Source organism: Candidatus Binatia bacterium, assembly GCA_036504975.1.
GTDB lineage: Bacteria > Desulfobacterota > Binatia > UBA9968 > UBA9968 > JAJPJQ01.
The window spans coordinates 1-56920 of the sequence record DASXUF010000052.1 but is presented as its reverse complement, the minus strand read 5'-3'; the positions used below and the strand labels follow the sequence as shown (position 1 = coordinate 56920).

The 56920-nt window shown below is 58.3% G+C and carries 55 protein-coding genes and 3 tRNA genes (1 of these 58 cut by a window edge); 12 read left to right on the top strand and 46 right to left on the bottom strand.

The window, feature by feature from the left end; all coding sequences use genetic code 11:
• From VGL70_07200 to VGL70_07120, 17 genes are all read right to left on the bottom strand, one after another.
• Window positions 1–901, bottom strand: the 5' portion of a protein-coding gene (locus VGL70_07200) for an extracellular solute-binding protein (protein ID HEY3303305.1). 212 nt of this gene lie to the left of the window's left edge; only the first 901 of its 1113 coding nucleotides appear in the window; it begins with the start codon at window positions 899–901; its stop codon lies beyond the left edge, outside the window.
• Between the two features lie 24 nt (window positions 902–925).
• Window positions 926–2617 carry an iron ABC transporter permease gene (locus tag VGL70_07195; GenBank protein ID HEY3303304.1) on the bottom strand — a complete coding sequence of 564 codons (1692 nt, stop codon included), beginning with the start codon at window positions 2615–2617 and terminating at the stop codon, window positions 926–928.
• Between the two features lie 186 nt (window positions 2618–2803).
• Entirely contained in the window at window positions 2804–3916 is a 1113-nt protein-coding gene (locus VGL70_07190) for an ABC transporter ATP-binding protein (protein ID HEY3303303.1), read from the bottom strand.
• A 21-nt stretch (window positions 3917–3937) separates the two neighbouring features.
• Window positions 3938–5674 (bottom strand): iron ABC transporter permease, encoded by a 1737-nt coding sequence (locus tag VGL70_07185; protein ID HEY3303302.1) that lies wholly within the window; start codon window positions 5672–5674, stop codon window positions 3938–3940.
• A 71-nt stretch (window positions 5675–5745) separates the two neighbouring features.
• Complete coding sequence (locus tag VGL70_07180) at window positions 5746–6873, bottom strand: cupin domain-containing protein (GenBank protein HEY3303301.1); 1128 nt, start codon at window positions 6871–6873, stop codon at window positions 5746–5748.
• 129 nt (window positions 6874–7002) lie between these two features.
• The gene (locus VGL70_07175; protein ID HEY3303300.1) at window positions 7003–8169 is read right to left on the bottom strand and encodes a Rieske 2Fe-2S domain-containing protein; all 1167 of its coding nucleotides are present in this window, start codon (window positions 8167–8169) and stop codon (window positions 7003–7005) included.
• A gap of 10 nt (window positions 8170–8179) precedes the next feature.
• Window positions 8180–9292 (bottom strand): extracellular solute-binding protein, encoded by a 1113-nt coding sequence (locus VGL70_07170; GenBank protein HEY3303299.1) that lies wholly within the window; start codon window positions 9290–9292, stop codon window positions 8180–8182.
• 111 nt (window positions 9293–9403) lie between these two features.
• Window positions 9404–10351, bottom strand: a complete 948-nt coding sequence (locus tag VGL70_07165) for an ABC transporter substrate-binding protein (protein HEY3303298.1) — start codon at window positions 10349–10351, stop codon at window positions 9404–9406.
• A 108-nt stretch (window positions 10352–10459) separates the two neighbouring features.
• Complete coding sequence (locus VGL70_07160; protein ID HEY3303297.1) at window positions 10460–11557, bottom strand: extracellular solute-binding protein; 1098 nt, start codon at window positions 11555–11557, stop codon at window positions 10460–10462.
• A gap of 35 nt (window positions 11558–11592) precedes the next feature.
• Window positions 11593–13245, bottom strand: coding sequence for an iron ABC transporter permease (locus tag VGL70_07155; protein ID HEY3303296.1), 1653 nt, complete (start codon window positions 13243–13245; stop codon window positions 11593–11595).
• Window positions 13246–13328: 83 nt separating this feature from the next.
• A complete protein-coding gene (locus tag VGL70_07150) occupies window positions 13329–14420 on the bottom strand; it encodes an ABC transporter ATP-binding protein (GenBank protein HEY3303295.1) in 1092 nt (363 codons plus the stop codon).
• Window positions 14401–15189: a class II aldolase/adducin family protein gene (locus VGL70_07145; GenBank protein HEY3303294.1), complete on the bottom strand. Its 789-nt coding sequence runs from the start codon at window positions 15187–15189 to the stop codon at window positions 14401–14403. Before VGL70_07145 ends, VGL70_07150 begins: the two co-directional genes overlap by 20 nt.
• 24 nt (window positions 15190–15213) lie before the next feature.
• A complete protein-coding gene (locus tag VGL70_07140) occupies window positions 15214–16401 on the bottom strand; it encodes a Rieske 2Fe-2S domain-containing protein (protein HEY3303293.1) in 1188 nt (395 codons plus the stop codon).
• Window positions 16402–16426: 25 nt separating this feature from the next.
• Entirely contained in the window at window positions 16427–17572 is a 1146-nt protein-coding gene (locus tag VGL70_07135; GenBank protein ID HEY3303292.1) for an extracellular solute-binding protein, read from the bottom strand.
• A 2-nt stretch (window positions 17573–17574) separates the two neighbouring features.
• On the bottom strand, window positions 17575–18684 hold the full coding sequence (locus VGL70_07130) for an extracellular solute-binding protein (protein ID HEY3303291.1): 1110 nt from the start codon (window positions 18682–18684) through the stop codon (window positions 17575–17577).
• A 159-nt stretch (window positions 18685–18843) separates the two neighbouring features.
• Window positions 18844–19518, bottom strand: a complete 675-nt coding sequence (locus tag VGL70_07125; GenBank protein ID HEY3303290.1) for an RraA family protein — start codon at window positions 19516–19518, stop codon at window positions 18844–18846.
• 3 nt (window positions 19519–19521) lie between these two features.
• Window positions 19522–20535 (bottom strand): cupin domain-containing protein, encoded by a 1014-nt coding sequence (locus VGL70_07120; protein HEY3303289.1) that lies wholly within the window; start codon window positions 20533–20535, stop codon window positions 19522–19524.
• 324 nt (window positions 20536–20859) lie between these two features.
• Here VGL70_07120 and VGL70_07115 point away from each other — a divergent pair.
• The 3 genes from VGL70_07115 (at window position 20860) to VGL70_07105 (ending at window position 21866) form a co-directional block, all read left to right on the top strand.
• A tRNA-Lys gene (locus VGL70_07115) sits at window positions 20860–20935 on the top strand.
• A 4-nt stretch (window positions 20936–20939) separates the two neighbouring features.
• Window positions 20940–21017 (top strand) — tRNA-Glu (locus VGL70_07110).
• Between the two features lie 18 nt (window positions 21018–21035).
• A complete protein-coding gene (locus VGL70_07105; protein ID HEY3303288.1) occupies window positions 21036–21866 on the top strand; it encodes a glycosyltransferase family A protein in 831 nt (276 codons plus the stop codon).
• A 68-nt stretch (window positions 21867–21934) separates the two neighbouring features.
• On the opposite strand, the gene VGL70_07100 is transcribed toward VGL70_07105, so the two are convergent.
• The 3 genes from VGL70_07100 to VGL70_07090 form a co-directional block, all read right to left on the bottom strand.
• Entirely contained in the window at window positions 21935–22180 is a 246-nt protein-coding gene (locus tag VGL70_07100; protein HEY3303287.1) for a DUF4926 domain-containing protein, read from the bottom strand.
• Window positions 22181–22232: 52 nt separating this feature from the next.
• Window positions 22233–22448 carry a hypothetical protein gene (locus VGL70_07095; protein HEY3303286.1) on the bottom strand — a complete coding sequence of 72 codons (216 nt, stop codon included), beginning with the start codon at window positions 22446–22448 and terminating at the stop codon, window positions 22233–22235.
• 889 nt (window positions 22449–23337) lie between these two features.
• Complete coding sequence (locus tag VGL70_07090) at window positions 23338–23808, bottom strand: hypothetical protein (GenBank protein ID HEY3303285.1); 471 nt, start codon at window positions 23806–23808, stop codon at window positions 23338–23340.
• Between the two features lie 344 nt (window positions 23809–24152).
• On the opposite strand from VGL70_07090, the gene VGL70_07085 reads away from it, so the two are divergent.
• Both VGL70_07085 and VGL70_07080 read left to right on the top strand, forming a co-directional pair.
• Complete coding sequence (locus VGL70_07085) at window positions 24153–25208, top strand: SIR2 family protein (protein ID HEY3303284.1); 1056 nt, start codon at window positions 24153–24155, stop codon at window positions 25206–25208.
• 224 nt (window positions 25209–25432) lie between these two features.
• On the top strand, window positions 25433–26263 hold the full coding sequence (locus VGL70_07080) for a glycosyltransferase family A protein (GenBank protein HEY3303283.1): 831 nt from the start codon (window positions 25433–25435) through the stop codon (window positions 26261–26263).
• Between the two features lie 67 nt (window positions 26264–26330).
• Here the strand turns inward: VGL70_07080 and VGL70_07075 are convergent, their stop codons facing one another.
• Window positions 26331–26657 (bottom strand): type II toxin-antitoxin system PemK/MazF family toxin, encoded by a 327-nt coding sequence (locus tag VGL70_07075; protein HEY3303282.1) that lies wholly within the window; start codon window positions 26655–26657, stop codon window positions 26331–26333.
• Window positions 26641–26856, bottom strand: coding sequence for a hypothetical protein (locus tag VGL70_07070; protein HEY3303281.1), 216 nt, complete (start codon window positions 26854–26856; stop codon window positions 26641–26643). Before VGL70_07070 ends, VGL70_07075 begins: the two co-directional genes overlap by 17 nt.
• A 128-nt stretch (window positions 26857–26984) precedes the next feature.
• Here VGL70_07070 and VGL70_07065 point away from each other — a divergent pair.
• The 3 genes from VGL70_07065 (at window position 26985) to VGL70_07055 (ending at window position 27735) form a co-directional block, all read left to right on the top strand.
• Window positions 26985–27062, top strand: a tRNA-Glu gene (locus tag VGL70_07065).
• A gap of 95 nt (window positions 27063–27157) precedes the next feature.
• Window positions 27158–27436 carry a type II toxin-antitoxin system RelE/ParE family toxin gene (locus tag VGL70_07060; protein ID HEY3303280.1) on the top strand — a complete coding sequence of 93 codons (279 nt, stop codon included), beginning with the start codon at window positions 27158–27160 and terminating at the stop codon, window positions 27434–27436.
• 17 nt (window positions 27437–27453) lie between these two features.
• On the top strand, window positions 27454–27735 hold the full coding sequence (locus VGL70_07055; GenBank protein ID HEY3303279.1) for a HigA family addiction module antitoxin: 282 nt from the start codon (window positions 27454–27456) through the stop codon (window positions 27733–27735).
• Window positions 27736–27979: 244 nt separating this feature from the next.
• Here VGL70_07055 and VGL70_07050 read toward each other — a convergent pair whose 3' ends face one another.
• The 19 genes from VGL70_07050 to VGL70_06960 form a co-directional block, all read right to left on the bottom strand.
• The gene (locus VGL70_07050) at window positions 27980–28744 is read right to left on the bottom strand and encodes a hypothetical protein (GenBank protein ID HEY3303278.1); all 765 of its coding nucleotides are present in this window, start codon (window positions 28742–28744) and stop codon (window positions 27980–27982) included.
• A gap of 407 nt (window positions 28745–29151) precedes the next feature.
• Entirely contained in the window at window positions 29152–30150 is a 999-nt protein-coding gene (locus VGL70_07045) for a hypothetical protein (GenBank protein HEY3303277.1), read from the bottom strand.
• Window positions 30151–30258: 108 nt separating this feature from the next.
• The gene (locus VGL70_07040; protein ID HEY3303276.1) at window positions 30259–31467 is read right to left on the bottom strand and encodes an MFS transporter; all 1209 of its coding nucleotides are present in this window, start codon (window positions 31465–31467) and stop codon (window positions 30259–30261) included.
• 297 nt (window positions 31468–31764) lie between these two features.
• Window positions 31765–33255 (bottom strand): MDR family MFS transporter, encoded by a 1491-nt coding sequence (locus VGL70_07035; protein HEY3303275.1) that lies wholly within the window; start codon window positions 33253–33255, stop codon window positions 31765–31767.
• Window positions 33256–33367: 112 nt separating this feature from the next.
• Entirely contained in the window at window positions 33368–33589 is a 222-nt protein-coding gene (locus VGL70_07030) for a hypothetical protein (protein ID HEY3303274.1), read from the bottom strand.
• Between the two features lie 159 nt (window positions 33590–33748).
• The gene (gene glpX, locus VGL70_07025) at window positions 33749–34702 is read right to left on the bottom strand and encodes a class II fructose-bisphosphatase (GenBank protein HEY3303273.1); all 954 of its coding nucleotides are present in this window, start codon (window positions 34700–34702) and stop codon (window positions 33749–33751) included.
• Window positions 34681–35907, bottom strand: a complete 1227-nt coding sequence (locus tag VGL70_07020; GenBank protein HEY3303272.1) for a cofactor-independent phosphoglycerate mutase — start codon at window positions 35905–35907, stop codon at window positions 34681–34683. The genes glpX and VGL70_07020 overlap by 22 nt, the downstream gene beginning before the upstream one ends.
• Entirely contained in the window at window positions 35904–36974 is a 1071-nt protein-coding gene (thrC, locus tag VGL70_07015; protein ID HEY3303271.1) for a threonine synthase, read from the bottom strand. The genes VGL70_07020 and thrC overlap by 4 nt, the downstream gene beginning before the upstream one ends.
• Window positions 36975–37076: 102 nt before the next feature.
• Window positions 37077–38447, bottom strand: a complete 1371-nt coding sequence (locus VGL70_07010) for a homoserine dehydrogenase (GenBank protein HEY3303270.1) — start codon at window positions 38445–38447, stop codon at window positions 37077–37079.
• A gap of 199 nt (window positions 38448–38646) precedes the next feature.
• Window positions 38647–39825 carry an aminotransferase class I/II-fold pyridoxal phosphate-dependent enzyme gene (locus tag VGL70_07005; GenBank protein HEY3303269.1) on the bottom strand — a complete coding sequence of 393 codons (1179 nt, stop codon included), beginning with the start codon at window positions 39823–39825 and terminating at the stop codon, window positions 38647–38649.
• 188 nt (window positions 39826–40013) lie between these two features.
• A complete protein-coding gene (gene recG / locus VGL70_07000) occupies window positions 40014–42197 on the bottom strand; it encodes an ATP-dependent DNA helicase RecG (protein HEY3303268.1) in 2184 nt (727 codons plus the stop codon).
• A 32-nt stretch (window positions 42198–42229) separates the two neighbouring features.
• Window positions 42230–45463 (bottom strand): carbamoyl-phosphate synthase large subunit, encoded by a 3234-nt coding sequence (gene carB, locus VGL70_06995; protein ID HEY3303267.1) that lies wholly within the window; start codon window positions 45461–45463, stop codon window positions 42230–42232.
• Between the two features lie 2 nt (window positions 45464–45465).
• On the bottom strand, window positions 45466–45723 hold the full coding sequence (locus VGL70_06990) for a type II toxin-antitoxin system RelE/ParE family toxin (protein ID HEY3303266.1): 258 nt from the start codon (window positions 45721–45723) through the stop codon (window positions 45466–45468).
• Entirely contained in the window at window positions 45723–45965 is a 243-nt protein-coding gene (locus tag VGL70_06985) for a hypothetical protein (GenBank protein ID HEY3303265.1), read from the bottom strand. The genes VGL70_06990 and VGL70_06985 overlap by 1 nt, the downstream gene beginning before the upstream one ends.
• Window positions 45952–46854 carry a phospholipase D family protein gene (locus tag VGL70_06980; GenBank protein ID HEY3303264.1) on the bottom strand — a complete coding sequence of 301 codons (903 nt, stop codon included), beginning with the start codon at window positions 46852–46854 and terminating at the stop codon, window positions 45952–45954. Before VGL70_06980 ends, VGL70_06985 begins: the two co-directional genes overlap by 14 nt.
• A 265-nt stretch (window positions 46855–47119) precedes the next feature.
• Window positions 47120–48289 (bottom strand): glutamine-hydrolyzing carbamoyl-phosphate synthase small subunit, encoded by a 1170-nt coding sequence (carA, locus tag VGL70_06975; GenBank protein ID HEY3303263.1) that lies wholly within the window; start codon window positions 48287–48289, stop codon window positions 47120–47122.
• Window positions 48286–50256 (bottom strand): aspartate carbamoyltransferase, encoded by a 1971-nt coding sequence (pyrB, locus tag VGL70_06970; protein ID HEY3303262.1) that lies wholly within the window; start codon window positions 50254–50256, stop codon window positions 48286–48288. Before pyrB ends, carA begins: the two co-directional genes overlap by 4 nt.
• 27 nt (window positions 50257–50283) lie before the next feature.
• A complete protein-coding gene (pyrR, locus tag VGL70_06965) occupies window positions 50284–50829 on the bottom strand; it encodes a bifunctional pyr operon transcriptional regulator/uracil phosphoribosyltransferase PyrR (protein HEY3303261.1) in 546 nt (181 codons plus the stop codon).
• Between the two features lie 145 nt (window positions 50830–50974).
• The gene (locus tag VGL70_06960) at window positions 50975–51484 is read right to left on the bottom strand and encodes a metallophosphoesterase family protein (protein HEY3303260.1); all 510 of its coding nucleotides are present in this window, start codon (window positions 51482–51484) and stop codon (window positions 50975–50977) included.
• 148 nt (window positions 51485–51632) lie between these two features.
• Between VGL70_06960 and VGL70_06955 the strand changes: the two genes are divergently transcribed.
• Both VGL70_06955 and VGL70_06950 read left to right on the top strand, forming a co-directional pair.
• Window positions 51633–51902: a hypothetical protein gene (locus tag VGL70_06955; GenBank protein HEY3303259.1), complete on the top strand. Its 270-nt coding sequence runs from the start codon at window positions 51633–51635 to the stop codon at window positions 51900–51902.
• 117 nt (window positions 51903–52019) lie between these two features.
• Window positions 52020–52397, top strand: a complete 378-nt coding sequence (locus VGL70_06950) for a hypothetical protein (GenBank protein HEY3303258.1) — start codon at window positions 52020–52022, stop codon at window positions 52395–52397.
• Here VGL70_06950 and VGL70_06945 read toward each other — a convergent pair.
• Complete coding sequence (locus VGL70_06945) at window positions 52394–52744, bottom strand: diacylglycerol kinase (GenBank protein ID HEY3303257.1); 351 nt, start codon at window positions 52742–52744, stop codon at window positions 52394–52396. The two genes, VGL70_06950 and VGL70_06945, sit on opposite strands and share 4 nt — an antisense overlap.
• A 172-nt stretch (window positions 52745–52916) precedes the next feature.
• Here VGL70_06945 and VGL70_06940 point away from each other — a divergent pair, with 172 nt between their 5' ends.
• Both VGL70_06940 and VGL70_06935 read left to right on the top strand, forming a co-directional pair.
• Window positions 52917–54008: an amidohydrolase family protein gene (locus VGL70_06940; GenBank protein HEY3303256.1), complete on the top strand. Its 1092-nt coding sequence runs from the start codon at window positions 52917–52919 to the stop codon at window positions 54006–54008.
• Window positions 54009–54032: 24 nt separating this feature from the next.
• Window positions 54033–55013, top strand: a complete 981-nt coding sequence (locus tag VGL70_06935; GenBank protein HEY3303255.1) for an ABC transporter substrate-binding protein — start codon at window positions 54033–54035, stop codon at window positions 55011–55013.
• An 87-nt stretch (window positions 55014–55100) separates the two neighbouring features.
• Here the strand turns inward: VGL70_06935 and VGL70_06930 are convergent, their stop codons facing one another.
• The 4 genes from VGL70_06930 to VGL70_06915 form a co-directional block, all read right to left on the bottom strand.
• Complete coding sequence (locus VGL70_06930; protein HEY3303254.1) at window positions 55101–55532, bottom strand: type II toxin-antitoxin system VapC family toxin; 432 nt, start codon at window positions 55530–55532, stop codon at window positions 55101–55103.
• Window positions 55532–55756, bottom strand: a complete 225-nt coding sequence (locus VGL70_06925; protein HEY3303253.1) for a hypothetical protein — start codon at window positions 55754–55756, stop codon at window positions 55532–55534. Before VGL70_06925 ends, VGL70_06930 begins: the two co-directional genes overlap by 1 nt.
• A gap of 48 nt (window positions 55757–55804) precedes the next feature.
• On the bottom strand, window positions 55805–56353 hold the full coding sequence (locus VGL70_06920) for a hypothetical protein (GenBank protein ID HEY3303252.1): 549 nt from the start codon (window positions 56351–56353) through the stop codon (window positions 55805–55807).
• Between the two features lie 258 nt (window positions 56354–56611).
• Window positions 56612–56920: HEPN domain-containing protein (locus VGL70_06915; GenBank protein HEY3303251.1), on the bottom strand; the 309-nt coding region annotated here is incomplete at its 5' end.

Genomic DNA, 56920 nt, shown 5'->3' with positions numbered 1-56920 from the left:
TGGCCGCGTTCGGGTGCGGGCGGCGGTTGAGGACGCCGAAAGCGCCGAAGCCCGGGTTGATCGCTTGGATGAAGTCCGGATCCTCCACCGGCTTCACGTTCTTGCCGACGCCCTTTTCGAGGAAAATCTTGAGCTGGTCGGAGGGAAGCGAGACGGCGATCGGATAGCGGCCGCGCACGACCCATTCGGTGAGCTGTCTGCGGTCGCGCGTGAAAACGATCTTCTGCTCGCCCAGGAGCTTGCGCAGAAAGGCTTCTCCATAGCTCAGATAAAACAACAGGGCGGAATTGAGGCCCGAGCCTTCCTGCCGGGGATCTTCCCAGATGATTTTTCCCGTCCATTTGGGGTTCGCCAGATCCTTGAAGGATTTGAGCTCGGCGGGCGAAACCAGGTCGGTGTTGATGTAGACGAGGTCGGAGCCGGTGCCATCGAACGCGTAGTAGAGCTTCTCCTCCAGATCCATGAATCCCGCGCGAAACCCGCCGTACCACTTGCCGTCGTCGAGCGCTTCCGGCAGAAGCATCTCCGGCATCAACGGATCGAAGGCGCCGATCGGTTTGAGCGCGCCCAACGGCGAGGTCGGCCCGCCGATGTAGAGGTCCCAATTGAAAATCCCGGACTGGCGCTCGCGCGTGAGGCGCGGCACCTGGTCGCGCCCGCTCGCGCCGTTGTACTCGACCTTGATCTTGGGTAATTTTTTCTGAAACCACTCCACGAGCGCGAGGCGGTAGATGTCGCCGGGAGGTCCCGCGATATTGAGCTGGCCTTCCTTTTCCGCCGCGGCTAAGACCGACTCCCATTCCTTCGGCATCTTGCTTTGCGCGGTCGCCTCCCAGACGAAGCCGAGAAAAAGAAACAGCGCCAGTATCGCCGCGCCCCTTTGTATGCGGGAAGAAATCATAATTTTACTCCTGAACGGGTTTTCTCATGTCCGTATCCCCACTCGCAGTCCAAAGAAACGCGCCAGCAGCGCGACTCCCGTCGTCAAAGCCATCACGATCGTCGCCACCACCGCCGCGCTTTCGTAACGGCCCGACACCATAAAGTCCAACTGCAAGAGCGCGAGCGTCCGGCTGCCCGAAGTGGCCAGAAGAGCGACGTTGCTGATGTCGCGCGCCGCGTGGATGAAGCTGAGCACGCTGACGAGCAGGAGACTCGGAAACATGAGCGGCGCGACGATGCGGCGAAACGTCGTCCACCACGAAGCGCCGACGGCCTGGGACGCTTCCTCCAGCTCCATGCCGAGCTGGAGCAGATTGCTCTTCAGAAGCTGCGTGCCCAGGGTGATGCTGCTGATGACCGTGGCGATGATGAGCAGCCAGATGCTGCCGTAGAGAAAGCGGAACACCGGAACGTCGAGGAACAGCCACAAGAGGCCGATGCCCATCAAAATGCCGGGAACGGCGGAGGGAAACCACGAGATGAAATCCAACACCGACCGCCAGACGAACTTTGTCCGGACGGAGATGTAGGCGACGATGGAAAACAGCGACACGGAAAACAGCGCCGCGCCGAGCGACATGAGCATGGTGTTCTTCAGCGACAAGAGAAAAATTGGGTCGTCGAAAACGCGCGCCCAGTTGCTGAGCGTCCAGGGATGCTCGATGTGAAAAAAGCCGAAGAGCGACATGAAGGTTCCCATCAGGACGAACGACATCGGAACGAGCGTGATCACGCCCGCCACCAGCGAAACAAAAATCAGCGCCGGAACCTTCCATTTGCCGAGCGCGATCGGCTTGGGGCGGAAGCGCCCGGTGATCGTCGTGTATTGTCTTTGGCCGATCAGCCGGCGCTGGGTGAAGATCAAAGGAAGAAGCACGAGAAGGACGAGCGTGCTGAGGGCCGTCGCCGGACCGAAGGACGGCGGCTCGGCCTGGACCAGTTGATAGACCTTGGTGCTGTAGACGTGGAGGCCGATCGGCGCGCCCAGAATCATCTCGACCTCGAACGCCTGCAGGCCGTTGATGATCGCGAGGATGAGCACGACCATGAAGACCGGCGTCATGATCGGAATCAAGATGCGCACCAAGGTGCCGATCGCGCTCGCGCCGGAGGTCTCGGAAGCCTCTTCCAGCGACGCGTCCATGTTGCGGAAGGCGGGGGTCAGCAGCATGACCTTCACCGCAGTCGTGTTGTGGCCGATGTGCGCCCAGACGATGCCCCAGAAGGAATAGATGTTGAAGGGCCCCGTCGCGGTGCCGAAGAGCGTTTTCCAAACCTGGTTCGCAATGCCGTAGTCCGGATCCAGCATCAGGATCCAGCCGAGCGTAACCGAAAGCGAAGGCAGAAAGAAACAGAGCCAGAACATGAACTCGAGGCCGTATTTGCCCGGAAGATCGGTGCGGGCGAGCAGCCAGGCGATGAGGACGGCGACCGGAAAAGAAAGAACCTGCCGGCTGACGAGCAGCGCGAAGGTGTTGTAAAGCGCGCCGCGCATGCCGGGCTCGGAGAGGACCGCGCGCCATCCGCCAAGGCCGTAAAGCGGCGGCGCGCCGGGCTTGGAGACCTGGAAGCTGTTGACGACGATCAAAAGGATCGGATAGAGGACGAAAAAAGCGACCCCGGCGAGCACGACCGCGCACCAGAAAGTCTCCGCCTCGATTCGTAGTCGCCGCACCCTATCCTCGCTTCCCTTCGACTTTGCTCAGGGCGGTGAGCTTGTCGAACCAAGCTCGGAATCTCAAATCTCAGATTTCAAATTGCAATCTGAGATTTGAAATTTGAAATGCCGCCGTCGATGCTCCGCGGCGATCGGTTCCGCGCGCCCGACGACCAAGCGCAATACCTTTCGGTGTCCATGAAATCAGGCGGCCGAGGTCGGCCAGAGCGTGATCGCTTCAGGATCGAGCTCGAGGTAAATCTGTTGCCCCGGTTTGAGCGGATTCGAAGCCGGCGTCGTCAAAACGCGGCTCTCCGATCCGACCCCGACCGTATACTCGTAGCGGTCGCCGAGGAATTGGCTGGATTGCAGAGTCACGGGAAGAACGTTCCACTTGCCGCCCGTTGTAGAGCCGGAGAGCGCGATCTGCTCGGGCCGGATCGCGACCATCACTTCCCTGCCGGCCGTCCACGCGCCCTCTACGGCCGGAGGACAGGCCCGGACGCGCACCGGCGGCGCGGCGAGATCTTTAAGCTCGACCTGGCATCCGTCGGCGTTCGCTTCTACGATTTTTCCCATCAAGGCGAATACCTTTCCTAAAAAGTCCCGCGCGAACGGCGTCGCCGGCTTGTAATAGACCTCTTCCGGCGTGCCGACCTGTTCGAGCCTACCGTAGTTCATGATGGCGATGCGGTCCGAGAGGCTGAGCGCTTCCATCTGGTCGTGCGTCACGAACACGACCGTAACGCCGACGCGGCGTTGCAGGGACTTGAGCTCGCGCCTCATCTCCTCGCGCAGGCGCGCGTCCAGGTTGGAGAGCGGCTCGTCCAAAAGCAGAACGCGCGGCGAAAAGACCAGCGCTCGCGCGAGCGCGACGCGCTGCTGCTGCCCGCCGGAGAGCGCGGGCGCGGCGCGCTCCTCCAGACCGCCGAGGCCAACGAGTTCTAGGGCCGCGCGGGTTTTCTCGCGGATGACCGGCCCCTTCATCCGGCGCAGCTTCAACGGATACGCGACGTTCTCGAAAACCGTCATGTGCGGCCACAGCGCGTAGGACTGGAACACCATCCCCATGTCGCGCCGCTCGGGTTTGATGAAAACGCCTTCGGCGTGCGACACGAGGCAGCGCTCGCCCAGATGGATCGCGCCGCCGTCGGGTTTCTCCAGGCCGCCGAGCATTCGGAGCGTCGTCGTCTTGCCGCAGCCGCTCGATCCCAGGAGAGTGAAAAACTCGCCGTCGCGGATCTCGATATTCAATCGGCTGACCGCGGTGACTTCACCGAAGCGCTTGGTGAGTTCTTGAATGCGAAGGAAGCTCATCCGTCTCCCGCCGAGTGCCGGTTATTCCGTGCGCAGTCCGACTTTCAGTCCGAAGGAGCGCGCGACCAACGCCACGCCCAGGGTCAGCGCCATGATGAACACGACCGTGATGCTGGCGACTTCGCGATGGCCGGCGAAGACCTGATCGAGCGCGAGGAGAATCAACGTCCGCGTCTCCGATGTCGCCAGCAGGATCACGCTCGACGCGTGCTGGGAGGCGAACATGAACTTGATGACGGCGACCATCACGATCGACTGCGCCATCAAAGGAATCACGATGCCGAAGTAAGTGCGCCAGAAGCCGGCGCCGGACATGCGCGAGGCCTCTTCCAATTCGCTGCCGAGCTGGATGAAGTTGGCCTTCAAAATCTGCGTCGCAAGCGTGATCCCGCCGAGCACGTAGGCGATGACGAGCAAATACATGGTCCCGTAAAAGGGACGGAAGACGGGCGTTCCTAAAAAGAGCCATAGAAGCCCCAGGCCCGCGAGCACTCCGGGAATCGCCGAAGGAAGCCAGCAGATCGAATCCAGAATCGCGCGGCCGGGAAGCTTCGTGCGCACGATCACGTAAGCGATCAGAGAAAAGACCAACGCGCCCACCACCGCGGCGCTCACCGCCACGATCAGGGTGTTTTGCAGCGCCATCGTGATGCGCGAGTCGGAGAGCGCCATGGTCCAATACTGGACCGTCCAGGTCTTCGGCAGGTTGAAAAATCCGAAGCGGGTCATGAAGCTGCCGCCCAAGACGCTCAACACCGGCACGAAGTCGAGAAGAAACACGACGAGCGCCACGAACGCGGTCGCCGGCCAGCGCCAGGCTCCGAGGTCGATGATGCGCGGCTTGAAATGGCCCGTCACGGTGGTGAACTGACGGCGGTTGATCAGCTTTCGCTGCAGAGGAATGAAGACCGCGAGAAAAACCAGGATGATGCTGCCGAGCGCCGCCGCCTGGTTCACCAGCGGGGGCTCCTGCCGCGCGAGATCGACGATCTTCGTCGAATAGACGTAAAACCCCCACGGCACGCCCAAAAGCAGCTCGGTTTCGAAGCTGCTGAAGATGCGGATGACGCTCAAGAGAAAAACCACGACGATGATCGGCGTCATCATCGGGACGGTGATGCGGAGCATCGTCGTCCAGGTGCTGGCGCCGGACATGCGGCTCGCCTCTTCGAGCGAAGCGTCCATGCGGCGGAACGCCGGCGTCATCAGCATCACTTTGGTGGAGATCCCGTTCGACACCACGTGCGCCCAGATGATTCCCCAGAACGAGTATATATTGAAGTTCAGGCCGCCGATCAGAGGAAGATCTCTAAGCCACGTGTTGATGAGTCCCGTGTTCGGGTCGAGCAGCAACATCCAGCCGAAAGTCGTGGCGATGTTGGGCATGATGAAAGAGACCCAGAAGAAGACTTCGAAGCCGGAGGAAAAGTAGATGTTGGTCCGCGAGAGCAACCACGAGATAAATATGCCGAGCGGCAGCGCCACGGCTTGAAGCGCGATGCCGACCTTGACGCTGTTCCACAGCGAGCGCCATATGCCGGGCTCGCTGAAGGCGTCGCGCCACGCCTGGAGGCCATAGACCGGCGGCTCGGCGATGGTCGCGATATTGAAGCTGTTGATGAGAATCAGAATGAGCGGATAGAGAACGTAAAACCCCATGACACCGATCAACAGCGCCATGAGGAGCACGCCGCCGTTGAGCGACCGCCGGATGGCGCTGAATCTGACGTTGACGACGGGGACTGCTACGTCGGCCATAGATACCCCCCTGGCTTCTCTGCCATTGTCCGTTACTTCGCCGCGCTTCGGTTGCTGCTCGTCGGGTCGCCCTAGCCCGCCTTGGCTGAAACTTTCTGGCTGCACTTCGGATGATGCTCGCCCATCCGGCAGACCGCTCCGGCCCTCCTGACGCCTTCCTCGAATTCCGGGTGAATCCGCGGATTCTCGTCCTCGTATTCGATCTGGCCGCCGCCCTGCTTGACGCTGGTATAAGTCGAACCCTCGCTGTCGGTCAACCTCATGAATCGGTACCGCCAGCTCCCCCAGCGCAGAGCGAGATAACGCGCCGGACGCGCGCCGGAGTTGAAGTGCTGGTGGAACCACTGGTTCGGCGGCACGACGACGCTGCCCTGGCGCCAATCGACGCGCTGGATGTCCTGCCCTTCGGGCCAGAGCAACGAATATCCCTGGCCGCTGAGAACGATCACGTGCGCGCCCGGTCCGTGGCGATGGCCTTTCTTATAGGTCCCGACGGGAAATTCGGAAATGTGGCAGCCCATGGTTTGGCCCGCGAGGTCGAACTTCATATTCGTCCCGCCAGCGCCGCGCTCGCTGTAGTCCTTGAGCGTGACCATGTGCGTGTCGGCGACGAAGTTCGTGGTCATGAAGAAGCGGCCGTGAATCTGTCCCTTGCCGCTGAAGTAATCGTCCACCGACGGATCGAAGCGGTCGGTGAAGGCGAAATCGTCGTCGAAGATGAAATCGAGATTGTGAAACAGATTCATCATGAAGCAGCTATTGGTCACGGCGAAGTAGCGCGCGGGCTCGCTGCCGCTGCCGTTGAAGTGCTGGTACCGCGCGTTGAGGGGAATCGCGAAGAGACTCCCGGGCCCCCATTCGAAAGTATGCTTCTTGCCGTCTTTTTGCCAGACCGTGGTCGCGCCGTGGCCCTTGGCGACGTAGACCATCTCTTCGTAGAGATGCTTCTGCGGCTTGAGCTTTCCGCCCGGCGGGATCTCGCAGATGTAGGCGTCGTTCACGCCGCCGGTGCCGTCGAGCACGACGAACGCCCCCAGGCCGCCCTTCAAGTCCCATGGTGCGACTTCGACGGTCTTGATGTCCTCGACGAAGAAGCCGTTGATGATGGGAATTTTTTGCGCCGCCTGCCAATCGTGATAGGTATCGACCCGCGGCAACTTGCTGGGGTCCAGTTTTTCGACTTTCTCTTTTTCAGCCATCCGATTCTCCTTCCTCGCAAATAGAAGTCAGGAGCCAGAATCCAGGAGCCAGGATTTAAGAGCGCGGAGCTTCTTCGCCTTCATTCTGGATTCTGAATTCTGACTTCTGGATTCTTCTTTTGATTGTTGTTACGCCACTTTCTTGTCCGTGGACCGAAAGAGTCCGATTCGCTCGTTGATGACGTCGAACTCGATGATTTTATTTTTTTTCGGATCGCGAACGACGCCCATCGGCTCGCCGCCGGCGCGGACGATGTCGATCTGCTCCTTGAGCAGCTTCCTGAGCGTGATGACCCCGATGTCGGAGGCGCCGAGGTTCTCCTGCGTGCGGTCGGTCACGCCTCCTTGAGTCTCCCACGCCATCGCGTCCTGCGCGGAGACCATGGTCATGTTGAAGCGGCCGTCGGGCCCCTTGAGCGCACAGTGCTCGAAAGGCGGATCCTGGTCGGCCGGCGAGCGCTCGGTCGCGCTCGGCACGAAGTTCACGCGGTAAACCTGCGTATGCGTATCGTCCACCGGCACGCGGATCTGCAGGTTGTGGCGGAAGCCTACGTCTTTCTTGAACCTCGCGACGTGTCTCAAGGTGCTCGGGAAAACCAGCGGGTGCTCGTCCACCATCGGCGGGTCGCCGGGCTTTTTTCCCGGAGTCGTCCGGCGCTTCATGATGCCGTATTCGAAGCGGATGAAGTCGTGCGTCTCGCCGTAGTCGGGCGAGTGGCCGACGAGATGTGCCGAGTCGCCGTGGAGCCAGAAGAGATGTGCCGGATCGACCGAGTTTTCCATCGGTTGGAGCCAGTTGCAATCGATCAATGAATCGATGACGGTCCAGCGCCTGCCGTCCTCCCGCGCCAGAACGTCCCAGCGGGGCAGCAGCGGCACCGGCTCCGGTCCCATGTATGCGAACAATAAACCCGCCAGCTTTTCTACGGGATAAGCCCGCGTCCGGATGCGGTCCTTGAAAGTGCTCTCGGGAGATTCCGCGGGTTGCTGTAAGCAGTGTCCGGCGCGGTCGTACTTCCATCCATGATAAGGGCAGCGAATGCCCTCCGCGTCCACTCTGCCGTAGGCGAGCGAAGCGCTGCGGTGCGGGCAGCGCTCGGCGACAAGTCCGTAGCGGCCCTCGGTGTCGCGGAACACGACCAGATTCTCGCCCAGGATGCGCACGGCTTTGATCGGTTTCTCTTCGGTCAGCTCGCCGGCAACCGCGACCGGATGCCAGTAGCGGCGCAGCATCTCCCCCGCCGGAGTTCCGGGTCCAACTTGGGTCAAGTATGCGTTCTCTTCTCTGCTCAACATGACCGACTCCTTACTTGCTCTCGTATGCTTTCATGATCTCGCGCGCCAGTTGAAAGATCGGCTCCAGATCCTGCCATTCGGGGCGCCCCACGTCGAGATATTTTCTGCCCTCCACCAGCCGGTTCGCCATCGGGACATCGTCTTTCGGAATATCGTTCCGGCGCGAGTTCGGCGGATCGTCGGGATCGGCCAGTTTTTGCAGCGCGATCTGGCCTTTGCGGGACAGTATCCAGTTGATGAAAACCTTGGCAGCGTTCGGATGGGGCGCGTTCTTGAGCAGGCTCAGGCTGCCGCCGCCGCTGGAAAAGGCCCCGCCCTCTTTCCACAGGCTGTTGTCGAAGCTATCCACCGGCAAGCCCTGATGCTTCGCCCGCTCCGCGTCCTTGCAGCCGACGCAGATGGCGAATTTATTCTGGCCCAGCCAGTCGGTCATCTGGCGAAACTCCCTGGCGTAGGTTACGTCCATGCCGCCGAAAAACTTCTTGATGAAATCCGGGCCGAGCTCGGGATGATAGTAGAGAAACTGCATCGTCTGTCCGAGGCCGGTGAGACGCGGATCGAGCGAAACGATCTTGCCCTTCCATTTTGGGTTCAAGAGGTCCCAGTGCGACTTGATCTCTTTCTCGTTCAAAAGTTTGCTGTTGTAATAGAGCTGCGCCGAACTGGGGTTGGCTAGATAGCCGAAGATGTGCTTGCCCTCCTGGTCGAGGAAGTTATGCCTGCCGCCGTACCATTTGGATTCGTCCAAAACCTCGGGAAGTACGAACATCGGCTTCAGCGGATCGAGCATCTTCCCCTTATAAAGGATGTTGTAGGCCGAGTTCGGTCCCGTGCTGAAGATATCGGCGATGTATTTTTCGGCGCGGCGCTCCGTCACGATCCTGGTGCCGAGCTGGTTGCCCGTACCGGTCACCGTAAGCACTTTGATGTCCGGGTAGTCTTTCTTAAAGGCCTCCAGCACGCGCTCGTAACGATAGATGTAGATCGCGATCTGTCCTTCCTTCTTGGCAGCCTGGACGGTTTTCTCCCATTCCTTGCTCCAGTCCGACTGCGCCCATCCGTCGGCGGCGAAGGCCAACGAAACTAGAAAAAATGCGATTGCCGGCAAATGTTTAATCTTCATGTGATCCGGCGCCTATGGATCAACCTCTTCCCTTTGCGTCCTTTGCGGCTTTGCGCGCGACGCCCTCTCTCACCCTCTCCCGCGTGCGGGAGAGGGAAGGGGTGAGGGTCACTAATTCGCGGCGTACAACTTGTCGATATAGCCGCTGTCGTCGATCTGCCGCACGTAGTGCAGGTCCCACAAGGCCAGAGGGTTGAAATCACGGATCTCCGGCTTCTCGCGCACGGCCAGGGCAAAGACGTTCTCGATCGCCCCGAGCGTGGGATAGGGCTTCGGCTCGAGAGATTTTTCCGTGTTGTCGTAGAACAATCCCATCTCCTCGTCCGACTCCAGCTTCACGACGTCGGCGCATTTCTCCTTCAAAATCCTGATCGTGTCCTTACGCCGGGTTTTGAAAAAGTGGATCGCGTCGATCAGCGCGTGCAGAAGACCGCGCACCTCTTCCTGATGGTCATTGACGTAGGTCGTCGTCGTCGTGACCGTGACGCCTTCGATCATCGGCATAGAGATTGGAAGCTCGATGACGTTGGCGCCGATCGCGCACGCGCGAAGCTGCTCGATGGCGCGCACGAAAGTCGCGTCGTACTCTCCCGACATCACTTTTCGAACCCGGTCCAATCCTTTGCGCTCGCCGTTCACCAGCGTCACGTCTCGGCCCTCTTCCAAACCGTTGATCTGGAGGAAGCGCCAGACGTTGAGCCCCGTATGGCTATGGAAGTCGTCCATCGCGATGCGCTTGCCCTTCAGGTCCCGAAGGCCGCGAATGCCGGGACGCGCCACCAGCCAGTTTTCTTTCCACAAGTTGTTGGTCTGGGCGATGTGGACGAACGGCTCTCTGTTCAACGCCCGCGGCGCGTAGAGATTGTGGTGGTTGCCGGAGATAATGTCCAGCTCGCCGGCCCGCAATTCTTTCAGCGCCTGCTCCCGCTTTCCTTCTCTGGAGCCGAGCTCGATCTCGACGCCGTGCTTTTCGAAAAACCCTCCCTCCTCCATCACTTTCCACAGCGGCACGTGGCTCGGCGCACGGTAATAAACCCGAATCTTCCTTTTCCCCGCCATGATTTCTTATCTCCTCCCGGCGCCACGGCGGCTCTCCGCCGGCCGCTGCCTATATATATAAGGTGGCGATTCTAGGCAATAGCGGACCTCGCGGCTCGACCGCGTCCGTCACTTTTTGCTTTCCTTCAAGATTTTCCAAATCTTTTCCCGGTTCTCGTGTCTTCCCGTGATGATCCAGCTCCATTCGGTATCGTCGAAATACTTGCCGCCCGGTTTGGGAATGCTGGCGGGCTGCAGATACGATTCGTCGATATCGGTGCGCAAGGTCGCGGAGCCATAGCCGCGGCCGTAGATCTCCAGGCCTTCCTTGGAGAGCAGCCAGTTGACGAAGACCTGAGCGGCTTTGGGGTTCGGCGCCTTGTTGGCGACCGTCAGCATCCACGGCGAGCCGTTGATGATCCCGGGAAAGTCGGCGAGCTCGAAAATCTCGAGAATCTTGAAGCCGTCCTTGACCAGCGGCCGGGTATCGTCTTCGCGGCAGCTGAGGCAGATCGGATGGGTGCCGCGCGCCAGCCAATCGGTCATCTGCCGCCGGTCGCGCGTCGGCACCACCTTATTTTCAATGTAGAGTTTTCTCACGAAATCTTCGCCGAGCTGATTGTAAAACTGGGCCGCCAGGTTGGCCCCCGCCCCCGTGGAGGTGGGATCTTCGGATGAAATCTTCCCTTTCCATTTGGGGTTGAGGAGATCTTTGACCGACTTGAGCTCTTGCTGCTTGACGTGATCGGTGTTGATGAAGAGCAGGCTCGCCGTGTTGCTGAACGCACGAACGATATACATTTCCTCCGGATCGACGAACCAGATTTTCCCTCGCTTCCACTTGGCGCCGTCCACGACCTCGGGCAATACCAGCAGCGGCTTGAGCGGGTCGATCAGCTTCTCCCCGTAAAGCGTGTTGGCGGTCGTGTCGGGGCCGGAAAGAAAGACGTCCATGGAGTAGATGCCCGATGCGCGCTCGTTTCTTACCCGCGGGACGGTTTGGCTCGAACGCCCGGCGACGAACTCGACCTGAATGCCGTAGCGCGACGTGAATTTGGGGATGATTTCGTTCCGCATGACGGGGTCCGGCGAGCCCATGACGACGACCTTGCCTTCTTTTTTGGCCGCGTCCAGAATCTTTTTCCACTCCTGTTCCGTGGCTTTTTGTTGCGCCCCGGCGGGAGCGAGCCAAGCCGACAGCAGCAAAATCACGACTAGACTTTTCATCCTCGCGTCTCCTTTGACGATCGTTCGCCGCGCCGTCAGCGCGATCCGGAAAGTTCCAGGCCGAATTTTCTCGCCACGAACATCATCGAGCAAATGATCATCGTGATCAGGAGCCCCAAGGCCGCCCCGCGCTCCAGCTCTCCGGTGAAGCTGTACTCCAGGAGAAGGATCGAGAGCGGCCGCGATTGATGACTGTAAAGCAGCACGGGCGTGCTGATGCTGGTGAGCGCGCCGCCGAAATTCATGAGTCCCACGGCGGCGGCGATCGGACCCAGCAGTGGCAGCAAAATCCTCCTGTACGTATACCACCACGACGCGCCGCTCACTCTGGCGGCTTCCTCCAGGTCGGCGCCGAGCTGCAACAAGCCCGCCTTAAAGGCCTGGGTCGTCACCGGACTATCGCTGAGTATCAAGGCGAAGGCGATGCCCCAGACCGTGCCGTACAGGACGTGGCGGAGCGGCGTGGAGAGAAAGAGCCACAAAACGCCGAGACCCAAAAGAATTCCCGGCAGAACGTGCGGCAGCCAGCAAAAGCTCTCCAGCGCCGCAGCGGCGATCATGCGCCGCGAGACCAACATATAAGCCACCGTCGAATACAGCAAGATGCCGCCGAGCGCGGTGACCGTCGCGATGATCAGGCTGTTTTTCAGCGAGACCAAAAAGATCGGGTCGGCGAAAAGACGCTGCCAGTGCGCCAGGGTGAACGGCGCGTTGATGCCGAAGAATCCGTAGCGGCGCATAAAAGAGCCGATCACGAGGAAGAGCAGCGGCAGCAGCATCATAACGGCGATGTACGCCGCACAGCCGCCGAGCGCGGCATAGCGCCATTTTCCGAGCTTCACGCGCGCGGTCGAGTAACCCTGGCCGGTCACGACGGTAAATTTTCTCTTGCCGCTGAGCAATTTCCAATAGGCAAAAAGGAGGATCGCCAGGACCAGCAGGAAGACCGACCCGAGCGCGGTCGCTTCGCCGTAGGCCGCCGGCTCGCGCTGAATATAATCGTATATCTTCGTGGAATAGACATAGATCCCCACGGGAGTCCCCAGGAGAAGCTCGGTATTGAAAGACTGGAGGCCGCGGATGAAGCTCAAGACGGAGACCGCCAGAATCATCGGCGAAAGCACCGGCAACGTGATGCGCCGGAGCATCATTGCCGTGCCGGCGCCGGAAACCCGCGCCGCCTCTTCCAGCGAAGCGCCGAGACGCCGGAAGATGGGCGTGAGCAGCATGACCTTGAACCAGATGCCACCGGTCGCCGTGTGCACCCATACGATCCCCCAGAAGCTGTAGGGATTGAACAGCGGCCCTTCGACGAAAGGCAGGCTCTTCGCCGCCGTGTTGAGAAAGCCGAAGTTAGGATCGAGCAGTAGGACCCACGCCAGAACCAGGGGAAAATCGGGCACGAAATAAGCGATCCAGCAGAAAGACTCGATCGTTTTGCCTCCGGGCATGTCGGTTCGCGCGATGAGCCAGGCGAACAAGATGGCAAGAACCATGGCCGGAAGCAGCCGAACCACGGAAAGGAGAAAGCTCATCCAGAGAGCGCTCAACGTGGCCGGATCGGAGAAGGCCCGGACCCAGTTTCCCAGCCCGTAGACCACCTCGCGGCTGGGGGGCGACAGATTGAAGCTTCCCGTGAGAAGAAAAAGCAGCGGCAAACCCATGGCCGCGCCAAAAAAGGCGAGCATCAAGATTTCCGCCAGGCGGAACGGTCTCAAACGGAGTCGGACGCGAGGAAGGGTAAGGGTGGTAGCGGAGGAAGCCATAGATTTCAGCGCGGGTGAATGTTGAGCCTTGCGGGATCGAAGCGCAGACGGACCTCGGCCCCTGCCGTATGCCGCTCTCTTTTTGTGGCCGAAAGCACCAAAGAATGCCCTCCCGCATTGACGTGATACTCGAAATGGTCGCCCAGGTAGGCGACCTCTTCGATCCTGGCGGGGATAACGTTCTGAGACAGTTCGCCCTGGGGGAGGATCTCGATGTCCTCCGGGCGGGTGAGAATCCTTACGGCTTCGCCTCCGGCAAAGCGGCCCGCCTGGTTCTGATCCAGAAAGAGCCGGCCGCTCCCCTCGACCAGCTCGACGCACCGGCCGGCATGGTTATTTCTGATCGTGCCTTCGAACATGACCGTACGCCCCAGGAACTCGCCGGCAAAAGCGGTCGCGGGTTTTTCATAGACTTCGACGGGCGGGCCGATTTGTTCCAAGCGCCCTCGATTGACCACCGCGATGCGATCCGACAAGGTCATGGCCTCCGTTTGATCGTGCGTCACATAAAGAATGGTGAGCTTGAGCTTGCGTTGCAGCGCGCGCAGCTCGAAGCGCATTTGCTCGCGCAGCTTGGCGTCCAGATTGGAGAGCGGCTCATCGAGCAGAAGAATCGCCGGGGTGTAAACCAGCGCGCGCGCCAAAGCGACGCGCTGTTGCTGGCCTCCCGAAGCTTCGGTCGCGCCGCGCTCCTCCATTCCCGCAAGTCCCACAGTTTCCAACGCCTGGAGGACGCGCTTTTTAATCTCGGCGGCCGTTTCCCGGCGCACCCTGAGAGGAAAGGCGACGTTCTCGAACACGGTCATGTGCGGCCAGATCGCGTACGACTGAAAAACCATTCCCATCCGGCGCTTGTCCGGCGGCACGAAGGTCCCGCGCTGCGGCGCGGCGATGGGAACCCCGTTCAAAAGAATCTCTCCGGCGTCCGGTTCTTCGAGGCCGGCCGCTAGCCTGAGCGTGGTGGTCTTTCCGCAGCCCGAAGGTCCCAACAGGGTGAAGAACTCGCCCGCTAAGAGCGTGAAGCTCATGCGATCGACGGCGGTAAAATCCCCAAACCGCTTGGTGACTTCCAGAAACTCAAGAACCGAATTTGCCATCTCTGTCCGTCGCGGCGCTTCTTCCGGGAGGTGAGATTATTTCTTCATCGAGGAGATTGCAATAGTAGCGCCAGGCGGACTCCGTGTGCACGCTCGACTTGCGTCCTTCGGCCGGCAAAGCCGAGAAAGTCTCCATGTCTTCCTTTGAAATCGGCCGTGGATTCCCCAGCAATCGGCCGCGGTAATTGATCTCGGCCAATTCGTTTAGCCGGATCGCCGTCAAGGTCGCCTCCTGAACGCTCGGCCCGACCGCGGTGATCCCATGCCCGCGCATGAGACAGGCGCGCTGCTTGCCCAAAGACGCGGCCAATTCTTTTCCCAGTTTGTCGTTGGCGATGAGAACGCTCCGGGGATAGGTCGGCACGCCCTCCATCGCGAGACGGAGCCCGCTTGGATCGTAAGCGCCGAACAACGGCAAGATCGGTAGATCGCAGATCGTAAAGAGTACGACGGTCGCCGGATGCACGTGAATGACGCACCCAACGTCGGGCCGCGCACGGTAGATCCAGGTGTGGATGAAAACCTCTTGCGGCACGGCGAGATCGTCGCGGCCTTCCAGCTTTTTGCCGTCGATATCTACAGTGATCAGATCGCGCTCGGTCACAAATCTGAGCCCCGACTCTCCCCTGCCTCTCGCCTTGATTAAAATCGTGTTGCTACCGGCAATACGCGCGCTGACGTGCCCGCTCGGCTCCTTGGTCATGTTGAGCTTGCCGAGAATGCGACACGAGCGCGCGACAAGCTCACGCGCTTCGTCGAGGTTGGTCATCGCGGTCCGCTGTTCTTCGCTTTCCTAACCCGCCCGCCGGCTGACGCCCGTGTCTTTGCCTTCTCTCCAGTAGGTCATCTCGCGGATCGACTCCATCACTTTGGTGTCGATGATCTCGTGGTCCGGATCGCGCGTGACGCACTTGGGATCCTGGCCCTGCTGGACTTTGCCGATCTCGCGCTTCAGCATCTCGCGCAGCATGACGATGCCGCGGTCGGAAGTGGCAAGACGCTCGCGCGTGCGATCGGCGATCGGCCCCTGCGTCTCCCACGCCATGTGATCCTGCGCCTGGACTTCGTTGAGCGTGAACCGGGCGAACGGATGCAGACCGTCCGGAGGATTTTTGTACGGCTTCACGTAATCGACTTGCACCTCATCGTCCTCGGTGACTTTGCCGTCGGGGTTGGGGAAGAACCGCACGATGAAGATCATCGTGTGCGTGTCGTCGATCGGCACCCGGATCTGCGCGCCGTTTCCCTGGCGCAGGATATTCGGGAAGATCACCGGGTGCTCGTCGACGATGCCGTTTTTGTACGTTCGCTTCTTCATGATGCCGAGCGGAATTTCGTGAAACTCGAAGCTCTCGATGTCGTCGGTGAACCCGCGCGTCGTGCTCGGCGGCTTGCGCCCGCGGCCGGCGTCCAATGCCGTATCCTGGTGCAGGATCTGCAGGTGGGCCGGATCGACGGAGTTTTCCATCGCCTGAAACCAGTTGCAGTCGAGCTGCGGCTGGACGACTACTTTTTTGCGGCCGTCGCTCCGCGCCCAGACGTCGATCTTGGGAATGACCGGAGCGGGCTGCGGCCCGAGATAAGCCCAGTATAGGCCGGTTAGTTTTTGCACGGGATAAGCCCGATGCTTGACCGAGAGGCAGAATTTGCTCCCGGGCGGCTCGGGTGGGGCTTCCAGGCAGTTGCCTTCGATGTCATAGAGCCAGCCGTGGTAGACACAGGAGATCCCTCTTTCTTCGACGCGTCCGTAAGAAAGCGAAGCGCCGCGGTGCGAGCAGCGGTCCTCCAGCAGGCCGACTCTTCCGCTCTTATCGCGGAACAACACGAGGTCCTCGCCGAGAACGCGGACGAATTTTGTCGGCTTCTCCTCCGTAACCTCCTGGGCCACGGAGATGGGAAGCCAGTAGCGGCGCAACAGCTCGCCGGCGGGCGTCCCCCGCCCCACGCGGGTGATCATCTCGTTTTCTTCTCTGGTCAACATCGGGTCTCCTCCTTCTCGCGATCCGCTACTTGCCCGCCTTTCCCAGGGTCGCTTCGACGATCTTCAAGACCGGCGTCACATCTGAGTATTGGGGAAGGCTCGGGTTGAGATATTTGACTCCCTCTTTAGGAATTGAGAGCTGGTCTGTGAGCATATCTTTCGGGATGTCCATTCTGAGGGAATTGTTATCCGACCTTTTCTGCCACTGGAGCTGACCTTCTCTCGACAGTATCCAGTTGACGAAAACCTTCGTCGCGTTGGGATGCGGCGCCTTGCTGACCACCGCGAGATGGCCGAACCCGCCGGAGATGTAGCCCTCCTCAGGCAGGCCGTAGAGCAGGCCCACCGGAAGCCCTTTTTTTTTGGCGTCGTCGACATCGCTGCTCGTGGCGAAGAGATATATGCGAAACTTTCCTCCAGCCACCCAATCGAGCAACTGCCTCTGATCCCTGCCCAACGTCAGGTCCATCTCCCCGAAGAGCCGCTGCAGGAACTCACCGCCCAGCGCCGGATTGTAGTACAGGGCGCGCATGCGCTGGATGTGGCCGCGATCGCGCGGATCGAAAGCAGCCATCTTCCCTTTCCACTTGGGATTGAGAATATCCCAGAACGATTTAATCTCCGCCGGACTCACCAGGGTCGCGTTGTAAGCGCCGAGGTCGGTCTGCACGTTGCCCTGCATCATCACGATGTACTGATTCTCGGCGTCCGCGTAGTGATGCTTCTTGCCATACCAGCCGGAGACGTCTTTGCTCTCGGGCCGTATGAGAAGCGGAGCGATCGGCTCCAGGATGCCCGCTTTGTGAATCACCAGAACCAATGTGCCCGACCCGCTGATGAAGAGGTCGGCCAGGTATTTCTCAGCGCGGCGCTCGGTCAAGAGGCGCTGCGAATTGGCGTTTCCGGAACCGGGCACATAGTTGAGCTTAATCTTGGGGTAGCGCTCTTGAAACGACGTGATCGCGTCTTGGTACTCGTTTCCCGGAGGTCCATAAACCGCGACCTGCCCCTCTTTTTCCGCGGCAGACAATGTTTTTTTCCATTCCGCTTCCCAGCCGGCCGTCTCGGCGGCCGGCACGCTATGAATCGAAAACAAAAGCAGGCCCAGCGTCGCAACGAGCGTCCCCGTCGTGCTGAATAAAAAAGAAATTTTATCGCCTCTTCGCTTCATGCTTATTTCACGGGCCGCTTCGACAAAACTTCGTCCACCAGACTTCTCAGCGGCTTCACGTCCTCGTATTGCGGCAAGCTCGTCATCATATACGAGCGGCCCTCCTTGGGGACCTGGGTCCGGCCTCCGGGCAGCATGTCTTTCGGAATGTCCGTGCGTAGCGAGTTTCCGAGCGTGTACTTTTGCCACGCGAGCTGTCCGTCACGGGAGAGAAACCAGTTGATGTAGACCCGCGCCGCATTCGGATGGGGCGGTTTCTGAAAGAAGCTGATGTGTCCGGAACCGGTGGTGATGCTGCCGCCGTCTTTTTGCGCCCGGAGCGTATCGATGGGGAGTCCCTGCTTGACCGCCTGCTCGATGTTCTCGTCTTTGGCCAACAAGTACATCGCGTACTTTCCTCCCGCGAGCCAATCGATCATCTGCCGCTCGTCGGTCGAGAACACGGGCGCAGCCTCTTCGAGAAATCGCTTGATAAACTTCGGACCCAATTCCGGCGCGTAGTAGAGATACCTCCAGGAGCCGATATTGCCCGCCCACTTGGGGTCCGACATCACGATCCGCCCCTTCCATTTGGGATCGAGCACGTCCCACCAAGAGTGGATCTCCGCCGGCTTCAGAAGGTTCTTGTTGTATGCGCCGATCCGGTCGTCCAAGTCGCCCTGGGCCATGAAGACGCGGCTCTGATCCGGGTCGGCATAATGATGCTTCTTCGACCACCAGAGAGCCGCGTTGTTCACCTCGGGAAGAATGAACGCCGAGCTCATCTTTTCGAGCAGACCGGCCTTGTGGTACACGAGCACCATCGTCCCGCCGCCGCCGACCGCGACGTCGACGAGGTGCTTGTCGGCGCGCTTTTCCGCCATGATTTTTTTCGCCAGCTCGCTCCCCTGCCCCGAGACGAAATTCAGACGGATTTTCGGATAACCTTTCTGAAACTCTCTAATCGCGTCGCTGACCCCGACCCTCCCTTGGCCGTAAAGCACGACCTCGCCTTCCTTTTCCGCCGCGGCGACGGTCTTTTCCCAGTCCTGCTTCCAATCGGCGCGCGCGTATTGCGGCAGCGCGAGAAGCCAGACTAATGATAAAATTATTCCGAGAAGGCTCAGCTTCATAGAGTTATACTTCGCCGCTACGTTCTAAGAGCAGCTATTCCAGGATATACAGAAAGCGGGGAGAGGTGGCAAGGAGAAAACGAAAAAAGCGTCGAGAAATCGGTGGGTTAGTTAAGGTATTAAATATTTTTGTGTTGAACTTATCGATGCAAGGTAGGCTCACTTTTCTTTTCTGAGCATGGCTTCGTATCCGAGGCTTTCCATTACTTCGACGACGGAGCGTCCGCTACGGATTCCTTCCGCCATTTTGGCCTCGTGCGCGGCTATCTTCTCAGCCTCGCCGACCGCCTCCGGCGCCCGCGAGGACGGGATGATGACGACGCCACTGCCGTCGGCGATCACCAGATCTCCCGGATGAACCTGCGCGCCGCCGAACTGAATCTCTTCGTTCACGCTGTCCTGCATGATGCGGCCGCGCGCCGTCACGGGGACCACCGCGCGCGCGTAAACGGGAAATCCCACGTCGCGGCTTTCATCGACGTCGCGACAGGCGCCGTCGATCACGACGCCGCTCAGTCCCTTGAGCTTCGAGGCGAGCGAGAGCAGTCCGCCCCACGCCGAGACTTCCATGCGCCCGCCGTTGTCGATGACGATCACGTCTCCGGGCCTGGCCGCGTCGATCGCCGGCGTGCCGAGGTGCTGTTTCGATTTTTCCAGACCGGCGGGCTTGATCTTGCACGTCACCGCGCGCCCGACGATGCGCGCGCACGGCCACACCGGGCGAATGCCGATCGTGGCGCCGCGAAGCCCGAGCCGGTCGAGCGCATCCGACGCCGCGCAGGTATCGAGCTTGGCGAGGCGCGCAACCAGTGCGTCTATTTTATCTTGCGCCACCGATCACCTCGCCTCTTCGCGATGGAAGCCGAAGGCGTCGAGGATCGGCCTGTCGTTCATGCCGAACAAGAGCGCCGGCTCGCGCCCGCTGTTGCCGTGGAAATGCCAGCGCCAGAGCGGCACCGTGAAGGAATCTCCGGTCTCCCACTCACGCCGCTCTCCGTCGATCATCGTGAAGCCTTTGCCTCTGAACACGTGATAGATCGCGCTGCTCGTGTGCCGGTGCTCTTTGGTCTCCTCGCCGGGGCGCAGCATCTGCATCTCGCAGGAAAGAGTCGGCAACGTCGGGCCGCCATTCACCGGATTCACGTAGCGCAGAAGAATTCCGTCACAGGGATCGCCCGGCTTTTCGCCGAGGGCGCTCAATGCCTTTTCGGTATCCTCCCAGCGATAGCGATAGGGCGGCGGCTGTAAAGAGTCGCTGCGAATCCAGCTCGGACGCACGGGAGACAATTCATAAGAAGAGGAATCCGCGGCGCGGGAGTGAGGCTGTTGATCCTTCTCGAACCTCCCGCCGAAGCCCTGCTGGAGATATCTCAAGAACGGGCCGTCGGCGCCGTCGAGCCAGATAATCGGCTCCTCGGAGCCGTTATAGTGATCGTGCCAAGTCCAGCTCGGCGTCGTGACGAGGTCGCCGGGATACATCGGAAACGGCTCGCCGTTGATCGTGGTTTCGGCGCCGCCGCCGCGGATGACGAAGCGGATCGCGCCCATCGTGTGGTGATGCGCTTTGGCGATCTCTCCGGGCTTGACGAGCTGCGCGCCGAGCAAGAGCGTATGCGTCGTGTTGCCTTTAAGCGCCGGCGTGGAGAAGCCGATGAAGCGCCGGAAAGAATCTTCCAGGTCCAGAGTCTCACCGGCCTTGTCCAATCCGCGCGCAACGTCCTGCCATTTCCACACGCAGGGCTCGAAGGAAGATTTCGGCTCGTAGTCGTCGCCCCGGCCACGCACGATGTTCCAGTAACCGAGCAGATTATTTTCTTCGAGCTGGCGGTTTAATTCATCCATCTTGCTCATGATTCTCCATTACCATTCTTAATGATGGGCATGCAACAGACGAACGAAGGCTGAAAGCGAACTGACCATGGTCGGTCATTACAGCCCGCGGGGGACCTAATCCAACAACCGAGATCTTGGCAGAGCCAGCCCTGAGCAGAAAAGAGAGATGCTTCGCTTCGCTTTCATATTAATCAGCATGACAGAAAGAAAAAGACTCAGATGTCATCCTGAACGAAGTGAAGGATCTCTCCCAAATGACGCACTAGCCAAGAGTCCTTTTGCGCCGATTTCGTTGACTTGCCGGGGTATTCCCGTTATGAATGGATGTTTCCAATTAATCGCGAGCCGTTAGCTCAGGCGGTAGAGCATCTGCCTTTTAAGCAGAGGGTCGCCGGTTCGAATCCGGCACGGCTCACCACCATGTCCCCGTCGTCTAGCCTGGCCCAGGACACCGGCCTTTCACGCCGGCAACACGGGTTCGAATCCCGTCGGGGACGCCAATTCCCTCCAACTCGAAGATGCTGGTCTTCGTCATACCGCTGAAAAGCCGCCGCGTTTCCAGGTCGTGGGACTATGTGAGCCTGCTCTTTGAGAGGTGTCTCAAATCGGTCTGCAATCAAACATCGCCGGCGTTTAGAGTCATCGTGGTTTGTCACGAAATGCCATTGATCGAGTTCAGCCATCCGTCAGTCACTTACGAGGGCGTCGATTTTCCCGTCCCTGATTCCAATCACCATCCGTCTCTGAATCAGGACAAATACCGCAAGCGCGCCAGAGGATTCCTCCTTGCCCGCCAATTTGAACCGTCGCATGTCATGCAAGTCGATGCCGACGATTGTGTCAGCAACCGGCTCGCTGAATTCGTCGTGGGAAATCCTCAGGCTCACGGATGGTTTTTCGATAGCGGCTATTTCTATCGCGACGGCGCGCGGCGCATCTATCTCAAAAAACACGGATTCCACCACTGGTGCGGGACGAGCCACATCATCAGGCGCGATCTTTTGAATCTGCCTGAGAAAGAGGACATTGATGATTCGGACCTCCCTTCGCTAAGTCCTTCGCGAGCGAGAAAGTCACTGCTCCCTCTGCCCTTTCCTGGCGCCGTTTATGTCGACACAAAGCATGGCGAAGGCAATCGCAGCAGGAGAGATCGTTTTTCGGATCTGAAACAAAACCCCAGGGTTTTCCTCAGCCGGGCGAAAAAACAGTTCGTCCAACTATTCAGGTCAGAGCTGTTAACCGAAGCGCTCACGGCAGAATTCGGCCTTTATCCGCTCCCTGTCTCGACGAAAAGCAATGTCGTGGGTGACGCCGCCAAAAATTTATCTTCCGCGAAGAAACAACAGTAACCCCGAAGCGAGCAGATAAGACCTGGAAATCACACCGAAGACAGGGTCAGTCAGTCCTCGTCACTGATCTATGCTGGCTCCTGGGCTGAGGATGGCGGGGCGGTCAGGGGCTCATAGTGCAACACCATGATTTGGTCGGGCCGTAAGCCGACGGACTCGTACGTGCGTCCGTCGCGATCGCTGAATTCGACTTCGAAAGCCTTACCGCCGTCCAGAATTTCGACCACTGTACCCACCTGGCCGCGCCAGAGTTTGTATTCAGGGAGGTCTACCGTAAGCGCCACAACATCAAGGAGTTTGATTGGAGTTGTCATTGCTGTACCAGCAACGATTTGGATAGAGCAAAAAGTCTGTAGAATGCCGAGATTAACGGTACTTGTCATAGACCGCGTCTTGCTCTGAATCATTGCTCAGAAACTGCTCATAGGCCGCCTTGCGCCATGCGGTGTCCTCGGGATCCATCTCCACAAAGACCACTACGGTCGCCGTACCCTTCGACGGCAAGGCTGCGGCAATCTCCGGGGGTATGTTCAGAGTGCGACTGCCAGTCAATTCGGTCTCAAATTTTATCGTCTTAGTCATAGCCTCGGAACACGCCAATCCGCCGAGATCATCCGAGATATTAAAGACGGACACTTCCTAGGGTGTACGATTCATATAGAATGTTAAGCGTCTCTCACGGAATCCTACCTGCATAAGGTTAAAAAAATCCCGACCTAGTAGATTTCTCGGAATCCGCGTCAAGCTAAACCCTACTTTCAGGTCAAAGTTGCCAAGGTCTGGGTGTGAAAGACGAATTGAATGTAGTCTTGCCTCAATACCAGGGCCACTTAACGGCGCATATAACTTCGGTTCCCCGGCAAGGAGATCAAGACCAATGATGCTGGCGATCGAACCCTCAAACAGTGAGGCTTGGCACCCGGAATCAAGATAGCCATCTGTATCCATCCCCCGATCGAGGTCGAGTGGATTTAGAACTCGCAACTGGAGAATGGGGAAGGTGTGTTCTTCGAGATGACGGTAGTTAAAAACGTGTTGGTAGTTAACCGTTTCCACCTTTAGATTCCGATACGAATCACATCCTTAGCCAAAAACTCTACATAAAAGATGTAGGGTGTCCTAATTCCTCGTGCCCTGGCGTCAGCGGCAACTACTACAGGATCAGGACCGTGAGAGATGATTTCTTCTCCTTCGAGGGCTACCCATTGCCCGGCAAAGCTTCGAAGAGCCTCTGCATTATTTTTACGCCACTCCAACTCTCGCGTTCTATAACCGCCCGCTCGCGAAACCGGGGGATTAAAGACGCGATTCAAGTTTGGTTGCACTGGTGCATCAAAAACCAACCCCGAAACACCACCTAACGCTCGTAAACCGAGAAAGCCTATTGAACCGACATTAGTTGTGCCGGTTGCAGTAGGGAATTGATAAGCTCGCCGGTTATGGTCATCTAAGGGTCTTTGTAGTCCGTCCACTATTCTGGCTCCACTACTTCGATTTGTGCTAAGCCCTGAATGTCCCGATAAATGGAAATCGCTTTATCAATCAGAGACGCTAATGAATTTATATCTTTTACTTTATTTTTGCTAACTGCCGCGAACGCTAAATATAGCCCCGCTGGGTTCGCATTCGAGCGTTCAATCGTCAGGCGCGCGTCTCCCATCACTTCAGGATGGTTGACCGTTAGAGAAAATCCCTTATAAAAATCGGTTCTAGCTGTCTGGATCTTTACGAACTGATCTAGAAAACTGTTAACGTTAGCGGAATCTTCAGCAACGGAATGGAAAGTGGCTTCAAAATAATTCTCGGTGATATTGGGCTTTGATTTTTCAAGAAGGGGTTCCCAAATTTTAAGCACTCCTTCCTTTAGTTCGGCTGCTGTCGCAGGACTGAAAAACAGGAGGTCTGCCTGGTCTATTCCAATAGATACATCAAAATAACGCATCGGTTCATTCGGATATACGTACCGAAATGAAAGGTACTGCGCACTCATGTTGTTTTGATTAAATATGAGAGTGCTGGACCTCAGATGAAGCACTTCCGTTATCTTCGTTGCCAGGGCAATTCCGACATCCTGTTTAACAAGGTTATAGTTGGGTGGAAAAAAGGTCGATCGATAGCGAACTTGTGGGCTTATAGGCGTGACTCGAATTGAATTTTGCATCGGCATCTACCCATTCGTCATACCCGCACTCTAAGATAAGATATAGTAAGGAAGCAAGCCCCGCCAGTGTTCGCTAGGAGCCTATGTGCTATAAACTGTCCTCAAAGTAAAATGGAGCTAAACACATGCTCACCGTAATATTCGGCGCTGGAGCATCTTACGATTCAGCGGCTTCCTATCCTCCGGGAACTACGCCGGGGAGTGACGCACGACTTCCGCTAGCTGATCAGCTTTTCGACGACAGAGAACACTTTGCTAATGCGATGCAACGATTCCCTGATTGTTCGCCGATAGTGACTTTTCTGCGGCACCGAAATCAGGACCTCCCAGTTGAACGTGTGCTCGAACATCTACAAGCAGGCGCTAAAAAACACAGTCAAGGACAACGTGAGATCGTTGCAGTTCTCTACTATCTCCAAGCAATGATTTGGGAGTGTCAAAAGCGGTGGGAGAATATTCACAAGGGAGTGACAAATTACAAAGCGCTTCTGTATCTGATTAGGCAGCTGCGTAACTATTCTACGCCGGTCTCACTCGTAACATTCAATTACGACACTATGCTTGAAGACGCCCTTGCCACTGTTGAAACCACAATTGAATCTATGTCGGACTACGTTCATTCAAGCGACTACAAGGTTTTCAAAATACATGGTTCGATAAACTGGGGTAGGGTACTTGGAGACGTTCCGCCTCTCAGGGAAATACATACGCTACAAGATAATCAGATCCCAGCCGAAGTAATACGCTTAGCGCCTCAAATCATCGTCGGCCGACTTATTACCGACCAATTTACAAATCAACATCAACTTACTGTACGAAAATATAGCGGTAAGGCTCTATTCCCCGCGATAGCAATTCCCGTTGAGAACAAACTTGATTTTGAATGTCCGCCCGAGCACATAGAGACGCTCAAAAAGTGTTTGCCTCAAACAAGGAAACTTTTGGTGATCGGCTGGCGCGCAACAGATGCTCCTTTCGTCGAACTGCTTTCTAAGAACCTTCCGGATCACATCCTCGTGCAAACCGTCTGCGGAAGCGAAATAGAAGGAAAAAAGGTGGGCGAGAGGCTACGAGACGCGGGAATCAATCATGGGGGAATTTTCACAGCTTACAACCATGGGTTTTCTAGCTTTGTTTGCACAGCCGAAGCCCGTAAGTTTCTTGGCATGGGCATCGAGTAAACAAGAGGCTCCGTGTCTGCACGTCGTCAACACTTCTTGGGGTAGCAGTTGCACTTTACGCACTCTATGCACGGGCTTTCAGAAATGTGAAAAGTCAAAAAAATAAGGGGCTTGCGATAAGCCCCCTATTTCGTTAGCCTTCCCCCGAAAGGCGTCACCTCACTTTCACGCCGGCAACACGGGTTCGAATCCCGTCGGGGACGCCAAAACCTTCCAACTCGAAGATGCTGGTCTTCGTCATACCGCTGAAGAGCCGCCGCGTCGCCAGATCATGGGACTACGTGAGCAGGCTCTTCGAGAGGTGTCTCAAATCGGTCTGTAATCAAACATCGGCGGCGTTTAAAGTCATCGTAGTTTGTCACGAGAAGCCGACGATCGACTTCAACCATCCCGCGGTCACTTACGCGGGCGGCGATTTTCCCGTGCCCGATTCCAATCACCATCCGTCTCTGAATCAGGACAAATACCGCAAGCGCGCCAGAGGATTCGTTCTTGCCCGGAAATTCACTCCGTCCCACGTGATGCAAGTCGATGCCGACGATTGTGTCAGCAACCGGCTCGCCGAATTCGTCGAGCGAAATCCTCAGGCTCACGGATGGTTTTTTGATAGCGGCTATTTCTATCGCGACGGCGCGCGGCGCATCTATCTCAAAAAACACGGATTCCACCACTGGTGCGGCACCAGCCACCTCATCAGGCACGATCTTTTGAAGCTGCCTGAGAACGAAGACATCGAAGATTCGGATCTGCCTTCGCTAAGTCCTTCGCGAGTGAGAAAGTCACTGCTCCCTCTGCCCTTTCCTGGCGCCGTTTATGTCGACACAAAGCATGGCGAAGGTAATCGCAGCAGGAGAGATCGTTTTTCGGATCTGAAACAAAACCCCAGGGTTTTCCTCAGCCGCGCGAAAAAACAGTTCGTCCAGTTATTCATGTTGGAGCCTTTAACCGAGACCGTTGCGGCGGAGTTCGGTCTTTACCCGCTTGCCGTCTCGACGAAACATGAGCGAGGGGATTTCACCGAGGGAAATTTATCTTCCGCGAAGAAACAGGAGTAGCGCCGAGGCGAGGAGATAAGAAGTCGAGATCAGGCTGAAGGCGGGGCCGAAGCCGCTCAAAGGCACATCACAAGCGGAACTTTTCATTCCACAGCGTTCTCACTCGATCTAAATCCTTGCTGGCCAATTTTCCGATATGGAATCTGAGCAGAGGCTTTTCCACAGTGACCAGGCGCGACAGCCGGATGGTGGATGGTTTCTCAAGACCCGCTTCCTGCCAGTTGGTCACCGGCAGGTCGAGGAAACCACTATGGGGAACAGAGGTGATTCGGCAGACGAGGCAATCCGGGCCAAGGTCCATCAATACCAGAACAGGTCTAGCCTTGGCTGCTTGCCCGGAGGTGAAAGGAAAAACACAGACATATACGTCGCCAAGATCAACGGTACTTGTCATAGACCGCGTCTTGCTCTGAGTCATCGCTCAGAAATTGCTCGTAGGCCGCCTTGCGCCACGCGGCGTCCTCGGGGTCCATCTCTACAAAGACCACAACGGTCGCCGTCCCCTTCGACGGCAAGGCTGCGGCAATTTCCGGGGGTATGTTCAGAGTGCGACTGCCAGTCAATTCGGTCTCAAATTCTATCGTCTTAGTCATCTTATTAGTCATGGCCTCATCGTACCCATCGAGCATGTCGCTGTCAATCTAGCGATTCCTTCCGGCCAAGAAACAGCAAAAGACCTGACGCGAGAAGGCCGGTTCAATCCAGCACGGGCTCACATGCGGTTCCCGTCGTCTAGCCTGGCCCAGGACGCCGGCCTTTCACGCCGGCAACACGGGTTCGAATCCCGTCGGGGACGCCAAAAAATCAACCGCTTGCCGATCGGAGCCGGGTTGACGTCTCACTACCTACCAAATGACAATTGATGCTTGTCACCCTACATGCTAGAGTGACGACGTGATTCAAAGCTTCAGGCACAAAGGCTTGAGGCGGCTATTTGAAAAGGGCGAGGCGAAGGGGCTTCGCGCGGATCATGTCGCTAAGGTGGAAAACATCCTGGCCGTTCTTAACCGCGCCCGCAAACCTTCTGACATGGATCTGCCGGGCTTCCGACTCCATCGGTTGAAAGGCGATCTTAAGGATTTTTGGAGCGTCACTGTGCGGGCCAACTGGCGCCTTATATTCCGCTTTGAGGAAGGCCACGCCTACGACGTTGACTTGATCGACTATCATTGAAGAAAGAGGAGTTTGCTATGCGCATGAAGAATCCACCGCACCCCGGTCGCATTGTGCGCCAGGAATGCATTGAGCCGCTAAATTTGACTGTCACCGAAGCGGCCAAGCGTCTTGGAGTGACGCGTCAGGCACTCAACAATCTGGTGAATGAAAAGGCCGGGATCTCCCCGGAGATGGCGATCCGCCTCTCCAAGGCGTTCGGGTCGAGTCCCGAGGTATGGCTTGGCATGCAGATGGAATACGACCTTGCGCAAATTGAGAAGGCCGCTGAGCGCATCAAAGTGAAGCGGATTGCATGAGCCTGGCCCAGGACACCGGCCTTTCACACCGGCAACACGGGTTCGAATCCCGTCGGGGACGCCACATCTTATGCGGACTTAGCGGGCTTTTCCTTTTCCTCGGTTTGTCTCTGTAAACAGCCCGTTAACACATCGACCAGCAAATCCGATTTCAGGTTGACATATTTATTGTGGGACTGTGCCGACGAATGCCGGCCATCCGCATAGCCGCTGCCATCAGCAAGTAGAACCGCTGGCCCTGGGGCTACTTACCACTGAGAAGCTTTTCGGAAACCTTCCGAATTTCTGACCCAATCTGATATTGACCTGTCACAGTAACATCGCTGGCGGCGCGCTTTTCATCAAACAGGAATGAAAAATCAGATGCTGTCTCTGACGATAAATCGAGTTCTGCAAGATTTTCTTTCAGCGCGGCAAGGGCGAAAACCATCTGAAACCTCCCGCGCCGTGGCAATACATCGGCCCTGATACGATAGGGCTCATTAGCGGACCACAGAATCATACCAGGAGAACGCGACCCAAACATCGACACCCGACCAAACAACACATTCGGAAGATTCGTTGTTTCGGCGATACCCATCACCGCAAGGTTTGGAATAAATACCGATACGTCCAAATTTTTATAGTCATCCTCGGTGGGATTCATGAACGTAATTCGCAACTCCGAGTAATAGGATTGCCACTTAATCCCGTGGATGTCGGCACCTGGCTTATTATTACCTGTAACACCCGACACGATAAGCGGGGCCTGAACATGAGATGGCCATGCTAGGAAACCAAATGCGATTACAACGCAGACTAGAATCGATAACGCCGCAAACCGTCGCATTAACGATTTCTCGATCCACCATAAATTCCAAACTGGATGCAGTGATAGAACAAACATCGATACTAAACTGAAGATTAAGACCGATTGGTTTTTTGGAAGCCAAAAAAACACTATTCCAACAACCACACTCGCAATCGTGAGCCATATATCCAAAGGTTTCCGTCTGGGGTTTTCTGCCACTCCCGGTTTCCGGATCAGGTTAGTTTTCTTGAACCGTGATTTCCGTCCCACTCCCGAACTCTATCCCAGGCTTCTGCGCTGCGGCAAGTCGGGCAGAAATAAGGAAATCACATTAGCTATTTGCATTCACCGGAGGTGTCTTTCCATTGCGATGTGCTCATAAGTTGCGCCTGAGAAAAAATAGAGAAAATACAGGAAGAAAAAACAGGACAGAGGAAAAACAGGGACGGGCTGGTTTTAGATAGCCTCTGCGCCACAAAGGATTTCCATATTCCCTAGACGTCAAGAGGTGCTACCGTCAGGTCTTCTCAAGTCGAGCTTCTACTCGGAGCTACTTTTTCTTAGGGAGAAGATTTGATGTGAATGGCAGCGACGAGGTTACTCGTGCCTGCCGCTCGATTGGTGAGTTAAGGTTTCGGTATATCTCGCCAGTCAAGTGCACGGTGACCTGCCTCCTCTTGAAAGTGAGTGAACTCTTCCATCAGAGGATTCACTACTTCTGCAATATAGCCTGGCCCACCCCGCAAGAAGTGCGGTATCAAGCGTTGCATGATCTTACTACCGTGCTCAAGGACGGCGGCATCACTCAGATGACGCAAGTATGGCCTCAATCTGTATTGACGGCGCCAAACCTCGTGCCTTGGCAGATGTGTCGGATTTGGGCTGCGTAGCTCTTCGGTTGGAGCGAACTTTAAGGAACTCGGATTTGGGCTTCCCCCGTCGACAACAGCGCCATTGTTAAACGCAGCCCATCGATTAACGATATCATCGTGAAAGGCGGTGAACCACGGGAATTTTGCGGCTCGTTCTCCAGAGATCAGCACGCTTGGGAATGCCGGTGTGTCAGCTGCTCCCCCAAGCGCGTGGCTCTCGAAGAGCAACCAGACAAAGTCAAGCTTGTCCGATGAAGATTTGCCTGTCCGTTCGCGGCGCATCAGGCTAGCCGTGCGGTAACCGACTACATTCGGATCGAGCAGTTGAACTGACTCATTGAGGATTACCAGAAGTCCCACCGAATCTGAGAGGTTGAGAACATGCCGTGTATGGGAAATTTGCTCCTCCGCAGAGCGAACTGCTTCTTCAACAGAACGCGTGATCGAAAGGTATAGCCGACGATAGACGTCCTCACCGTCAGGCAGGCGCGAGAGTACTTTTCGAAGATCCGCGGTTCCAGAAAACAGCGGAAATTCCTTCCGATTGCGATGCTTTTCGACCGCGGGCTCGATTTTGTGAGATGTATCGACCATTAAGGTCTTCTTCTCCAGAATGACATTGCGGCCGGCGAGAAGGAAGTCGGCCTTGCGGCGGTGTTCCGGATCTTGCGGGAGATCAAGGCTGTCGATCGCCTCAAACCCTGGCAGCGAAGCAAGGAATCCGTTGAAGCGTACTTCGAGGGAAGCAACCATCGCTGGAAGTAACCAGTGAAGAAATTGATTATTTATATTACGCCATTTGATGACGATTCTCCACTGGTTGGGAAAGCATATCTCTTACGAGGGGAGAGGGGGGAATATCTATCTTCTCCGAAGAAACAGCAGTAACCCCGAGGCGAGCAGATACGAAGTTGAGATCAGGCTGAACGCTGGGCCGAAGCCGTAGTTCGCCATGATGCCGCCGGTGATGAGAGTCCAGAACGGGATCGAGAGAAAGCCGATGAAGTAGTAGAGGCTGAAAGCCGCGTCGAAGAGATCTTCTCCCACTAAATCGCTAAGCAAAGCTTGCGTGAGTGTTTGACGAGACGTTACCGCGGCACCGTAGATAACGAGGTTGACGAAGAGGGAAGCGGAAACGTTTTCCTGCCAGGCGAGCCAAAACGTCGATACGGCGGAAATCACCAGCGAGGCTTGAATCACCAACTTGCGATTGTAGCGGTCGGAGATCCACCCCCAGGCGATCGGGCCGATCAATCCACCGACTTGAATCAGCGTAAACAGGAACGCCGCGTGCGCGACCTCCATGCCGAAGTCGTGGACGAAGTGAGGGACGATGTAAATTTCGTTGATGTCCTGCCCGCGTCCGGCGGCGCCGGCCATAAAGACGAGCGAGACGAGCAGAATATTTTTATTCTTGAGGCATTTCTTGTAGGCCTCCCAGCCGAGCGGCGTCAGTCTCGACTTCCGCGCCTCGGAAGCCGCCGGACGCATCCGATCCCGAAAAACAAAAAAGAGTATGCCCACGACGGTGGTGATCGCGCCGATGGTCCAGAAGAGCCCGCGCCAGCTTAAGTACGTCAGCATCAGCGCCGCGATGAGCGGCGCCACCAAGCCTCCGATGTGCCCGGCGGTGGAATGAAAGGCCAGCGCGCGCCCGCGCGCGTTGCCGAAGTGAACCGCAAGAATGCTCGAGCCGACCGTGTGCTGCGGGCTGGCGCCGAGACCGCCGAGCAGGCGGGTCGCGAAAAAATGGTGATAGCCCGCCGCAAACCCGCTTCCCACTACGGAAAGCCCGAGCAGGCAATTTCCGACACCCAGGATCACTCCCCTGCGGACGTACGGCACGACAAAGCCGTACAGCACCTGAAAAATATTGTTCAGTGTGTTGTAGGTAGCGGCGATCGTCGCCAGCGCGACGAGACCGATGCCCAGGTCCTTCATCATGAGCGGGTAGATTACGGCCAGCATGGCCGATTGAAAGTGATTGAAAAAATGAGCGCTGCAAACGATGCCGAAGGCGGCATTGCGGTCCAAGGCGCTCTCTTTGACGCTTGTCTGTGTCTCGCTCATCGTTGTATTTCTTCGACTCCTCCGCTCTTTTTTATTCCGGATCGTTCCGTGTAACCACTTCCTCGTCCTTCGTGATCAAAAGGTCTATCACCACGAAGAACCCAGCGCGGTAATGCCGCAACCGAATGTCGGAAAACACGGAACTCACCGCAGAAGGGCAGAATACGCATGGTTCGACAAGCTCACCACGAGCGGAACTCTTCAACGCCGCGCATCCTGAGCCTTGTCGAAGGACGCGGCCTCAGCGCCGCCGCGCTGAAAGTCCTCGCGCCAAGGGGCAAAGAAAGCTTTTTTCGTCTACAGTGTGGCACGATCTTTCCTCTCCCCGTTGGCGTCGGCCGGCGTCGACGGCGACATAAAAAAACTCACGACGAGGCCGACCAGCATGACAAAGAATCCGGCCAAAAAGGCATGCCGGACGGAGCCGGCTAAAATCTCGACGAGGAAAGCCCGGAAAGATTCCGGAATCAAATCCCGCGTCGCGGGATCCAGCAGGTTTTGCGGATTGGCGAGTTTTTTGAGCAAACCGCCTCCAACATCATCGAAAGCGCCGAAGGAAACTGCGATCAACCGCCGTTCCATGCGACCGACCAGGACGCTGCCCATCAATGCGATTCCGAAAGCCCCGCCGAGCATGCGCGAAAGCATCACCGTCGACGTGGCAGCCCCGAGTTGTTCTCGGGGCGTGGTATTCTGCGCCGCGACCATGGTGGTGATCGAAACCATTCCCATGCCGACGCCGATCAAGGAGCCGACCGCCAGCACCGAGAAAAATCCCAGTCGATCGGCGGCGGCGATGAACCAGCCATAGCCGAAGACCATGAGCAGCATCCCGGCCGCGGAGACTGCCCGGTAGCCGAGACGATTCATTCCCGGCGCGGCAATGAAGCTTCCGGCCGTCCAACCGAGACTCGCGAGAACCAAAGAGAGGCCGGCATGCGCGGCGTCGCCTTCCAGGGCGCCCTGAACGTAGAGAGGAAGGTAGGTGATGACGCCGAACATTCCCATCGAGGCGAGCCACGAGAGCGCCAGACAGATGCCGAATAGCCGCAGACGGAACAGCGCGGGCGGCAGGATCGGCTCCGAGGCCCGCCGCTCGATTCTGTAGAACCAGTAAAGCGCGGCGCCGGCCGCGACCAGCAACCCCGATAGGATTCCGTCGAAGTCGAAGGCGTTTCTCTGGCCTTGTTCCAGCGCGTAAAACAGGAAAAACAATCCGATCAGAAGCGTCGCCGCTCCTTTCAAATCCGGCCGGCGCCGGCCCTCGGCCTGGGCTTCGCTCACGCCGAGGCCGATCAACACCGCGGCGATCAGGCAAAGCGGCGGATTGATGAAAAAAATCCAACGCCAGCTCCAGTACAGCGTGAGGACGCCGCCGGCCAGAGGTCCTAAAATAGAAGCGATGCCCCAGAGTCCGCTGATCAGCGCCTGCATCTGCGCCCGTTTTTCCGGCGGGAATAAAAATCCGATGATAATAAACGACAGCGCGTAGATCGCTCCGCCGCCCAAGCCCTGGACGGCGCGGAAGACGACGAGCTGTTCGATCGTCTGAGCCATGCCGCACAAAGCCGAGCCGAGCGTGAACAGGCCGATACCGATCAACATCAAGCGGCGGCGGCCGTAGAGATCGGAAAGATTGCCGAAGAGGGGCGTCGAAAGCGCCGAGGTGAGCATGTAAGCGGAAAAAACCCAACTGTAGAGCTCCAATCCGCCCAGCTTGCCGACGATCGTCGGCATGGCGGCGCTGACGACGGTGCCGTCGATCGCGAACAAAAAAATAACCAGCATGACCCCGGAAACGGCAATGGCGCGACCAGGAGTGGGAGGTGATTCAGATGCGTTGACCAAGATGACCTTTTATATTTGGATATCGAATCGGCGGGGGCAGCGGTGCCCTGCTCTACTTCGATTGCCGCTGCTTGAGCAATTCGTCCAGCTTTCTTCGGTCGTCCTCGTAGAGCTTCTCTTTGGCTTGGCCAGTGGCGCGCCCCGGCGCAGCTTTCTTTTCGTCCCAACCCAGGCGCCACGAAAGCTCCGGCCAAAAAAACCATAGCGCAACGGCGCAGACGAAGACCATGGCGAGAGCGAGAAGAAGAATATCGCTCCGCCGTTTCTGTTTCATCTCATGGCTCTTAACAAGACTTTAAAAATCTTGCAGGCTGCTCAAAAGCTCTCAGAGGCAAGGCGCGGAAGATTCGGCGAGCGCAGGCGTACTCATTTCAGTACGTCGAGCGAGACGAATCAATCGCAACGAAGCATATGAGGCTTTTCAGCAGCCTGCTTAGTACTTGGGCTTGAAGGCGAAATGATGCGTCGTATGAATGAACCGCATCGTGCGCGTGCTGGAGCGCATGACCACGGAGTGGGTCGTCGCGCCGCCGGGAAAAAAGTGGACGCCGTCGAGATAGTCGCCGTCGGTCACGCCAGTGGCCGCGAACATCACTTCTCCGTTCGCCAGCTCGTCGATCGAGAATTTCTTCCCGATGTCTTTGATCCCCATCGCCCGCGCGCGTTCGATCTCCTGGGGGTTTCTCGGCTTCAGCCGCCCCTGCATTTCGCCGCCGACGCAGCGCAGCGCCGCCGCCGCCAGGACTCCCTCGGGGGCGCCGCCGATGCCCAGCAAAAGATCGATTCCGGTCTCCGGCTTGGTCGTGGCGATCGCCGCCGAAACGTCGCCGTCGCTGATCAGCCGGATGCGCGCGCCCGCCTCCCGCACCTCTTTGATCAGCGCTTCGTGCCGCGGCCGGTAGAGGATAATCACGGTGATGTCCTCGACGCGCGCGCCCTTGGCCTTGGCCAGGGCCTTCAAATTCTCGGTCGGGCTTTTGTCAAGATCGACGACCCCCTTGCCCACGGGACCGACGGCGATTTTGTCCATGTAGGTGTCGGGGCAGTGGAGAAAATTTCCGCTCTCGGCGATCGCGATGACCGACAAGGCGTTCGGGCCGCCGTTGGCGCAGATCGTGGTCCCTTCGAGCGGATCGAGCGCGATATCCACCTTCGGGCCCTCGCCGCTGCCGACCCGCTCTCCGATATAGAGCATCGGCGCTTCGTCTCTTTCGCCTTCGCCGATCACGACCGTCCCATTGATGGCGACGCCGTTGAACGCCTGGCGCATCGCGTCCACCGCCGCCTGATCGGCGGCCTTTTCATCGCCTTTTCCCATCAGCCGCGCGCTCGACAAGGCGGCGGCCTCGGTCACCCGAACCACTTCTAATGCGAGGTTTCGATCCACGGCTTGGTCCCTCCTATAAGAGCGTCCATCAATGAGTGGGCCCTTTGCACCACGACGCCGCTCTTCTTCGCGTCGCTTTCGTTGAAGCCGAATTGATTTCGCCCGGCGTGGAGGCTCGCGTCGAAAAACACGAACGGCACCGGATCGCCGACGTGGGTCTTCAATACCGTCGCCGTCGGATGGTCGGGCAGCAACAAAAGCCGCCAGTCGTTCCGTTTCTCCATCCCGCGGAGCACGGTCCCCACGACCTTTTCGTCGAAATCCTCGATCGCTCTGACCTTCTTGTCCGCGTCGCCCATGTGGCCGGCTTCGTCGGGCGCTTCGACGTGAATGAAGATCAGATCCTTCCGCTCCAGCGCCGCCACGCCGTATTCGCCTTTTCCTTTATAATTGGTGTCGAAGAATCCCGTGGCGCCGGGAACCTTGATCCGCTCCAGTCCGGCGTAGACGCCGAGGCCGTTGATGATATCGACGGCGGAGATCACCGCGCCATCGATGCCGAATCTCTCTTTCAAGGTCGGCAGCGCCGGGGCCCGCCCCTGTCCCCAAAGCCAGATCGAAGTCGCGGGCCGCGCGCCTTTTTGCGCGCGCCGCCGGTTAACGGGATGCGCGGCGAGAAGCTCTTGCGAGCGGCGCTGTAAATCCAGCAACCGCTCCGCGCCGTCTCCCGCGGGCAGATACGCGCCGATCTCCCGGTCGGTGATGTCGTGCGGCGGCGTGGTCTGCATTTTCTCTTTGCCGCCGCGCCAGACCATGAGATTCCGATAGCTCACGCCGGGATGGAACTCGACGCCGTCTCCGGACAATTCTTCGTTCAAGTCCCGAACGATCTCCGCCGCCTCTGCACTCGTGATGTGTCCGGCTGTAAAATCCCGCATGACGGCGCCGTTTTCTATTTTGTCGAGCGTGACCAGATTGCAGCGAAAGGCGATATCGGCCGGCGCCAGCGTCACGCCGACGCTGGCGGCTTCGAGCGGCGCGCGGCCGGTATGATAGCGCGCCGGATCGTAGCCCAGGATGCTCATGTTGCCGACGTCGCTGCCGGGCGGAAACCCTTCCGGGATGGTGTGCGCGAGGCCGAAGACCCCGTGGGAGGCGAGCCAGTCCATGTTGGGCGTCGCGGCGACTTCGAGCGGAGTCTTGCCGCCGAGACTTTCCAACGGATAATCGGCCATGCCGTCGCCCTGTAGAATGATGTACTTCATGACTTGGCTTCGCGCTCGAAGATTTCTTTCAAGAGTTTCAAGTCGGCGGCGATCCGGATCGGCTGGTCGGACTGGCGGATCGCCGTGTCCGGATCTTTGAGGCCGTGGCCGGTCAGCGTGCAGACGACCACGTCCCCTTTGCGAAAGATTCCGTCCTTTTGCTTCTGGATGACTCCCGCGATGGATATGGCCGAGGCGGGCTCGGCGAGAACTCCTTCTGTGGCGGCGAGGAGCTTGTACGTCGCGAGAATCTCGTCGTCCGTGGCGCTTTCGATCGCGCCGCCGGATTCGTCCCGCGCCGCGATCGCGCTCTGCCAGCTCGCCGGGTTGCCGATCTTGATCGCCGACGCGATCGTCTCCGGCATCTCGATCACCCTTCCCAAAACGATCGGCGCGGCGCCGGCCGCCTGAAAGCCCATCATCTTGGGCAGCGCCGCAATCCGGCCCATATCCTTATATTCACGGTAGCCCTTCCAGTAGGCGGTGATGTTGCCGGCGTTGCCGACCGGAAGAAAATGATATTGCGGCGCCGCGCCGAGAGAATCGCAAATCTCGTACGCGGCGGTCTTCTGTCCTTCGATGCGGTAGGGATTGAGCGAGTTGACGAGCGTCACCGGGTAATCGCGCGCCGCCTGCCGCACCATCTTGAGCGCGGCGTCGAAGTTGCCGGCGATCTCGATCACCTTCGCGCCGTGGATCATCGCCTGGCTCAATTTTCCCAGCGAGATGTTGCCCTGGGGAATGAGCACGTAAGCTTTGAGCCCGGCGCGCGCCGCGTACGCCGCGGCGGACGCCGAGGTGTTTCCGGTAGACGCGCAAATCACGGCGCGGCTGCCTTCTTCGACCGCCTTGGTGATGGCGACGGTCATGCCGCGATCTTTGAACGAGCAGGTCGGGTTCAGCCCTTCGAGCTTCAAGTAAAGCTCGATATCGGCGTTGATGGCGCGCTCGAGGTTGCCGCAGCGGACGAGCGGCGTGTTGCCCTCGTTCAAGGTGACGATGCATTCTTCCTTCTCGACCGGCAGCAGGTCGCGGTAGTAGCGGATCACGCCGGGCCAGGCGGAGATTTGGGTCGGCGACCGTTTCGAAGATTTCAGGATGTTGTCCTTCGCTTGCACTGTCTTCCTTCACTCAACTCGAAACTCGGAACCCGAAACTCGAAACCATTTTTATGCCGTCCAGATCGGAAACCAAAGCGGCTCGGCCAGCATGTAATCCCGCGCGCTGAGAACTTTCATAGCATTCTTTATCTGTCCGATGGAAGCCCTCTCCAGCGTGATGACGAACGGCAGAATCCCGTCCGGTTTTTCCGCGATCCGGTAGCGGCGCGCCAATCCTTCGAGCTCGTCCCGGCCGTGGCTCAACTGCCAGATCTCGGAAATGTTGATGCCCGTGTCGCCCAAAGTCTGGCAGATATCTCCGACGATGCCGGCGCGGTCCTTCACGATGAAGCGCGAGTAAAAACAAACGCCGATCTCGTCGGCGGCGCGGATCGTCAAAGCGCCGGGTTTCACGAGAGCGCCGGGACCACCGCGCCGCGGCCGGCCGCGCGCCAGGTCGTAAACGTCGCCCAGGATCGCGACGGCCGTCGGCCCGCCGCCGGCCCCTGGACCGGCGAAGACGTAGTTCCAATCGCGTCCCGCGTCGCCGCTTTTTTTTCCTTTGAAAAAAACCGCGTTGGTGGCGCCGTCGATCGCCGCGAGAAAATGCTCCTCGGGCACCAGCACCGGCGAAACATAAGCCTGGATCGACTCCCCGTCGCGGCGCGCGACCGCGAGGTGCTTGATGGTGCTCCGCCCTTTGCGGCTCGCGTACAGAAAGTCCAGCGCGTGGATTTCTTCGATGCCCTTGCGCCAGAAAATTCCCGGCCCCGCCTGAAGGCCGAAAGTCACGGCGGCGAGGAGAACGAGCTTCGCCTCGGCGTCTTTGCCGCTCGTGTCCGCTGCCGGATCGGTTTCGGCATATCCGCGCTCCTGGGCCTCCTTGAGGGCGGCTTCGTAGGATTTTCCGCCGCGCGCCATCTCGGTTAGAATGTAGTTGCAGGTGCCGTTGACGATGCCGTAGATCGCCTCCGGCTCCTCGGCGGCGAAGCTCTCCGTGATCGAGCGGATGATCGGCACGCCGCCGGCGACGCACGCCTCGAAACGGAGCTCGCCGCCGTACTTGCGCGCCGCCTGCCAAATCTCGGCGCCGTGCTTCGCCAACACCGCCTTGTCCGAAGTCACCACCGCCTTGCCTTTCTTGAGCGCGGCGACGATGAGATCTTTGAAGCGCGAAAGCTCCTCCTCGTCTTGCAATCCCAGCGCCTCGACGATGATCTCGGCGTCCGGATGAGCGATGACCTCTTCAGCTTTAGTCGTGAAGAGAGAAGCGCGCGAGGCATGCCACTTCTTGCCCTTCGGCTGCCGGGTATAGATCTTGACGATCTCTAGCTGCGGCTCGCCGCCCTTCGCGTCCTGAAACACGAAGTCCTGCACCGCCTCTCCGACCGTGCCGGAGCCGAGCAGCCCGATGCCGATTTTTTTTCGCTTCTCAGGCATGTCCAACCTTCACCGGTCGCAGTTTACCTCAGCTTGGGAGAACGGCAACAAAAGACTTTTATGGGATTCCAAGGGGCTGCTGAAACTTCTTAGTCATCCTTCGACAAGCTCAGGATGACCGGTTAAATTATTCTCAATCGATACACCGACCGTTCGTGCTGAGCTTAGTCGAAGCACGACAAACGGTTTTCAGCAGCCGTTAGTCGAGAACTTTGCCGAGCGCGCGGCGGATCGTCCGGACCGCCTGCTTGGTGCGGTGCTCGTTCTCGATCAGGGCGAAGCGAACGTACGGGTCGCCGTAGTCGCCGAAGCCGATGCCCGGAGAAACCGCCACCTTGGCTTCTTGCAGTAGAAACTTCGAGAAGCCCACCGAGCCCATTTTTTTGCAGGGCTCGGGAATCTCCGCCCAGACGAACATCGTCCCACGGGGCTTTTTGATCTTCCACCCGATGCGGTCGAGGCCGTCGACCAGCGCGTCGCGCCGCCGCCGGTAGGTTTCGCGAATCTCCTCGACGCAATCCTGCGGACCGTTGAGCGCCTGAATCGCGGCGATCTGCACCGGCTGGAAAATGCCGTAGTCGAGGTAGCTCTTGAGGCGCGCGAGCGCATGGACCATTTCCTTGTTGCCGACGGCGAAGCCGATTCTCCATCCCGGCATGTTGTAGCTCTTGGAAAGCGAGAAAAACTCGATGCCGATCTCTTTGGCGCCCGGCACCTGGAGGAGGCTCGGCGGCTTGTGCCCGTCGAAGGCGAGGTCCGCATAGGCCAGATCGTGAATAATCAGCAGTCCGTGCTCCTGGGCGAAGCGGACGACCTGCTCGAAAAAATCCAGCTCCACCGTTTCGGTGGTGGGATTGTGCGGGAAGCTCACGATCAGCAGCTTGGGCTTGGGCGAGGTCTGCTTTATGGCCTCTTGCATGCGTCCGAGAAAATCCTCGCCCGAATACATCGGGATGTTGTGCAGGTTGCCGCCGGCGAGGATGACGGAATACTGGTGGATCGGATAGGTCGGGCTCGGACAAAAAACCACGTCGCCCGGATCGACGATCGCCCACACCAGATGGCCCAGTCCCTCTTTCGCGCCGATCGTGACGATCGCCTCGGTATCGGGATCGATCGCAACCTCGTAGCGCTTGCGATACCAGTCGGAGATCGCGAGCCTTAGCTTGTAGATTCCGCGCGACACCGAGTAGCGATGGTTCTGCGGCTTCTTGGCCGCCTCGACGAGCTTGGCGACGACGTGCGGCGGCGACGGCATGTCGGGATTGCCCATGCCGAAGTCGACGATGTCGTCGCCTTTTCGTCTCGCCTCCTGCTTCAGATCGGTGATGATGTTGAAGACGTAGGGAGGCAGCCTCTTGATGCGCGAGAATTCCACTCTTTTTCCCTCTCAATCGATTGAAAGTCCGTCTTGATTTTAAGCTATACGCACGTCGTTCGCAAACGAGAGAGGCGGCAGCTATTGATTCAATTTAACAAAATTGCGTAGGGGCGACCCCCCGTGGTCGCCCGGAAAAAGGGGCAGGCACAGGGGCCTGCCCCTACAACCGCCCGCCTCGTGCCCGTTCACCCTATGCTTCCTAGTTCCAACCGGCCGCCCCAGCGGTGTTTGAGCACCGCTTTCAGCGCGCGCGACTCCGGCCGCGCGAGATGCGGGTCGGTCTCGAGCCAGGCGAGCGCCTCCTGACGCGCATCTAACAACACACTCGCGTCGCGCAGTAGGTTAGCCAGCCGAAAGTCCGCCAGCCCCGCCTGACGCGTGCCGAGCATTTCGCCCGGACCGCGGAGCCGAAGATCGGCTTCCGCGATTTTGAATCCATCGTGCTCCTTTTCCATAACACGCAGCCGCGCGAGGGCCTCCGAACGGTTCGATCCGTAATAAACCAACAGGCATTGCGAGCGGTGCCGGCCCCTGCCGACTCTGCCGCGCAGTTGATGCAGTTGGGACAAGCCGAAGCGCTCGGCATGCTCGACCACCATGATCGTCGCGTTGGGAACGTCGATGCCGACTTCGATCACGGTCGTCGCGACGAGAATTTCGAGCGCGCCGTCTTTGAAGCGGCGCATGACCTCATCCTTCTCGCCGCCCGACATGCGTCCGTGAAGCAAGCCGACGCGAAATTCCTTGAACGCCTCCTGAGACAGCTCCTGCGCCATCCCCGTGGCGTCCCGGACCGGCAGGCGCTCGGAGGCTTCGACCAGCGGGTAGACGACGTAGGCCTGGCGCCCCTGTTGAATCTCGGCGCGCACCAGGTCGTAAAGTCTCGCGCGCTGCGATTCGCGCACCAGCCGCGTCTCGACCGGAGTCCGGCCCGGAGGCATTTCGTTCAGCGACGAGACTTCGAGATCGCCGTAGAGCACCATCGCCAGGCTGCGCGGAATCGGCGTCGCGCTCATCAAAAGAATGTCCGGCTGGGGTTCGACCGAGCTCACCGCTGAAGAGCGATCGGCGCCGCGGCACGCGGCGAGCCGCTGGAGCGCCATCCGCTGCATCACGCCGAAGCGGTGCTGCTCGTCAATGATGCCGAGACCCAGGCGCGGGACTTGAATTTCTTCCTGAATCAGCGCGTGCGTCCCGACGACGAAATGGATCGCGCCGGTTTTCATTTTGTCGACGATCTCCGACTTGGCTCTGGCCGCGAGCGAGCCGGTGAGCAACGCGGCCGAAACGCCGAGCCGCTCCGCAAAGCCCTTGAGATTGAGATAGTGCTGCTCGGCCAAAAGCTCGGTCGGCGCCATCCACAGCGCCTGAAAGCCGTTCTCGATCGCACGCAGCGCCGCGAACCAGCCGACGATCGTCTTGCCCGAGCCGACGTCGCCCTGCAAGAGCCGTTGCATCGGCCGCGCCGCGGCCATGTCGAGGGAAATCTCCCGCAGCACTTTTTCCTGTGCACGGGTCAAGGCGAAGGGAAGCATCTCCCACATTTTCCGCGTCAGCGTCTTTTTCTCGCCGCCGAACGCGATCCCGTTCTCCGCCGCGCGGCGTTTGCGCCTGAGCGCGAGTCCGAGCTGGAGGTAAAAGAACTCATCGAAGACGATCGCCCGGTGGGCGGCCGAGGCGAAGCCGTTCAGAGCGGCGAGGTCGGCGGTTTTTTCCGGCCGATGAACCTCGCGCATCGCGCGCGTGAGATCGACCAGGCCTTGTTTTTTGACCAGCGAGTCGGGCAGGAATCCCGGCAAATAGCCGGCGTATTTCTCCAGGGCCTCGATCATCCACCGGCGCATCGTCCGGAGCGGGATGCCGGCGGGACGCAAATAAATCGGCAGGACTTTTTCCTTGTCTCCCTGATCCTCGGGGTCGAGCGCTTCGAATTCGGGGTGGACGATTTTCTTTTGCGCGCCGATTCCCGGCTCGACTTTTCCGTGGACGAGGAGGAGCCGGCCTTTCTGCAGCCCCTGCGCCATGTAGGGCGGGACGCGATACCACACCAACCCGATCAGGCCGGTTTCGTCGGCGAGCGTCGCCGTGAGAATCCGCCGCCGCATCTTCGGCACGTAGCGCTGGCTCACGGCGGCGAGCTTGCCGATGAAAGTTTCTTCCCGTCCTACCGTCGCCTGGCGGATTTTTCGAATGGCGCGGCGGTCTTCGTAGCGAAACGGCAGGTGATAGAGCAGGTCCTCGACGGTTTTGAGTCCCAGGCCTTCGAGCTGCTCGGCGCGCGTCGGGCCGATGCCCTTGAGAAAGCGCAGCGGGGTCAAAAGCGCGCGAAAACAATCTTTGGGTGAAGCCGCGACGGGCTTAGAAGGCATCGAGGATGGATTCATCCCTCCGCCCGCATCCTTCATACTTGAGTCGGCGCCAGATATTCCTGCAGCGGGCGGACGTCGAACTCGCGATCTTTGAGCAATTCGATTCCTTCCGCCGCCGCGTCCGCGCCGGCGATGGTGGTGAAATAGGGCACCTGGTAATCGACGGCGTTGCGCCTGAGGTGGAACGAATCCGCGTGGGAGTGCGCGTCCATCGGGGTATTGATCACCATTGCGATCTCCCCGTTTTTGATCGCCTCCGCGATGTTCGGGCTCCCTTCCTGAACTTTTTTGACGGTCTCGGCGGAGATTCCATGCAGCAGAAAATAAGCGGCGGTACCTCGAGTAGCGACAATCCGAAAGCCGAGTCGCTGGAGCTTTCCGGCGATCCGGGCGACCGGCTCCTTGTCTTCGTCGCGCACGCTGATGAAGACTTTGCCGCCGCGCGGCAGCCGGGTGCCGCTGCCGAGCTGCGCTTTTGCGTACGCGAGCCCGAAAGACGCATCGATTCCCATGACCTCTCCTGTGGACTTCATCTCCGGCCCGAGCAGGGTATCGACGCCGGGAAATTTATTGAACGGGAAAACCGATTCTTTCACCGAGATATGTCGCGGCAGGACTTCGGCGGCCAGCGCGTCGAGTCTTTTACCGACCATGATGCGCGCGGCGATTTTTGCCAGCGGGACGCCGGTCGCCTTGCTCACGAACGGCACCGTGCGCGAGGCGCGGGGGTTGACTTCGAGAACGTAGATGTCCTGGCCCTTGACGGCGAATTGCACGTTCATCAAGCCGCGGACGTTGAGCGCCACCGCCAGAGCCGAAGCTTGCCGGCGGATCTCCTGCTGGATCGCGGGCGAAATCGACTTCGGCGGCAGGCTGCAGGCGCTGTCGCCGGAGTGGACGCCGGCGCGCTCGATGTGCTCCATGATGCCGCCGATCACGACGCGCTCGCCGTCGGCCAGCGCATCCACGTCCAGCTCGATCGCGTCGTCCAAAAATTTGTCGATCAGAACGGGATGCTCGGGAGACGCCGCGACCGCGTGCGTCATGTAACGTTTGAGAGTGTCCCGGTCGTAGACGATCTCCATCGCCCGCCCGCCGAGGACGTAGGAAGGACGAACCAGCACGGGATAATCGAGCAGCTCGGCGATCTGCAGCGCGTCCTCGTACGAGCGCGCCGTCCCGCTCATCGGCTGCTTCAAGCCGAGACGATCGAGGAGTTGCTTGAAGCGCTCGCGGTCCTCGGCCAGGTCGATGCTGTCCGGGGAGGTGCCGATGATCTTGACGCCCGCCCGCTCCAGCGCCAAAGCGAGCTTCAGCGGCGTCTGGCCGCCGAACTGGACGATGACGCCGTCGGGATTTTCCCGCTCCACGATGTTGAGCACGTCTTCCAGCGTCAGCGGCTCAAAGTAGAGCTTGTCGGAGGTGTCGTAATCGGTGCTGACCGTCTCGGGATTGCAGTTGACCATGATGGTCTCGTAGCCGTCTTCCTTGAGGGCGAACGCCGCGTGAACGCAGCAGTAGTCGAACTCGATGCCTTGGCCGATTCGATTGGGCCCGCCGCCGAGAATCATGATCTTCTTTTTCGGCGTCCGGTTCGACTCGTCTTCTCCTTCATAGGTGGAGTAAAGGTACGGCGTATAGGCTGCGAACTCAGCGCCGCAGGTATCGACGGCGCGAAATACGGCGCGCACGTCCGCCTCGGTTCTCTGCGCGCGGATATCTTCCTCCGGTCGTCCCAGGAGCTTTCCCAGCCTGCGGTCGGAAAAGCCCATCTGCTTCACCCTGTGGAAAAATTCGGCCGTGAGGGCGCCGCCCTCGCCGCGCGCGGCTTTGATCTCTTCCTCGGCGGCGACGATCTGGCGGAGTTGGTCCAAAAACCACGGATCGATTTTGCTGAGGCCGTAAATCTTCTCGATCGTCATTCCGACTCTGAGCGCGTCGGCCAAGTGCCACAAGCGGTCGGCGTTCGGCACCCGAAGCTTGTTTTCGAGCGAGCGCAATTTTTCATCCCGGTCGCCTTCTCCGGGCGCCAGCTTCTCTTCGAAGCCGTAAGAGCCGATCTCCAGCGAGCGCATCGCCTTCTGCAGCGACTCTTTGAACGTGCGGCCGATCGCCATCGCTTCGCCGACCGACTTCATCTGCGGCGTGAGGATATCCTGCGCCTGGGGGAATTTCTCGAAAGTAAAGCGCGGGATCTTTACGACCACGTAGTCGATCGTCGGCTCGAAGCACGCCGGCGTCTCGCGCGTGATGTCGTTCGGAATCTCGTCCAGCGTGTAGCCAACGGCGAGCTTGGCGGCCATCTTGGCGATGGGAAAGCCGGTCGCCTTGCTCGCCAGCGCCGAGCTGCGCGAGACCCGCGGGTTCATCTCGATCACGACCATGCGCCCGTCGGCGGGATTGACGGCAAACTGAATATTCGATCCGCCGGTGTCTACGCCGATCTCGCGGATCACGCGGAGGGCGGCGTCGCGCATGATCTGATACTCTTTATCGGTGAGGGTTTGCGCGGGAGCGACCGTGATCGAGTCGCCGGTGTGCACGCCCATCGGATCGAAATTCTCGATCGAGCAGACGATCACCACGTTGTCTTTGTGATCGCGCATCACCTCCAGCTCGAACTCTTTCCAGCCGAGCACGGACTCTTCGATGAGAACCTCGTGGACCGGGGAGATGTCCAGGCCCCGCTGGACGACTTCTTTGAAATCGTCCGCGCCGTAGGCGATGTTGCCGCCGCTGCCGCCGAGCGTGCGCGAGGGACGGATGATGACCGGAAAGCTGAGGCGCTTCTGGATTCGGTTGGCGTCGGCCATGCTGCGGGCGTAGCCGCTTTGCGGAAGATCGAGACCGGCCCGCGCCATCGCTTCCTTGAATAGATCGCGGTCTTCGGCTTTCTTGATCGCCTCGAGATTCGCGCCGATCATCTCGACGCCGTAGCGCTCCAGGATCCCCTGCTCCGCCAGGTCGATGGCGATGTTGAGCGCGGTCTGTCCGCCGATGGTCGGAAGCAGTGCATCCGGCCGCTCTTTCTGAATGATCTTTTCGACGAGATCGACGGTGATGGGCTCGATGTAAGTACGGTCCGCAAATTCCGGATCGGTCATGATCGTCGCCGGATTGGAGTTGACGAGGACTACGCGGAAGCCCTCTTCCTTCAGCGCCTTGCACGCCTGCGTGCCGGAGTAGTCGAACTCGCACGCCTGGCCGATCACGATCGGCCCCGAGCCGATCAGCAGGATCGAGTGAATGTCGCTGCGCTTGGGCATGGCTAGCGGTAAACTTCTCTTCGATGAGCTACGCGAGCGATCCGCACCTCTTTTTTCGCATCATCAATGGTGTACAAGATCCTATAGTCCCCGACTCTTACTCGCCATTCATTTTCGTAGCCTGACAGCTTTTTGGAACCTCTCGGTCTAGGTTCGTCACATAATCGGTTGATGGCTCTCTCCACGCGACTTGCAACTTCTCTCGGGAGCCACTGTAAATCCTTCTCAGCTGCCGGTCTAAGATACAGCCGATACGTCATCAGCTGGTCCGTCGGTCCCTCTTATCGAGGTATTCCTCCCATGGAATGCTGCGTCCTTTTTCTTTTTCAGCTTCTTGAATCAGGAAATGATCATACAGATCTTCGAGAAGGGCTTCGTCTTTTAAGATACGCAGCGCCAACCGGCGCCTGGAAGCCGAGTCCATAGAACGGAAGGCTTTATAGAACACCTCTGCGTTCGCTTCTTTAAGATCTTTTTTCATAGCCCTTTCAGACTTTGCCATTCTTGGCCTCCGGTTCATTGGACATGAGATGCCACCGTTCTCCGCCGTATCCGATCTTGCCCTCTCTTTTTAGGAACTGCTGTGCAGTTCTTACGTGGCGCTTCCACTTCTTGCCAAAGCTCACGCCATCGATCACACGATCAATGGAGTCGTCACAAATGTCAGGATGCAGCCTTTGGATCAGAGGATGAATTTCAGTTGTTCGTAGCGGTCCTTTTGCGAGCAGAAATAGAATTGTCTGGGAAAATATAGCGTGTGTTGTTTTCCCTTTTGCGCGGTGTCGGAGAAGCTGTAAATGCGTCGCTTGGAGTTTCCGTTTAAAGGCCAGTCTGGCTCGAACGCGTATTCCTTGCTCGGCCTTCTGATAAAGTTCTTTAAGTTCTCTCACTTCATCCAGTAGCGCTTCGATCTCTGTGGATGACACCTTCGCCCCTAGTAACGAGTACTGCTCAAAATCCTCGCGTATTTGAGTGACCACGCTTTTATCGCTGAAAGCCACTCCGTACTCAATATTTCCACTCACACCTGAATCAGTTAGATTACCGGACGTCACAATAGCTGCCTTCTGGTCCGCGATGTAAACTTTCGCATGAAGACTTGGTAGATGTGTTAAGAGAAAATTCGGAATTCCATGTCCGAGCGCAATCAACGCTTCTAAGTCCAGCGATCCGCTTAGAGCGCATTCGGGACGTAGGTCGGTGAGCATTACAAGCCGCACCTTGTTTTGAACTCCTCGGTGGCTTAGTTCAGCTAATATTTCCCCTGCCTTTGAGAGCTTAACGAACGGTGACACCAGCATGAGGTTATCCTCGACTTGCGAAAGAAGCCCCTGCAAACTTTCTGTCCAAAGACTTCTCAGTATAGTTGCGTGTGTGACCGTCTCGTTCATGCTGGGAACCAAACTATTATTTCGTCAGGGTCATAACAACATCGGCCACCCATAAGACGCGCAAACTCTTCGCAAGCTGCCTCATCAGAATCGAAGCGCTCGCACGCATCACAACGTTCGACATATCGACAGCCGTTGTCTTGCGGCTCCCCTGCTAAAATTCCTTTCATCCCGCAATTGAAAATACCTGGCTCCTGACACGCGCAGATAGCAGAAGGGTCCTCAGTAGCCAGTTGTTCGGAGACTAACTTCGTTTCTTGGAGCTTCACTGCCCCTGCTTCTCCATCATCTCGACGAAACGCTTGAACAGATAGCGCGCGTCGTGCGGGCCGGGAGAAGATTCCGGATGATACTGGACGGAGAAGATCGGCAGCTCGCGGTGCGCCAGGCCTTCGACGGTGTGGTCGTTCAAGTTGAGATGCGTCACGACGGCGGCGTCCTTGAGCGAGTCGGCGTCCACGGCGAAGCCGTGGTTCTGCGTCGTGATCTCGACTTTGCGCGTGGTCAAATCCATCACCGGCTGATTGCCGCCGTGATGGCCGAATTTTAACTTGTAAGTCTTTCCGCCGAGCGCCAGGCCGAGGATCTGGTGGCCGAGACAGATGCCGAAGATCGGCTTTTTTCCGATGAGCTTCCGGACGTTTTCCTTCGCGTATGGGACCGCGTCGGGATCTCCCGGCCCATTCGAGAGAAAAATGCCATTCGGATTGAGCGCCAGAACGTCCTCGGCTGCAGTTCCGGCCGGAACGACTTTCACCGTGCAGCCCGACTCGGCGAGGCCGCGCAAGATATTCCGCTTGATGCCGTAGTCGTAGGCGACGACCGAAAATCGCGGCTGCTCGAAGCTTGCCGTTTTGGTCTTGCGCGGTTTCTTTGCGCCGTCCGCCTCTATTCTTTTCCTGTACCCGGTTCCCAGCTCCCAGCCTCCCTCGTCCCAATCGTAGCTTTCCCAACAGCTAACCTCTTTGACCAGATCTCTCCCGACCAGGCCCGGCGACGCTTTCGCTTTCGCGATCAGCTCTGCGGGATTATCGCTCCGCGTCGAAATGATCGCCTCCTGCGATCCATGATCCCTCAGGCGGCGAACCAGAGACCGGGTGTCGATTCCCTCGATGCCGACGATGCCGTGCTCTTTCATGTATTCGCCGAGCGGCTGGGTCGCGCGCCAATTGCTGGGTAACGCGCAATACTCCTTGACGATGAAGCCTTTGACGTACGGCTTCAGCGACTCCACGTCTTCCGGGTTGACGCCGACGTTGCCGATCTCGGGATAAGTCATCGCCACCAATTGCCCTTCGTAGGAAGGATCGGTCAGGATCTCCTGGTAACCGGTCATGCTGGTGTTGAACACGACCTCGCCGATCGCTTCCCCTTCGGCGCCGAAGGAGCGGCCGAGGTAAAACGTTTCGTCTGCCAGCGCCAGGATCGCCTTCATGGCTGACCACCGGCCGCCGGCTGCTGCCGGCTTTCATTCAGTCCGATGATCGAATAGATCACGACTTTATCGCGCTCGTCCTGCTCCACCTCGCGCAGCTTGACGCGCACCCTCTCCTTTTCGGAACTCGGAATGTGCTTTCCCACGTAGTTCGGCTTGACCGGCACTTCACGGTGGCCGCGGTCCACCAGCACCGCCAGACGCACGGATCTGGGCCGGCCGGCTTTAAAGATGATGCTGAGGGCGCTTTTGGCCGTGCGCCCGGTATAAATGACGTCGTCCACGATGACGACGGGACGATCCTTGAGGGCGAGCGGCTCCGCCTCCGCGCCCGGCTCGCAAATTCTGTGAATGCCTTCATCGCTGCCGAAAATCTCGATCTCGGCGACCTCGACTTTGCGCCGCCGGGATTTTTCTATCTCATCGGCGATGCGCCGGGCGAGAACCGCTCCCTTGGTCTTGACGCCGAGAAGGACCAGGCGCTCGGAATCTTCGCTCTCGTTGAAAATCTGCTCGGCCATTCTTTGAATCGCGCCGCGAATCTCCTCTTCGCCGAGAATGTTGCGCTGCGGCCCGCTCTTGTACGGCTCGTAGCCCAGCTCCTCGGCCTGCTTGATGGAGTCGAAGATCGCCAGCTCGCCGCGCTTGAGCCAGCCGGAGAACGTCTCGTCGAGCGAAAAATCGTAGGGACAATAGCGCCGCGAGCTCGTGTGACCCACGTACTCGACCCTGAGCTGATGATTGCAGTAAGAGCAGCGCAAAATCAGAGCGCCCCCGGGACCGGAAAACAACAGCTCGAAGCTCGGGCGCGCCGAAAGGCTCTCGGTTCGCGTCACGCAATTGGCGTTGGCGCATTGAGGGCCGATCGCTTCGGGGCTTTCGTACAGCAGCCGCTTTTTCTCCGGCGCGCGGCTCCGCGCCGGGGCTGACGGCCCCAGCAGGAACTTGAGCAGCGCCATCCGAATCGGCACCCCATAAGCCGCCTGCTTGAAGTAGATTCCCCTGCGATCCTTATCGATTTCCGGCGACAGCTCATCGACCCGCGGCAGCGGGTGCATCACCACGGTATCCTTGAAGCGCCGCTCCTTGAGAAAACCTTCGCCGAGGCTTGGATAGCCCCCGGCTTCGCCGCCGTTTCCCTGCTTCATGCGCTCTTTTTGTTTGCGCGTGACATAGAATGCGTCGAATTTGAGTCCCGCGGCCATGCTCTTGATCCGGCCCTGGATGTCCTGATCCACCTGAGTGAAAAGCGCGAGCTGGTGCGGCTGGTCAGGGGTGAGATAGATGGCGTCGGTCTCCGCCATCGCCGCCTGCAGGTCGTCCGAAGCGACCGGAGTCAAGTTGTAGTGCTGCTCCCGTTCGAGTTTTTCGATCACGTATTGCGGCAGCGCCATGCCGCCCGCGGCCAGCGTCACTACGTTCACGCCGAAGCGCGCCAGCGCGTAGACCAGAGAATGAATGGTCCGGCCGTGCTTCAAATCGCCGCAGATCACGACCGTCAGCCCCTTCAAATCGCCCTTTTCTTTCTTGAGCGTATAGAGGTCGCCGAGCGTTTGCGTCGGATGCTCGTGGCTGCCGTCGCCGGCGTTGATCACGGGAACGCTCGCATACTCCGCCATCGCTTGCGCCGCGCCGTCCCAGTAATGGCGTACGACCAAGACATCGGCATAACTGGAAACGACCCTCGCGGTGTCGGCGATGGTCTCGCCCTTGGCGGCCGAGGAGCTTTTCATGTCCGGGCAACTGATCACCGAGCCGCCGAGCCGCTGCATCGCCGATTCGAAAGAAAGCCGCGTTCTCGTGCTCGGCTCATAAAAGAGCGTCGCCATGATCTTGCCGCCGAGCGCGCGCGCCTCGGAAGGGTTCCGGTTCTCGGGCAGCATCGTATCGGCCAGGGCGAAAATCTCTTCGATCTCGCGGTCGCTCAAATCTTCGATCGAAATCAGGCCTGGTTTTGAAGACGGCATATCGAACTTCATGGATCGCTTGCGATTTTATTTTCTTGGCGAATGTTTCGTCACGGTTACGACATCGCCTCCGTCCGACTCTTGAAGCAAAACATTCACCCGTTCCGATTCTTCGACTTGCACGTTTTTGCCGACGATGTCGGCCCGGATCGGCAGCTCGCGGTCGCCCCGATCGACCAAGGTCGCGACCAGGATCTTCTTCGGCTTGCCCGCGTGGCCGAGCATTTCCAGCGCCGCCCGAATCGTCCGCCCGGTATTGATCACGTCGTCAACCAGCACCACCGTCCGCTGATCCACGGCGACCGGCACATCCATGCGCGCCGATCGCTCGCCCGGATGCTTCTCAATATCGTCGCGATACGCCGTGACGTCGACCACCCCGACGGCCGGCGAATTCCCGGTCAGCGCTTCGATCTTTCGCCCTATGCGCCGGACGAGATACGCGCCGCCGGAGCGAATCCCTATCAACGCGAGGCTTTCCGCGCCGCTCTTCTCGACGATTTCATGCGCCATCCGGCTGATGGTCCTTTGAACCTCTTCGTTCTCGAGCAAGACGCGTTTCTCCGTTTCCATAAAATAAAAAAAGACCTCCGGGAGTCACCACGCAGGTCTTCGGGCGTACTGATGGATTAGATTTTGAGTTTTCATGAGACCTTTGCCAATCTCACCGGATTGGTTTAAAAGGCTTAAATTTTTATATGTTCTATCGCGGCCGAAGTCAAGGATTTCTTTTAGCGACGGCGGACGGGTTCAACTTCAAGATGCGGGCACCGACCGTAGATCCCTTGAGACGCAATTTGGCGACCGCGATCGGCAGGTTGAACCGCCGCGGGCCGGCGCTGCCGGGATTCAGATAAAGGACACCGTCGCGCTCGACGATTGAAGGAGAATGAGAATGGCCGCTGATCACGACGCGGAAACCGGCGGCGTTCGGATCGATGGCCAATCCTTTGACCTCGTGCACGACAAGGATTTTTATCCGGCCGGTTTTCACGACGGCCGTCTCGCGAAATTTCCGCGCCCAAGCGCCCCGATCGTTATTCCCGCGAATGGCGATCACCTTCGCCATGGATTGCAAAGCCGCGACAACTTCCGGCTTTCCGATATCGCCGGCGTGGATGATCAGGTCGGCGCCTGCGAGCGCGCGCAGCGCTTCCGGCCGCATCAGACCGTGAGTATCCGAGATGACTCCGATGAGCCGGTTGGTTTGTCTTTGTTTTTTCGCCATTGGAGATATCGAGCTGTAGGCTTTTTCAATCTGTAAAAATTATTTCCTTCAGGTCAACTCCATGACAACTTTGGGGTCTTCACCCAATTGTTCATCGCGCGGTATCCGGCTATTAATATTGTAATTTAAAATCATCGAGGTGTTTCCGATGGATGTTGAAATTCATTTGCAGCCCGAGTGGCGCGAATGTTTGCTGAGCCGCGTCTCGAAAAAAGCCGGGATCCATACCGCACTGGAAAAAGCGGTCGAGCTGCTCGGCGGAATAGAAAGTCCCGACGAGTTTGTCGTGACCTGCGATGAGACCGAGGTGCCGGTCCTGCGCCAGGCGGCTCAAGTACATTGTCCGCCGGCGGTGCAGTTTATCGACTTCGCAGTGCAACGTTCAGCGCTTTACCGATCCAACCGGCGTAGCGCATAACGTATGCCGACCCTCTGCGCCGGAATATCGTTACTCGGCTATCGCCCGAGAAATTTAATCTTCGCCAGGTATTTACCTGATTGTTCAAAACCGCTGCGGCAATAAAATAGTGCTTACATGGAATTGCGAAATCATCCATTGATGTCGTACAGAAGCGGCAGCAATTGGCCTCCGGCCTGGACTTGGATATCGGGTCAAAAAAAGAACCTCAATCTTTCGGGCGAAGTCGGCACGCTCGTTGAAGTCACGCCATCCAAGCTCGACCCTCACGGCAAATGTTTTCTCACCATCGAACACGAGGGGACATCGTACGTCGGCTGCCTGCTGTTCGACGACGGACCTTTCTGCCAGCAGGTTTCCAAGCTTCTGCAACGTTACGTTCGCTATACTCTCGAATACATCGGCGGGATCGACCTCAGGTACGGCCTGGAAAATCGGACTCGTGCGACCCGAAGCAGGGCGTCATATCGTCCCACTCAATCGAGCACGAATTAGCTCGCCAATACGACCGCCCAAACGCCGATAGCGAGTAGAATCGCGCAAAACACGGTGGCCGATCCGAGATCCTTTGCTTTTCCCGCCAGTTCGTGTCGCTCCAGCCCGACCCGATCGACCACCGCTTCGACCGCGGAGTTGATCAGCTCCACCAAGATCACCAGCACCCAGCTACCGATCAGCAGCGCCCGCTCCACGCCGTTTTGTCCGAGCCACAAAGCCGCGGGCACGAGCACGACAAGAACGGCTATCTCCTGACGAAACGCCTGCTGGCCCCAGGCCACGCGAAGCCCCGCCAGCGAATAGCGGGTGGCCCAATATAAGCGTGTGAAAGGCTGTGATGTCATCGAAACAAACGGCGAAGTTTTCTTCAGCGATCGTGGGATATTACGCGATGAAGCAGAAGGAAGGCAAGACGAGCTCTAAGTCGGTGTATTAGGGTGTTGACAACCACCTTTGAGCCTGCGGTATACCTAGACGAGTAGACACGGGGCCGCAAGCCCGTGAAGGAGATCTCTTATGGCCGGAGTAGTCGACGCAGACACTCATATCGCCGAGTCCAATCGAATGTGGGAATTGATCGACCGTGAAATGTATCCGCGACGGCCGGTTGTCGTCTCGGTGCCTGACGACACTCTTTATGGCCCGCGGAACGCCTTTTGGCTGATCGACGGCAATATCTTTCCACGGCCGGTGGGAAGAGCGAGCTTCCGCCTGATCACGCCCTCGGCCTCCAAGCACGAGTCGTCCCGCGGCGACATCCATATCGCATGCCGCGAGCTGACGGATCCACAAGCGCGCTTGAGAGACATGGACAAGCTCGGGGTCGAGTTGCAGGTGATCTACCCCACGTTGTTCCTCGTCTACCTGACCGACGACGCCCTGCTGGAGATCGCTTTGTGCCGCGCCTACAACCGCTGGCTGGCGGACGCCTGCTCCAAAAGCGGCGGCCGTCTCCGCTGGGTGGTGGTCCCGCCCTTAAGGGCCGTCGAGGAATCGGTGAAGGAGATCAAGTGGGCGAAGGATCACGGCGCCGTCGGGGTATTCTTCCGCGGGCTCGAAGGCGACAAAACCTTGGACAATCCCTATTTCTTTCCGGTTTACCAGGCGGCCATGGATGTCGCTATGCCCATCTGCATTCACACGGCGATCGGCAATACGGCGCTGCTGGACTTGATCGACGTCGAGCGCAACCACAGCTTCCTCGCCAGCAGGGTTTTGCCTCTGGCGGCGTTTCGCGATCTGGTCGCCAATAAGATCCCCGACATGTTTCCCAGGCTCAGGTTCGGTTTTATCGAGGCCTCCGCGGGCTGGGTGCCGTTTCTCGTGCACATTCTCAAAAGGCTGCTGCGCGATCGCTGGAGATATGGCGCGAGCGCGGATCTCTTTCGCGAATGCAGGCTCTACGTCGCCTGCGAGGCGGATGAGGACGTGCCCTATCTCGCGCGATGCACGGGAGAGGATCACCTGATCATCGGCTCCGACTACGGCCATAACGATCCCTCCGAGGAGCGCCATCTCGTCGCAACGATGAGAGCGCGCGAGGACATACCGCCGCCGCTGACGGAAAAAATACTCTGCGATAATCCGCGCCGGCTTTACGGGCTGTAACTCGCGTGCAGTGAGGATGACGAAATGAAACGATTCAATTCCACCATGGTTCTCACGATCGGTATTTTGGCGCTCGTGCTTGCCCCGGCCAAGGTCGCCGCCCTCGACACTCTGACGATGGCCATCCCCACCAAGAGCTTCCAGCAGGTGATTTATCCGCTGGCGCAGGAGCGCGGCTACATGCGCGAGGAAGGAATCGATCTGAAAATCACCTACATTGAGCCGACACCGAGCATCCAGGCGCTGCTGGCGGGAAGCGTCCAGTTCACGGCGGCCGGAAGCAGCGCTCTCGTCGCCGTCACCAAGGCCGACGCGCCGTTGAAAACGGTCCTCGCGGTCAACGACAGGGTGCATCAATGGCTCCTGACCCGGCCGGAGATCGGCAGCCCGAAAGCCCTCAAAGGGAAGAAAATCGCCACCACGGGCATCGCCGCCATCGCGACGTTCATGTTGAAACAGATCCTCGCGCGGCACGGGCTCGACCCGAACCAGGATTTAATCTATCTCGATCCCGGCTCGGGGAATCAGATCACGGCGCTGCTCGCCGGAGCGGTGGACGCCGCGATCTTGAGCGTCGAGCAGCGCTACGTGGGGATGGAAAAAGGCATGAAAGAGCTGTTCTATTTCGGGACCGAGGTCAAGAATTCCTGGGGCACGCTCGCCACCTCAGATCGCGTGATCAAGGAGCAACCCAAGTTCGTTGCTGGATTTATCAAGGCGGCGCTCAAAGCGCTGCGTCTCATGCACCAAGACCGGGAAACGACCGTAGCAGCCGTCGTAAAGTTCTCGGGTGTGGAACGGAACATGGCGGGCCGCGTCTACGATGATCTGATCGGAACTTTCACGCGCGGCGGGACCGTGGACGAGGAGACGCAAAAAAACGACCTCGACATCATCCGTCAGGTCGCCGCCGTCAAAGAGCCCGTGCCGGCCGGCCGCGCTTACGATTTCAGCTTCGCAGCGGAGGCGGATCGTCAGCTCATGAAGACAAACTGGCGTCCGTAAGCCGCCGGAACCCCTGCTGGCCCCAGGCCACGGGCAGCCCCGCCAGCGAATAGCGGGTGGCCCATAATAAGCGGGTTAAAGCTTTGGTCATTGCAGTGAACGAGAATCGGAAGGAAAGGGGTGTAGAGGCAAGCCTTCGCAGTTGATTACCTTAGAATCGCGAGTCACCAGCGGCAGTCCCAAATGCAGCGCTGTGGCCGCGATAATTCTGTCGGGCATATCTGGAACCATGTCTCGCGAGATTTGCGGTAAGGCTGATACCACAGGAAAGTCGAGCGCGGCGATGAGGAAACCGGAAGTTGGTTCCGAAAGCGCGCTAGTCAACCGGTCGAGGACCACACGAGGCAGCTTTCCCTTTTCCACGAGGTACACAACCTCCACTAAGGAAATAGAAGACACATAGACGGGGTCTCCCGCCTTGGCTGCGTCGTCCATTGCTCGTTGGGCATTTAAAGATAAATTCTTCGCACTCAGCAGATACCAAACCGCAACGTGGGTATCGGCAACTACAGCGGCCATCAAACATCCTCTCTCGGAAAGCCTCCCCACATTTCGCGCCGCGCTTCGGCCAAATCCTCAGAGGAAAGCTGCACTCCCAGGTCGGCCCACAGGCCTTTCAAGCTCCGGCGGGGACGGCGCGGGCTAGTCTGCTTTTGAAGCGACTCTACGAAGTCCAAAACCTCCTTTTGCTTTTCCAGAGGCAACTTGAGCAGCTTTTCCAACACCGATTTTTCTATACTCATATCTCCTCCCAGTACTCGCTCTCAGTCGTTCGCCTCTGCCCTAATGACCTATTCTGCCTGCTTACTTAGCTTTTTCCAAGCGCCCAATGTGGTACTTGGCTGGCCTTTGCGTTCGATAATGGCGGTTTTTGACCGCATCGCCTCAAACCATCTGCCGCGGCATTTTTCGGAACACCAGCTATGGTAATATCCTCGGAACTTGCCCTTTCGTAACTCGGAATCAGATTTGGTGAAAAATCGCCCGCACTGATCGCAGAATAGCGTAATCAGACGATTCTTTTTTCTTTCTTTTTTTCGTCTCAAGGCGCAGGCGGCGCATTGGTACACGCTCTTTCTCGCCGCCGGACCGTCGTCTTGGAATTGAATGTCGGCATACCGCAACTTGGTGCGGGGAATTGAACCACGGCAGAAAAAGCATTTTACCGCATGCTTTTTGAAGCTCCCGTCCTCCGCCAAAATTTGCCTGACTCTTTCCCTCGTGATTCCACCTACCATCCTGCCGATTTCCGCATAGGTATATTCGGGATGTTTTCTCGCCAGCTCTACTACTTTAGCGCGCTCGACTCTCGGCCGCTTGCCGCTTCCAATTCCACCCATAGCGATCTCACTCGTTCTTTGAGCGATTCGCCGCTCCTAAGTCATTCGCGATTTCCCGGAATTGTTCGAGGGCCTTCGAGATTCCTTGTGCGGCGCGACAGCTTAGCGTTAGAACTGCCTCCTTCTCGTCAAATTACCCCTCCATCATCGCCTTTTCCGTCCAATCCACCAATTCGGCAAGAGAGATGTCATGGCGCAGGTATGCTGCAATCTTATGTGCGACGATCTGTTTTGTAATCGCCATATGCGCGGGACGGATCAGGCGCGGCCCAGCTTCTCGCCGGGAAACATTGTCTTTACGAAGCTGCGGGCCGCCGTTAAGTCTTCTTTGATATCCTCGGGATCGAGATCGAAGGCGCCGAGAGGTGGATAACGCTCGGCAAAATAATATCCCGATACACGCTCGCATAAGTCCCGAAACGCTTCCAGAGCGGAATCGTGTCTCACGGCTTCGTCCAACAACGCATCAAGCTCGTGAATTCTCCTGAGCTTCCATTGGCGGCTCAAGAGAAATGCCTTGAGATATTTTTCCAGAGATTGCTGGAGAAAAAAGGCCGCCGCTTCCAG

Coding starts and splice junctions, on each gene's coding strand:
- VGL70_07190 (HEY3303303.1), bottom strand. CDS start 3,916: ATGAGCTTCCTTCGCATTCAAGAACTCACCAAGCGCTTCGGTGAAGTC.
- VGL70_07185 (HEY3303302.1), bottom strand. CDS start 5,674: ATGGCCGACGTAGCAGTCCCCGTCGTCAACGTCAGATTCAGCGCCATC.
- VGL70_07180 (HEY3303301.1), bottom strand. CDS start 6,873: ATGGCTGAAAAAGAGAAAGTCGAAAAACTGGACCCCAGCAAGTTGCCG.
- VGL70_07175 (HEY3303300.1), bottom strand. CDS start 8,169: ATGTTGAGCAGAGAAGAGAACGCATACTTGACCCAAGTTGGACCCGGA.
- VGL70_07170 (HEY3303299.1), bottom strand. CDS start 9,292: ATGAAGATTAAACATTTGCCGGCAATCGCATTTTTTCTAGTTTCGTTG.
- VGL70_07165 (HEY3303298.1), bottom strand. CDS start 10,351: ATGGCGGGGAAAAGGAAGATTCGGGTTTATTACCGTGCGCCGAGCCAC.
- VGL70_07160 (HEY3303297.1), bottom strand. CDS start 11,557: ATGAAAAGTCTAGTCGTGATTTTGCTGCTGTCGGCTTGGCTCGCTCCC.
- VGL70_07155 (HEY3303296.1), bottom strand. CDS start 13,245: ATGCTCGCCTTTTTTGGCGCGGCCATGGGTTTGCCGCTGCTTTTTCTT.
- VGL70_07150 (HEY3303295.1), bottom strand. CDS start 14,420: ATGGCAAATTCGGTTCTTGAGTTTCTGGAAGTCACCAAGCGGTTTGGG.
- VGL70_07145 (HEY3303294.1), bottom strand. CDS start 15,189: ATGACCAACCTCGACGAAGCGCGTGAGCTTGTCGCGCGCTCGTGTCGC.
- VGL70_07140 (HEY3303293.1), bottom strand. CDS start 16,401: ATGTTGACCAGAGAAGAAAACGAGATGATCACCCGCGTGGGGCGGGGG.
- VGL70_07135 (HEY3303292.1), bottom strand. CDS start 17,572: ATGAAGCGAAGAGGCGATAAAATTTCTTTTTTATTCAGCACGACGGGG.
- VGL70_07130 (HEY3303291.1), bottom strand. CDS start 18,684: ATGAAGCTGAGCCTTCTCGGAATAATTTTATCATTAGTCTGGCTTCTC.
- VGL70_07120 (HEY3303289.1), bottom strand. CDS start 20,535: ATGAGCAAGATGGATGAATTAAACCGCCAGCTCGAAGAAAATAATCTG.
- VGL70_07105 (HEY3303288.1), top strand. CDS start 21,036: ATGCTGGTCTTCGTCATACCGCTGAAAAGCCGCCGCGTTTCCAGGTCG.
- VGL70_07100 (HEY3303287.1), bottom strand. CDS start 22,180: ATGACAACTCCAATCAAACTCCTTGATGTTGTGGCGCTTACGGTAGAC.
- VGL70_07095 (HEY3303286.1), bottom strand. CDS start 22,448: ATGACTAAGACGATAAAATTTGAGACCGAATTGACTGGCAGTCGCACT.
- VGL70_07090 (HEY3303285.1), bottom strand. CDS start 23,808: ATGCGTTATTTTGATGTATCTATTGGAATAGACCAGGCAGACCTCCTG.
- VGL70_07085 (HEY3303284.1), top strand. CDS start 24,153: ATGCTCACCGTAATATTCGGCGCTGGAGCATCTTACGATTCAGCGGCT.
- VGL70_07080 (HEY3303283.1), top strand. CDS start 25,433: ATGCTGGTCTTCGTCATACCGCTGAAGAGCCGCCGCGTCGCCAGATCA.
- VGL70_07075 (HEY3303282.1), bottom strand. CDS start 26,657: ATGACAAGTACCGTTGATCTTGGCGACGTATATGTCTGTGTTTTTCCT.
- VGL70_07070 (HEY3303281.1), bottom strand. CDS start 26,856: ATGACTAAGACGATAGAATTTGAGACCGAATTGACTGGCAGTCGCACT.
- VGL70_07055 (HEY3303279.1), top strand. CDS start 27,454: ATGCGCATGAAGAATCCACCGCACCCCGGTCGCATTGTGCGCCAGGAA.
- VGL70_07045 (HEY3303277.1), bottom strand. CDS start 30,150: ATGGTTGCTTCCCTCGAAGTACGCTTCAACGGATTCCTTGCTTCGCTG.
- VGL70_07040 (HEY3303276.1), bottom strand. CDS start 31,467: ATGAGCGAGACACAGACAAGCGTCAAAGAGAGCGCCTTGGACCGCAAT.
- VGL70_07035 (HEY3303275.1), bottom strand. CDS start 33,255: ATGCTGGTTATTTTTTTGTTCGCGATCGACGGCACCGTCGTCAGCGCC.
- VGL70_07030 (HEY3303274.1), bottom strand. CDS start 33,589: ATGAAACAGAAACGGCGGAGCGATATTCTTCTTCTCGCTCTCGCCATG.
- VGL70_07020 (HEY3303272.1), bottom strand. CDS start 35,907: ATGAAGTACATCATTCTACAGGGCGACGGCATGGCCGATTATCCGTTG.
- VGL70_07010 (HEY3303270.1), bottom strand. CDS start 38,447: ATGCCTGAGAAGCGAAAAAAAATCGGCATCGGGCTGCTCGGCTCCGGC.
- recG (HEY3303268.1), bottom strand. CDS start 42,197: ATGCCTTCTAAGCCCGTCGCGGCTTCACCCAAAGATTGTTTTCGCGCG.
- carB (HEY3303267.1), bottom strand. CDS start 45,463: ATGCCCAAGCGCAGCGACATTCACTCGATCCTGCTGATCGGCTCGGGG.
- VGL70_06990 (HEY3303266.1), bottom strand. CDS start 45,723: ATGACGTATCGGCTGTATCTTAGACCGGCAGCTGAGAAGGATTTACAG.
- VGL70_06985 (HEY3303265.1), bottom strand. CDS start 45,965: ATGGCAAAGTCTGAAAGGGCTATGAAAAAAGATCTTAAAGAAGCGAAC.
- VGL70_06980 (HEY3303264.1), bottom strand. CDS start 46,854: ATGAACGAGACGGTCACACACGCAACTATACTGAGAAGTCTTTGGACA.
- carA (HEY3303263.1), bottom strand. CDS start 48,289: ATGAAGGCGATCCTGGCGCTGGCAGACGAAACGTTTTACCTCGGCCGC.
- pyrB (HEY3303262.1), bottom strand. CDS start 50,256: ATGCCGTCTTCAAAACCAGGCCTGATTTCGATCGAAGATTTGAGCGAC.
- pyrR (HEY3303261.1), bottom strand. CDS start 50,829: ATGGAAACGGAGAAACGCGTCTTGCTCGAGAACGAAGAGGTTCAAAGG.
- VGL70_06960 (HEY3303260.1), bottom strand. CDS start 51,484: ATGGCGAAAAAACAAAGACAAACCAACCGGCTCATCGGAGTCATCTCG.
- VGL70_06955 (HEY3303259.1), top strand. CDS start 51,633: ATGGATGTTGAAATTCATTTGCAGCCCGAGTGGCGCGAATGTTTGCTG.
- VGL70_06950 (HEY3303258.1), top strand. CDS start 52,020: ATGGAATTGCGAAATCATCCATTGATGTCGTACAGAAGCGGCAGCAAT.
- VGL70_06945 (HEY3303257.1), bottom strand. CDS start 52,744: ATGACATCACAGCCTTTCACACGCTTATATTGGGCCACCCGCTATTCG.
- VGL70_06940 (HEY3303256.1), top strand. CDS start 52,917: ATGGCCGGAGTAGTCGACGCAGACACTCATATCGCCGAGTCCAATCGA.
- VGL70_06935 (HEY3303255.1), top strand. CDS start 54,033: ATGAAACGATTCAATTCCACCATGGTTCTCACGATCGGTATTTTGGCG.
- VGL70_06930 (HEY3303254.1), bottom strand. CDS start 55,532: ATGGCCGCTGTAGTTGCCGATACCCACGTTGCGGTTTGGTATCTGCTG.
- VGL70_06925 (HEY3303253.1), bottom strand. CDS start 55,756: ATGAGTATAGAAAAATCGGTGTTGGAAAAGCTGCTCAAGTTGCCTCTG.
- VGL70_06920 (HEY3303252.1), bottom strand. CDS start 56,353: ATGGGTGGAATTGGAAGCGGCAAGCGGCCGAGAGTCGAGCGCGCTAAA.